Below are 56,419 nucleotides of genomic sequence, written 5' to 3'. Positions count from 1 at the left end.
TGATGCGCTCACCGCGGCCGCCGAGCACAAGGACCGCATGGTGTTCGTCGAAGTGGTGTTGCCGCGACTCGAAATCCCGCCGCTGTTAGGGCAACTCGTGGGAAACATGCAGCCGAAGCAACGCCACTAGGACGGGTGGGCGGACCGGTCCGCACTACCCGAGGCGATGATCGCCCGGACCGTGCGTCGGCAGCGCCCGCAGTCGTCACCCGCTCCGCAGGCGGCGGCAACCTGGTTGGTCGTCGCCGCCCCTGCCGCAACCGCGTCGGCCACCATCTGGCTGGTTATGCCGTTACAGAGGCACACGAACATCGAGTGATCCGCTCACTCCGCCTCGATACGCATCATGTCGAAATAACGACCGACGAACAGCGGCGGGTAGGCGCCTACCCCCGCGCCGCCGCGCATCCATTCGGCGGTGGCATCCGGGTGGTCGATCCACTGCCGCGCGCTTTCCTCATCGGGAAACTCCTGCAGGATCAGCACCTCATGCGAATCATCGAATGCCTGGAAAACCCATGTCTTTCGGACACCGGCCGCGGTGAATCGGTCCATCGCATGCCCGACTTCTCTGGTCAGCGTCGACACGTCCTCGACCGCTGCGAACGCCGCCAGCACCACCCCGGGCACCTTCGGCGCGGTCGGCGCGGTGGTGATGAACCGCTCGACGATCTCGCCGGCGAACACCCCCGGGATATCCTCGACGCCGGCCTCGTCGAACCAGTCGAAAAACACCCGGGAACGCAGCAGTTCCACGATCGGCTCACGACTGTGCACTCCGATCATCACCAGGACGCGGCCATAGTCGTGGGTCGATATGTAGACCAAGACATGGTGGGCGCCGATGTCGGCGAGGGCCGCCTTGTTGCGCTCGAGTAGCGGCCACACCCGGGCCGGATCGGGAATCCGGTAATCCGACGCGATCACCATTGAGTGAATGTCCCCGTCGCTCATCACGCCCCTAGGCCGGATTGAACTGCGAAATCAGCCACTTCCCATCAGCTTTCGTCAGGGTGACCAGCACGCTGCTTGATGTCGTCGAGGGCTCCGGTCGGTCGCGGCTCTGGGTGCTCTGGTTGATGAACAGCAGCACGATCGCTGAATCAGGGTGGAACTCCGTCAGCGCGGCGCGCAGCACCACCGCCGTCGTCTTCACCGCCTTCTGCTTGGCAGCCGGGGCGACGATCTGCTGCGTGAATTGGTCATAGTACGAGAGAAAGTCACCCGTCAGATGTGATCTGGCGGTGGAGAAGTCGCGGTCGAGGGTGTCCGGCGAATACGAGAGGATGGCGATCGTCCCGTCGCTGGCCGCCGTGATCGCCGACTTGGCCGCCTCCGCATCGACCGCGCGATCCGGCCGGTAGGAGAACCAGTACAGTCCGGCCAGAACCGACAGCGAGGTCACCACCAACAAGGTCAGCACGGCGATTCCGACCTTGCCCGACCACTTGCCCGGCGTGCGGGCTGACCAACTCTTCACCCAGCCTTTGAAGCGCCTCAACCGGCCGAAGCGCACATCATCGGTCTGCGCTGCCTCAGCCGACTGTTCTTTGTCGTCGGTGATCGTCGCTTCCTCCGAAGTCACGGGACGAACTCGACTTTCGACATCTTGAGCTGTCCGCCGTCACGGGTCACCGTCACGATCAGCCGGTATTTGCGGGGATCCTGTTTGGCACCGGCGGCGTTGGTGACCTCAGAGGTACTGGCCACCAACACCACCGCTGAATTGTCGGTCATCGAGTCCAGATCCACCGCGGTGGCCTGAACAGTGCCCTGCGAGACCACTTTTGACTGCTCGACGACATTGGTGAAATCGTCGGCCATCTTGAGGAAGTCGTCTTTGAACGTTCCGGTCGAGACCTCGACGATGTGCTGCACCCCTTCTTTGGCATGCTCGAAGTCCAGCGACGTCAACGTCACGACGCCCTGCCGGGCCGCGGCGGCGAACTCGGCCACCTGCTGCCGCTCCCGGACCGCGTGCTTGTGCAGCACGGCCATTTCCACGCCGGCACCCAAGGCGACGAGCGAGATGACGACGGCCAGGACCGCCGCGACCGACGACAGCCTGGGACGGCCCGGCCACCGCCGGCGTCCCCGGGAACCGGCGCCCGCCGCATCGTCGTCAGCCGCGTCCCCGGTTGTCCGATCCTCGACATCCTCGGATCGCTCTGCGGCTTCGGCATCTTCCGGCTCGTCGGCGGCTTCGGCCGCCTGCGACTCCTCTTGCGAGGGCTGCCCGGGCTCCGCTTCGTCACCCGCCGCCTCGGTGTCGTCCCCGGGGGCCGGCGACCGCGCTGCGACGATTTCGGCCTCGCGGCGCAATCTGATGGCCCTGGCGCGAGCGCGGGCAGCGGCGGCAAGAGCTTCAGCTTCGGCTGCCTCCGCCTCGGCCTGATCTGCCAGAGAACGGATCTCCGCGGCAGAGTTGGGTGCGTCGCCCTTTTTCACCGCAACTGATTTCGGGTAGGCATGGTGTCGGATACGGCCCACCTCAGCTCACCGGTTTGAGATCGAGGTTGCGCGTCGGTCAATCTGAACTCCTCTGCCGCTTGCCCGTCGGTATCTGCGCTGGTACCCGCCGACGGTATCGGAACGATCCGCGATTGTCCGATGCCGTGTCGGCTGGGACGGGCGTCGCCGTCGGCAACCCTACTCGGCACCGGCTGTCGCAGCGGGCAAATGGGCGCGTACGCCCGCTGCTGCCGATAGCCTGCGGAGAGGGACATTATCATCCCCTGTCGTCCAATCTACCGGTAGTGCCGCAGTTTCGGCCCGCGGAAGGCGCATATGCTGTGATAACCGAATTCTCCTTCTGCGCATACGAAGGGCACCGACTCAGCGCAACAGGTCTTTGACCACCTTCCCGGTGGCATTGAGGGGTAGCGCCTCGAGGAACTCCATTGAGCGCGGGACCTTGTATCCGGCCATGCGCCCCCGGCACCAGTCGATCAGTTCCCGCTCCCCCACCGGACCATTCCGGACGACGAAAGCCTTGCCGACCTGACCGAGCCGCTCGTCGGGCACGCCGATGACCGCCGCCTGGGCCACGTCGGGATGGCTGATCAGAAACCCTTCGATCTCGGCCGGGTAGGCGTTGAATCCGCCGACGATGAACATGTCCTTCTTGCGACCGACGATGCGCAACCGGCCCGCCTCGTCGAAGCCGCCCAGGTCTCCGGTGTGCAACCAGCCGTCGGCGTCGATCGCGTCCGCGGTCGCGCCGGGATCGTCGAGATAGCCCTGCATGACCCCGTAACCGCGCACCAGCACCTCTTCGTCGTCACCGATGCGCACCTCGACCCCCGCGCACGGCAGTCCCGCGGTCGTGGCGACATCCTCGAAGGAATCGCCGGGCCTGGACAGGGTCACGTTACCGGCCTCGGTCAGGCCGTAACCGGTCATCAGCGTCTGGAACGGCAGCTCGCCATGAATGCGACGGACCAGTTCGACGGGGATGTCGGCAGCCCCTGTCACGCCGGCCCGTAACGTCGAGAGCTTGGACTTGTCGGCAACCGTCAGCAACGAGTGATAGAGCGTCGGTGGCCCGGGTAGCATCGTGATGCGTTCGTGCGCAATAAGATCCACGATCGAGTCGATATCGAACACCGCCACCGGCACCATCGTCGCACCGCGCAGGAAAGAGGTGACCAACCCGGCTTTCAACCCGAAAGTGTGGAAGTAAGGGTTGATCTGCAGGTAGCGGTCACCCGCGCGCAGGTCCGCCAGCGTCGCCCACTCCTCATACATCCGCAGCGTTTGGCGATGGTTCATCATCGCGCCCTTCGGGCGACCCGTCGTGCCTGAGGTGAAGATGATGTCGCAGATGTCGTCGCCGCTCACCGGACGCTCGAACGGCGAACCGCCGGCAAGGAAGTCGGACTTGATATCGATCAGCGGAATCCCCGCGGGTGCCGAGTAGTCCTGGCCCAGAAAGCCCGGCTGAACAAGGACGGCCTTCACCCCGCTGCGCATGAGGATGTCACCCGCTTCCGCGGGCTTGAACCGGGTATTGACCGGCACCAGAACGCCGCCGGCGGTGAGCACCCCGAAGGCCGCGATGATCCATTCCGCCGAGTTGGGTGCCCAAATCGCCACCCGGTCACCCTTTTCGATACCAAACCCGCCGAAAGCGCCCGCGGCGCGGCGTATTCGGTCGACAACCTCAGCGAAGGTGAAGCGCTGCGGACCGTCCACGACCGCTTCCGCGTCGCCGAAACGATCCGCCGCACTCAAGACCATCTGGGGAATGGTCTCCCAGGGTGGCTGTTCCGACAGATCGTCACACCGTGACGAGTCGACCAAGGTTGCCGCCCATGATCTTTGCCTGGTCCGCTACGGGCAGGTGCGAAAGCGCGTTGATGTAGTAGGTCGGCTCCGCCAGGCCTTCCGGGTGCGGCCAGTCCGAGCCGTACAGCACCTGGTCTACACCGACGAGGTTGATCAGATCGTCGATGCCCTCCTCGAAGAACGGGCTGACGTAGATCCGGTTCTTGACGGTCTCGACCGGGTCGCTCGGGAAGGCTTCCGGGGCCTTGCGGAAGACCTCGGCCAGGCCGTCCAGCAAGGGGGTCATCCACTTCGAGCCGGCCTCGACGATCGCGACTTTCAGCTTGGGGTGGCGGTAGAGCGCGCCGTGGATCACCCAGGAGCCCACCGCGTCCTGGATCGGCCGCCATTCGTTGAGGATGCCCATCGCATTGGTCTGGAACGGCAACATCTCCTGGTCGGCACCGTCCCACTCGGAGGTGTACCGGGAGTAGCCGCTGTCGCTGGAGTGCATGCCGACCAGCAGGTCGTACTCGACGACCCGCTCCCAGAACGGGTCGAACTCGGGCAGCGCGAACGACCGGGGGCCACGAAAGCCGGGGACCGGAGCCGGACGGATCAGGATGCACCGCGCGCCCCGCTTGACCACCCATTCCAGCTCCTCGATCGCTTTCTCGACGATCGGCAGGGTGATGACCGGGGTAGTGAAGATGCGGTTTTGGTAGTTGAAGCCCCAGACCTCGTCGAGCCACTGGTTCAGCGCATGGATCAAGACGTGGATGGCGATCGGATCGTCGCGCAACCGCTCCTCGATCAGGCTGGCCAGCGTCGGGAACATCAGCGTGCGATCCAGGCCCAGCTCGTCCATCTTCTCCAGGCGCGGGCCGGGCTCGAAGAACGCCGGGATGGCGCGCATGGGCTCACCGAACAGCTCGCGCTTGGTCTTGCCCTCCGGGTTGCCGTACTTGAAGTACTCCTCCCAGGCGCCCGGCCGGGCGACCACCTCGAAGGTCGGGTTGGGAATGTAGTTGCTGATCACCCCGCGCAGCGCGATCTTGGTGCGCCCGTTGATCTGCACGTACTGGACGTAGTCCTTGTACTCCTTGGGGAGGAACTTCGTCAGCGCCTCCGGCGGTTCGTAGAGGTGGTTATCCGCGTCAAAGAGCGGGAACGGAACGTCCTCCCGGTGCGAGAGCTGACCCATGAAATCCTCCTTCGCATTTAGTGAGAATACTATTCTCTCACTACGGGAAGCACAACTCCGACCACCCGCGCAATACCGGTCTGCCCGAGCAGAATCAGCAGGTCGCGCGGATCTGGAACTTCACCGTGGCAGCCTCCGTCGGCTTGACGGCGGTGGCACCGTTGGCGGTACCGCTGATCAGGAAATTGCCGCCGTCGAAGCGCGTGTCCGCGGCGCCGCCACCGGTGGGCGAAGCCGTGGTGGTGCCGGTGAAACCGCCAAGGTTGTGGAAACGCACGGAGATGGTGGTTGCCGGGTGGTGACGCTGGTCGATGATTGCCGTGGCACCGGACTCGTCGTTGCCGAGCGCAATGGTCCGGTACCACTCCTGCTGGTAGCACCTGACCAAATCCGGGCGCACCTCGTTGCCGTTGATGGTCACGGTGGCGGTGCTGGCGAGCTGGCCCTGCGACGGCGCGCTGCACGCACTGACCAAGGCCGCTGCGAACACCGCAGGTACCGCCGCCGCGATTCGGTTCTGCATGTGGCGCCCCCTCGGCCAACTTCTGGACCTGCACCGATGATGCTATTCTCCGATGACGAGAATGCCAATATCGCTGTTCTCGCGCCCCCAAGGAGCCAACCAACATGGTCGACCTGGAGTTCGACACGGGCGTGGCGGTGCTCACCATCGATCGCCCGCATGCGCGCAATGCCATCTCGCTGGAGACCATGGGGCAGCTGGAGCACGCGCTTAAGGGGGCCGCCGGCGCACGTGCGCTGGTCATCAAGGGCGCCGGCGATCGGGCGTTCGTGTCGGGCGGTGACCTCAAGGAGCTGAGCGCCCTGCGCACCGTGCAGGATGCCGCAGCGATGGCAAAGCGGATGCGGGCCGTGTGCGACGAGATCGCGGCGTTCCCGGCTCCGGTGATCGCCGCCTTGAACGGTCACGCATTCGGCGGTGGCGCCGAAGTCGCGGTGGCTGCCGACATCCGGGTGGCGGCCGACGACATCAAGATCGCCTTCAATCAAGTGCAGCTGGAGATCATGCCGGCGTGGGGCGGCGCCGAGCGGCTGGCCGCGCTGATCGGGAAGAGCAAGGCACTGTTGCTTGCGGGGACCGGGACTGCGGTCGACGCCGCCGAGGCCGAACGCATCGGCCTGGTGGATGTGGTGCTGCCGCGCGCGTCCTTCGACTCGGCCGAGAAGGGCTGGCGCTCGATCGCCAACTCACTGGCGCGCCGTCCGGCGGCCGAGATCAAGCGGGTGATCGGCGGAGTCGGCGCCGATGAGGCGATAGCATCGTTTGCACGGTTGTGGGTGGCAGACGCGCATTGGCAGGCCGCCGAGCGGGTCATGAACCGCGCAGCCAATCCGCGCCCAGCAGCCGGAGGAGCGATATGACAAGCACCGCAAGCAAACTGGGCGTCGCCGCAACATATCTGCTGGCCGCGTCGGGGGGGCTGGTCGGTCCAGGACAGGCCGGGGCCGACGAAGACCCGCCCATGCATCAGGTGGTCTACACCATCTCGGCCAGGAACCCGATCTACGCCGACATCTACTACGGGGATCAGGACCCGACGAAGTATTCCGACTACAGTCACAACCCCTACACCTTCACGCCGAACATCCAGGCCGACATCGCACCGGGCAGGCCGTGGACTCAGCAGGTGATGCTGATCAACCCCGACCAGTGGGCCATGGTCAGCGTCAGCACCGGGCGACAACCGGGTGCGCCCGGATTTCACTGCACTCTGTCGGTGGACGGGAACGTCGTCGTATCCAAGGACGGAGACAAAGGCGTGCTCTGTTCGATACGGACCTGGTGACCCGCTTCCCGCGCAAGCGCATCCGCTGCCGGTTCGCCTTCCAAGCGGCGCAGGTGGCGTTCGACGAACTCCCGGGCCTCGGCGTGACCATCGGACATTCCCAGGCCCTGCTCGAGCACCAGGAAACGGGACAGGCTCGTCATGAACACCGTCCACACCATCGGCGGCACATCATCGGTGTCGACGCCATAGAGTTGCAGCGCAGCCGACACCGCGCGCCGTTGTTCTTCGCGGAAACGTTCCGCGTAGTAGGCGATTTCGGCTCGCATTTCCTTGCGGTGATTTGCCAGCGCCATGAATTCCATCGAGATCCGGGCAAACCCGGGATCGGAGCCGAACCGCCACAGCGCCCACAACGGCTGCGGCGATTCCAGCAGGCGCGCCTGCGCCTGCAGGCCTTCCTCGGCGCGGCGGCGAAAGACGGCCAGGAACAGCTCTTCCATGGTCCGGAAGTAGTAGTGCACGAGCTGCGGCTTGAGTCCGGCCTGGCTCGCCAGCCGCCGCGACGTCACGGCAGCGTAGCCCTCTTCGAGCATCAACTGTTCGGCCGCGTCGAGCAGCAACCCGCGATTCTTCGCGTCCGGTGCCCCGATCCTGCGGGCCGATGTCATGCCGCTACCCCGTCCCCTCTGCCCTCGCCTGGTGGTCACGCCGATCGTAGTCACCGGACCCGGCCGGCCCGGTCGCGCGACCTTGACCCTGACATTACCGCCATGCTAAGCAAGTGCTCAGCAGAGCATCTCATTCGGGCGGCGCCGGTTCTCGTCGCCGACTCAGCATCGGCACCCCGCGGGGCGGCTCCAGGAGGCACGTAGCACATGAGCAACTACGACACCGTCGACTTCTTCACCGATCCGTCGCTGGTCCCCGATCCGTACCCGTACTTCGACCACCTGCGCAGCCAGAACCCGGTGCTGCGGCTGCCCCACTATGGAGTCATCGCCGTCACCGGCTACGAAGAGGCCACCGCGGTCTACAAGGACACCGACTGCTTCTCCAATTGCGTTGCACTGGGCGGTCCTTTCCCCCCACTGCCGTTCACGCCCGAAGGTGACGACATCAGCGCCCAGATCGACGCGCACCGGACGAGCTTTCCGATGTACGAGCACATGGTCACCATGGACCCCCCCGACCACAGCCGGGCGCGGTCGATCTTGAGCCGGCTGCTGACGCCGAGCCGGCTCAAGCAGAACGAGGAGTTCATGTGGCGCCTCGCCGACCGCCAGCTCGACGAGTTTTTGGTCAACGGCGAGTGCGAGTTCATCGGTGAGTATTCAAAGCCATTCGCCACCTTGGTGATTGCCGATCTGCTCGGTGTCCCCGAAGAGGACCACAAGGAGTTCCGGGTCGTCCTGGGTGCCGATCGCCCCGGCCGGGTCGGTGCACTGGACCACGAGACGGTGGGCGTCAACCCACTGGAATTTCTCGACGAGAAGTTCTCTGGCTACATTGAGGACCGGCGCGCACATCCGCGCGAAGATGTGCTGACCGCACTGGCCACTGCGAAGTACCCCGATGGCTCGACACCGGAGGTCATCGACGTAGTCCGTTCTGCCACATTCCTGTTCGCCGCGGGGCAGGAAACCACGGCCAAGCTGCTCAGTGCCGCGTTACAGGTGATCGGCGACCGGCCGGACATCCAGCGTCAGCTTCGCGACGACCGCAGCCTGATCCCCGGTTTCATCGAGGAGTCGTTGCGGATGGAGAGTCCGGTCAAGAGCGATTCGCGGCTGGCGCGCAGAGCCACCCGGGTGGGCGGGGTCGACATTCCCGCCGGGACCGTGGTGATGGTGCTGCCCGGTGCGGCCAACCGGGACCCGCGCCGATTCGAGAATCCGCACGAATTCCAGCTTGACCGCAAAAACGTTCGCGAACACATGGCTTTCGCGCGTGGGGTGCACTCCTGTCCGGGTGGGCCGCTGGCCCGGGTGGAGGGCCGGGTGTCCATCGAACGCATCTTGGACCGCATGGGCGACATCGGCATCAACGAAGCCCACCACGGCCCGGCCCATGATCGCCGTTACAACTACGAACCGACCTACATCCTGCGCGGGCTCAACCAGCTCCATCTGACCTTCACGCCGCAGTAGACCGTCAGCGTACGGCCAGGCCGGCGAAGTAGCTGCCGAACAACCCGGCCGCGATCAGCAGCACCCAGGCGTCGGTCAGCCGGCAGAGCAGGGCCGGGGCTTGCCTGACTTCCATGAACTCGCGAAAGATGATGCGCACCTTGATCAGTGCGATGACGATGACGCCCGACGTGACCACGACGCTGGACCGCGGCGATCCGGCGGCGGAGTGGTCTATCCACAGATAGCTCACCGTGAGTGACGCCAGCACCAGCCAGACGACCAGCAACCTCTTGTTGAGTTTCACGCCTCACCTCACCACGTACAACAGCGCGAAGATCAACACCCACAGGAAATCGACTGTGTGCCAGTAGGTTGCGCAGGTTTCGACGAGCATCTGGGATTCGCTTGCCCCGCGCCTGGTTACCCGGAGCCGGTAGACGATGATGCCGAGGGCGACGAAACCGATCAGCAGATGCACGAAATGTATTCCGGTGAGGAAGAAGTAGTAGGTGAAGAAGTCGTCGCTGTCCAGGCCGTGTCCCGTCCGCACCAATCGATTCCACTCGAACACCTTGCACAGCGCGAAGACCGCCGCGAATACGACCGTCAGCACGACGTCCCGAAGCGCGGCCGGATAGTCGCGGGCCCGGGACGATTGAACGCACCGGGCCACCGACCAGGAACTCAGCAGCAAAACGAGAGTATTCAGAACACCGACGTGCAGGTCCAGGTGCGCTTGTGAGTGCAGGAACAGCTCGGGGCTGCGGGCGCGATAGAACAGATAGAAGCCCAGATACGCCGTGAAGACCATCGTTTCGAACAACACGAAGGCCCACATGTCGGGCTGACCCGGCACATACCCCGCGCGCCTGCTCTGTTCGGTGACGTCGGTCATGACACGGCCGCCGGCCTGCGCGACAGGTCGGGCAGCGGCCCGGTACCGAAGTCTTCACGCCGGATCATCCGGAACAGCATCACCACGAAAGTGACCTGGTAGCAACCGAATACGACCATATCAAGCCACCAGGCGATCTGGCCGTTCCAGGCCAGCACACCGCGCCCGAAAATCCAGCAGGGCGCGACGACGACCTCGGTGAGGGCGTTACACAGATTGAGGTAGCCGAACCACTTGGGAAACACCCGATTCCTGTCGATCAGAATCGCGGCCATCCAGATGAGGGAGCCGATGAGGAACACGCCCATCGTTCCGTCGAAAGACAAGAACGCGAAGTCATAGAGCCAGCCGAGCACTTTGGGGTCGCGCTGGGGTCGCAGCGTTCCGACGATCAGTGCGATACAGAGCAGCAACAGCCCGGGGACCGCACTGAGCGAGTAGACGATCAGATACGAATACCCGAAAACGCGACTGACCGACATGCGCCGCATCGAATAGGCGATGAGGGCATTGTTGATTGCGGTCATGCCAGTGATGGCGAAAATGATGCCGAAGCCTACCGGTATCCCGAGGTGACGCTCATCGAACCAATGGGCCTGGGTCTGCAGGTCCCACGTGGGCTGCGGTGGCGGCTGAACCTGCGCCACTATGAAGAAGATCGGGAAGAAGACGTTGTAGAAGGCGAGTAGCGTCCACCACGCCAACCACAGCTCGCGCTTGGGGTTGTGTCGCAAGTGCCATGCGATCCGGCGATGCAACGGCCCGGAGGGAGCCCCGGCGTCGGGGCACGGCGGACCGGCCACGGTGTTCATGCGCCGGCGGGTTCCTTTTCGCGGCTTTGCAGCTGCGTGCGCTCCCGCCGCACCGCGGCCCCCAAGACAAAGCCCATCACCACGATCCAGACCCCGATGGCAACGTTTTTCACCCAGAACGACAACAGGCCGTCCCACGCCAGCGGTCCGGACAGCGACACACCCACGAACGCCGCGGGGACCAGCGCGGCGGCAACGAGGAGGTTGAAGTGAGCCACCCACCGGCTGAATATCGGGTGCGGCTGATCGTCGAAATAGATCGCCAGAGCAAGAATCACGCTCTGTCCGATCAGAAACGGAACCAAGATGGTGAAGGTGATCCAGGCGAAATCGTTCAGCAACTGGGTCAGTTCCGGACTCCGCTCCGGCCGAAAAGCGGCCAGCAACCAGCACACGTCGGCCATGAGGAACAAGGTGGGACCACCTGCCACGCAACCCAGCATCGCGTAGGAGAAGATCGGCGTGCGATGTGCCATTCGGCGGATCTGCATGACGATCAGCGCCAGGATCGGGACGAGGCATACGCCGAACCAGTTGAAGACGATCATGCTGTACCGGATCTGAGGAAGGTGGGCCGGATCGCGGTAGAACGCCGCCACCTGCTGTGCGGACATCGCGGGTGACATCGGTGGGTTGAAGCCGGGGAACAGGACGAATGCGGCGATCCAGATGACCGCCGTCACGGGCAAGGTCCATAGCAGGATCGACTCACCGTCGATACGCCGCAACCTGATTCGCGGATTCCCCGCTTCCCGGTCGGTGCCGAACCCTGTCATCAATGACTCCTTGCAGCCGCGTCGTGGTGCGGCTGGCCCCGTCAGCGAAACTAGCCGATCGGCTATTCTCGGTCAATAGCCGGTCGGCTACGCTGCCAGGTGTGGTCGAAGTGCAGTCCCAGAGCCGGTTCCGGTTCATCACCCGCAGCGCCGCGCAGACACGAATTCTGGACGCCGCGCTGACGCTGATCGGCGAGCATGGCGTAGGCGGGACGTCGCTGCAGATGATTGCCGATGCCGTCGGGGTGACGAAAGCGGCTGTTTACCACCAGTTCCGGACCAAGGAACAGATAGTCATAGCACTCACCGAACGTGAATTGGCCGGGCTCGAGGAAGCATTGGAGGCAGCCGAGGCCCACGACCACCGGACGAAGGCACGAGACGCTCTGCTGGAGCGGGTGATAGACCTTGCCGTGCAACGACGGGGCGCGGCGAGCACCTTGCAGTTCGACCCGGTCGTAGTCCGATTACTGGCCGCGCACCAACCGTTTCAGCAGTTCATCGCGCGCCTCTACGGGGTACTGGTCGACGATGCGGCGGAGGACGCGCGGGTGTCGGCGGCCATGCTGTCCGGCGCGATCGCGGTCGGCGTGATCCATCCCCTGGTAGCCGACATCGACGACGAAACCCTGCGGGATCGATTGCTGCGCATCACCCGGCGGCTCTTGGCTGCGGACTGAAGCGAATGCATTCTCGCGGTTTCATTTTCACAGGCGGCCCGCTCGGATACCGTTGGCATATGCACAGTGTGAGGCGCCTCGCAGCCGCAGCGATCATGGTCACCACCGGCTGGGCGCCCGGCACCATGGCCGCGGCGTACGCCGACGACGAGGTTCCCTGGCCGTGGGTGGGCTACCACTGGTGCCCCGGCCAGCCCTTCAACGCGGGAGCCTGGGGGCCACAGTGGGATCCGACGACCTGTCACGATGCGCACCACCGCGATATGGACGGCACGCTGCACAATCGTGATTACTTCGGGCCCAGCCCTTTTCAGGATTGGCCCGAGATTCCGAACAACCGGCCCTGAGTGGACGTCGCACGACTAGGTGTCGCCGCGCTCCCAAACCTGCTTGCCGTCGTGGGCGTTGCAGACCAGGAACAGGCCATCCGGCGCCTGCGCAACGTAGTACTCGGGGTATTCGACACAGGACGAGTTCTCGATCTTCACGCCGGCCATCGGAGGCGACCGGAACCATCGCGGCTCATACCTTCGCGGTGACCCGCAGAACATCAGCCGCCCCGGCTCGGTGGCGAAGGACACGTAGTAGTCGGCGGTGCCGAACACGTAGTAGGTGGTGTTGTCGCACGGCGCACCCAGGACGACGTGCCCGGTGATACCGGGCGTGCAGTCGGGGTAGTCACAGGTAACCGGATCGGCAGCCGCCTGCGGCACCCCCACCGCACCGAGGCCGAGCATTGCGGCGATCGCGGCCGCCATGAATCGCACCAGCTTAATTTGCCACAACCGGAAAGAAAATTCATTATGTTGGCCAGAGATGGTAAGAAAATTCTCTCAATCGGAGAAGCGCCCTGAGAGTTCCCGCCTACGGGCCCGTGGCACCGGCATCAACACCGGCCGGTGATAATGTGACACTTTCGTAGCTGCGGGGCGAGGAGGTGATCGATGCCGCCACGCGAACCCTCGGCTGACGCACTCGATGCCGACCTCGCCGAGGTGGAGGCCCGCGCCGAGGCGGCACGGGCTCGGGCCGGCGAGTTGCGCCGCCAGGCGCAGGCGGCGTCGTCGCGCGATGACGCCGACCGCGGCGAGTCGACCGCAGAAACCGGATCGGCGAAACCGCGCCGTCGGCGACTTCATCGCCCGGGCCGCAAAGCCGTTGTCGTCGCGGCGGCGATTGTGGTCTCCTGCGCCGCATTCACCGGCAGCGGTTATCTGGTGTGGCACCACCGGCAAGTCACCCAGCAAACTCGGCGCACCGAGGAATTCGCAACGGCGGCGCGCAACGCCGTGATGCTGATGATGTCGATCGACCCGAAAAAGGCCAGAGCCGACATGCAACGGTTCGCCGACGAAACCACCGGACAATTCAAGGCCGGCGTATTGATGGGCGCCGAGGATATGGTCCGGGCTTTGGAACAATCCAAGATCGCCGCCAAGGCCGCCGTGCAGGCCGTCGGCGTGCAGTCGATGACCGACGACTCAGCCGTGGTACTGGTGGCGGCCAAGTCCGAGCTGACCAAGCCCGATCAGGCCAAGCCCGAAATGCGGACGTGGCGGCTGGTCGTCGATGTCACCAGAGAAGGCGACCAGCTCAAGATCTCCAAGATCGAGTTCGTCCCGTGATGCGGCCCCGGACCGGCGCGATCGCGCGCTGGGCGCGCCGTGGCGTGTCGCGCTGGCGTGTGATTGTGCTGACGGCCCTGGTGGTGGCTACCACCGGGTTCGGTGCCGGTTACTTCTACTTCGTGTACCGGACGGACATGGACACCGATCGCGCGGTGGCACGCCAGGTCGTCAAAGCGGCCAGCGACGGCGCCGTGGCGCTGCTGTCCTACTCGCCAGACACGCTCAGCCGCGACCTGGCCAATGCGAAATCGCGCGTCACCGACAACTACCTGCCCTATTACCAGCAGTTCGCCGACCAGATCGTGGGTCCGTCGACGCAGCGTGCGCAAGTCACCACCACCGCCACTGTGGTGAAGGCCGCCGTCGCCGAACTGAATCCGAATTCGGCGGTGGTACTGGTTTTCGTCAAGCAAAAGACCGCGAGCAAAGAAAAACCAGAACCGGTGGTGACATCGAGCAGCCTTCGGGTAACGTTAAAAAAGGTCAACAGTTCATGGCTTATCGAGAAATTCGAGGGCGTGTGACCATGTCGCGTCTTTCTCGATGATCTTGTGACTTCACGTGAAATTGCCGGAATGCCACGCGTCGAGGAGCAGCGGGTGATGCGTTCGATAACTGCGACGGTCGGTGCAACTCTCGCGGTTGGCGGGGCGGCAGTCATGCTTCACACGGCCCCGGCGGCCTCGGCCTACAATCCGGCCCTCAACGGCAGATTCACCGCCACCATGATCGGCGACTGGGCCCGGACCAGGACCGTGTATCACGACGAAGCGGTGGTTCAGAGCACCTGGACGATCACCTCGTCATGTTCGACCGCGCAGGACTGCACCGGCCAAGTCGTCAGCGACCAGGGCTGGACCGCACCGATGACGATGCACGACGGCATCAACTGGTATGTCAAACGCGACATCCCCAACTGGGAGACGTGTGACGACGGCACCACCTTCAGCGGCCACGAAGTCTTCTACTTCTATCCCGCGAACCCCGAAACCGGCGAAAGTGTGCTCGGCTCATCGGTGTTGGCGGGACGCGAACATACCGCCGGCGCAAGTGGCGCCTGCGGCACCAATGCTCCCCTGTATATCGAACAGCCGTTCCGGCTGGACAGGATCGGTTGACCCGGCCGCCCGCGCCACCGTCAGATGGCGAACATGTCCCTCCACGTCTTGGGCGCCTTCGATGCCACCAGATCCGTCTGACGGAACACCTGCCCGTCCGGGGTGACGTAACTCCCGGTCTCGGGGCTGTACTGAGCGAATGCCACCGACGGGCCGGGCGGTAATCCGTTGCGGCCGAACGCGCTCGGAGCAGCTGACGGTGCCGGATTGGGCGCAGCGGCGGCCGGCGGCGGCGCCGGGGTGGAGCCCAGGTCAAGCGGCGCGATGGAGGCCACCTGACCCATCGGCGCCTGCGGGGTGATGCCCGGTGCGGCCGGCGTACCCGCCGGCGGGGGCACCACTCCGGGCGGCAGTGGTGTTCCCTCTATCGGTCCGAAGATTCGCTCGCGATTCTGGTTGACCCGGTCGTCCGGTGGGATGCCCTGGGCCAGCAGGTTGGGGTCCAGCGGGTAGGTTCCGAACGCGTGCTGCCTCATCGCCAGCGGCATGAATGGCTTATCGCTGTCACAGATTTCGACGGTGGGCGCCCGCTTGCCAGGGTGTCCCATGCAGGGGTAGTTGCGGGCACCGCGCACCCCGATCGGCGAATCCTGTGGCAGCTTGCAGTACAGGCCGTCGGGCGTGTCGATGGTGGTGGTGTCGGCCGGCGAACGCCATTGGCTCGGCGGTAGGAAGCCGACCGTACAAGCGGGCGGGTCGCTGATTATGAGATTGAAAGCGCCGGTGGCCAACCCGGTCGGGCTCTTGGTGCCCAGGAAGGACTGGATCGCGGCGGTGAACGGTGGCAGCAACACCAGTACCTGCTCGAGCGAAGCGTGGTAGGTCACCCCGATCTGGCCGATCGTGGTCAGGTTGGCCAGCAGCACCGGCAGCGTCGGCTTGATCTGGTCCAACAGCCGCGAAGCCTCGTTGAGGGCTTCCGGCCCGTTTTCCAGCAGGGTGCGCACCTGCGGATCGTTGGTCGCGAGCTGGCCGGTGAATCCGGCGAGGCTGTGCGCCCACCGACGGATCGAGTTGGCGGTCTGCGCCTGGCTGTCCAGCAACGGCCCGGTGTCCTCGGTCAGCCTGCGCGCGGGGTCTGCTACACCGTTGAGGTCACCCGAGATCTGCGCCGAGGAGTCGAACAGGGACCCGAAATCGTAACTGGCGCCGTTGAATGCCTTGAACGACTCGTCGAGCAATTGAGTGAGCTTGCCCCGCGGGATGCTGTTCAGCAGGGCACTGGTCTGGTCCAGCACGGGTCCGATCGGCTGCGGTGTCTTCGTGTCCTTCTTGGCGATCACCGAACCGTCGTGCAGGTAGGGCGGCGAGTCGGTTCGGGGCAGCAGGTCGACGTACTGCTCCCCCACGGCGGAGATGCTGCGCACCTCCGCGTCCAGGTCCGCGGGAATCTTCGGCGAAGTATCAAGCCGCATGGTCGCTTTCGCGCCGCGCTCGGTCAACTCCACGGCGGTGACCTTGCCGATCTGCACACCGCGATACGTGACATTGCTGAAGCGGTAAAGGTTTCCGGTCTCGCGCAATTCGAGGGTGACGGTCATCTTGCCGATCCCGAGCAGCGTCGGCGCCTGTACGTAGTAGATGACCATCACGAACAGGCCGATGATTCCCACGATCGCGAAGATGGCCAACTGGATACGGATGAAGCGGGTCAGCATCTAGCCATTCCCCTCCGCCGGTGCCACCGCCGGCGGCAGACCGCTGGGTGGCGCGCTCTGATCCGGGCCGGCCGGTAGCGGACCGGGCAGCATCTGTTGAGACACCGGCGCGCCCGCGGGCGGCGGTCCCGGCAGGTACGAACCCGGTGCCCCCGGCGCGCCGAACCGGAACTGCAGATACTCCGGATCGCCCGGCGCGGGCACACCCTCGGCGCCAATCCGTTCCCAGTGGGTGCCGCGCAGGATGCTCTTGCGCAAACCGGCGTTGGTGAGGTCGATGATGAAGTACCCGTTGACGAAGTCGCCGCGGACGTAGCGGTCGATGAACCCCTGGGTGAAGGGGAACGTCGGCGCATAGGCAAGGGCGGCATCCAGATCGGGTCCCACGTCGGCGAGGGCCTTGATGGTCGGCTCGAGATTCTTCAGGTTGTTCACCAGGTCGGTGCCGGCGTCGTTGACCAGCCTGGTGGCGGTGTTGCTGAACGTTCCGAGCTTGTTCAGCGCGGTGGTGAGCCGGGGCCGCTCCCGGTTGAGCACATCCAGCGCCGGCGGAATCTTGTTCAGCGCCTGGGTGATCACGTCCCGTTGACCGGCCAGCGTGCCGGCAAGCCGATTCAGCGCCTGCACCGACGCCACGATGTTGTCCCGCTGCGCATCGAATGTGCCCACGAACCGGTCCAGCCGGTTCAGCAGATCGCGGACATCGCCGGCCCGGCCCGACAGCGCGGCATTGAAGTTGTTGATGATGTCCCCGATCTGCCCCAGCCCTCCGGCATTGAGGACCACCGACAGCGAGGACAGGGTCTGCTCGGTCGACGGGTAGGTCGACGACCGGTTGAGCGGGATGGTGGCGCCCGGTTGCAGCCGACCGCTCGGCTCCTGACCCAGGGGCGTATTCAACTGCAGGTGCATAGATCCCAGCAGGCTGGTCTGCCCGACGCTGGCCACCGCATTGGCCGGAATCACCACACCCGGCCGCACCGACACCTCGACATCGGCGTGCCAGCCCCGGACCGACAACTTCCGGATGCTGCCGACGATCACGTCGTTGATCATCACCGGCGAATTAGCTTCCAGCGTACCGACATTGGCGACCTCGACGTGGTACACGCCGGAGCCCGGGCCGCGTCCCACCGCGCCCGGCAGTGGCAGGGAATTCAGACCACTGAACGCGCACCCGGTTGCGGTGAGCGTGACGCACAATCCGATGCCCAGCATCATGCGAATGCGCCGCATCATGATTGCGGCCTCTCGGCGGGCAGCAGCAGTTCCGGCACGCTCTGCGGGGCCGGGGCCGGTTCCGGCGGCACACTCGGCGGCGGCGGCTCCGGCATGGCGGCTCCCGGTATCCGTGCGGGTGGACCGGGTGGCGGCGGCGCCTCGGGGGTGTCGCCCGGCAAGCCGGTGTATGCCGAGACCGCCGGCGGCAACTCGGGCGCCGTCGGCTTCGGGCCTTCGCCGCCCGGCGCCAGCCGTTGCTCGGTGTACACGACGTTCTTCGGGTCGAATGCCGGGGCCAGGATCGGGTTCACCGGAATCGGCAGATAGTTGAAGTTGAAGAAGGTCAGCGGGTTGAACACCTTCAAGGCGGGGCTGAGATACAGGCCGCACAACTTGCCGGTCTCCACCGACGTGACGTTCTCCAGCGCGCCGATCTGCGAACAGAAGGCATTCGTGGGGTTGCTGAGATTCTGGACGCCGACGCCGCCGCGTACGTTGCCGACATCGGGGTCATAGTCGTTGTAGGCGTTGGCGATTGCGTTGGGCGCCACGTGCAGCACGTTCTGCAGGGCCATCTTGTTGTCGACCAGGATCTGGGTGAGATCGGCCAGCCGGGCGATCTGCTCGGCGGTCTGGTCCCTGCTGCCCGCAATGAACCGCTGTACCTCGCCGACCGCGCTCGACAAGTCCGTCAGCGCCGCATCCAGGGTGTCCCTGTTGTCGTCGAGCACGGTGGTGAGGGTGGCCAGCCGATCGTTGAACTGCACGAGCTGGACGTTGCTGTCTCGCAGGGCTCCGACGAAAGTCTGCAGATTCTTGATGATGTCGACCACGTTGCCGCTACCGTTGGCGAAAATCCGTGCCAGTTCCGACAATTGGGCCAATGTCTGGCGCAGCTTGTCACCGTTGCCGCCCAGTGCGTTGGCGGCGGCATCGATGAACCGCGACACCGACGGTGTCGACACCCTGCTATTGGGCCCGAAATCGGTTGCCAGCTTCATCAATTGGTCTTTGATCTCGTCCCATTCGACGGGAGTCGCCGTCCGGTTGACCGGAATCACGGCACCATCGGTCATGACCGCGCCGGCGGAGCGGTAGGCGGGCGTGAGCTGGACATAGCGGGCGGCAACGAGGTTCTGGGCGACGATCACCGCTTTGGCGTCCGCCGGAATGTTGATGCCGTGATCGACGTGCATCACCATTTTGGCCTGGGTGCCCGCCGGCCGGATCGACTCGATGGTCCCGACCTTCAGGCCCGACACCCGCACGTCGTCACCGGGATAGATGGCGGTGGCGGTGTGAAAGTAGGCGATGATCGTGGTGGGCCGGAAGAACGTGTTGCGGATGGCGACAGCGGCGCCCACCACCACAAGAATCGCCAACACGATCGCCAGGCCGATCTGCAGCCTGCTGCGCAGGATGGACTCGAGTCGCTTCATCGCGACCCTCCCGGGTTCTGGTTGAACGGGAACGGCAGCAGTGCGCGCGGGCCCGCGTTGTCCGGCGGTTGTCCCGGCGCACCGTAGGCACGGAAGCCGAAGGCGTAGTCGATCAGCCACTGGAAGAACTGCAGGGTGAACAGGTTAGGGATGAACGGGTTGTAGTAGAACCCGCTGGACACCGTCTCGCCCTGCGTCAACTGATATTTCGCCAATCCCGGCAACGCTTTGGCGAGATTGTCACGGTTGTCTTCCAGCATGGCCGTGACCGAGTTCAGCTTCCTCAGCGTCGGGGCCAGCTTGGCCTCGTTGTCATGGACCAGGCCGGACAGCTGCTTGGCCACCGCGGACGTGCTGGCGAGCAGGCGCACGATCGCCTGCCGCCGCTCCACCAGCATCGACAGCAGATCGTCGGCGTTGAGGATCAGCGTGTTCAGTTGCTGACTGCGCTCGGAGAGGATGTGCGTGACGTCGGCCGCGCCCTTGAGCAATTGACTCAGGGTCTGATTGCGGTCGTTCAGGGTTGCCGAGAGCCGGGTCACCCCGTCGAACGTCGGTCCCAACTGCGGCGCAATCTGATTCAGTGTGTTCGACAGCGTGTCCAGGGACTGGTTGAGCGTGTCGGTGTTGGTTCCCGCGATGTCGGTGGCCAGGTCACCGACGGCCTCGGACAAGGAGTAGGGCGAGGAGGTACGCGACAGCGGGATGACCGCCATCGGGCGCATGTTGCCGCTGCCGGTGGATTCGACGGTCAAGACCCGCTGGCCCAGTAGCGAACCGGTGCGGATGTGGGCGGTACTGGCCGACCCGAGCGCGACCGCCCCTTTCACGGTGAACGTCACCAGGACGTCCCCGCCCTGCAGCGACATCCCTGACACGCTGCCGACCTTGATCCCCGACACCGTCACGTCATTGCCGGTCACCAGCCCGCCGGCATCGGCGAACACCGCCTGGTACCGGACCGTGGTAGCCCGTTGCAGCAACTGGTCGGGCGACAGCCCGACGGCGATGACCAGCACTATCAACACGACGCCGATGAATCCGGCTCGAATGAGTTGCGCTCCGCGGTACTTAAGCATCGGGCTCAGCACACCTTCCGGTGACCTGGTGGGTGACGCCCACCTCTACCGTTCGGTACTGCAGATCGGAAACCCGCAGCGCGAGACCGCACAGATAGTAGGGGAACCAGGCGCCGTAGGAGCCGAGCCTGGTCAGCTTTCGGTAGTTGTTGGGCAACTTCTTCAGCGAGATGTCCAGCAGGTTCTTGTCTTTGTCCAGCAGCGGGGCCAGCCGATTCAACTGGTCGATCGTGCCGGACAACGGCGGACGGGCACGGACCAGCAGGTCCGCGATCGAAGCGGTTCCGTTGTCCAGAGCGGTGATCGCGGCGCCGATCGTGTCGCGGTCCGAGGACAGTCCGCTGATCAGCCGCTCCAGCCGATCGATGGCGCCGGAGAACTTGGTACCCTCCGCGTTGACGGTGCCCACCACCGTGTTCAGGTTGTCGATCAGGGCCTGCACCGTTTCGCCGTTGTCAGCCAACGTGTTCGAGAACGACGACGTCTTGGACAGCAGCGACTGCAGGGTGCCGCCCTCGCCCTGGAAAACCTCGATCAGAGACGCGCTGAGCGCATTGACGTCTTCGGCCTTGAGGCCCTTGGTCACCGGCTTCAGCCCACCCAGCAGCAGATCAAGGTCAAGCGCCGGCGCGGTGCGGTCGATCGGAATCTCCGAGCCACCCGGCAGCGGCTTGGTGTTGCCCGGCCCGTCGAGCAGTTCGAGGTAGCGGTCACCGACCAGGTTCAGGTAGCGGATCACCGCGCGGGTGCCACCGGTGAGCACCACATCGCGGCTGGCGTCGAATTTGACCAGAACCTTCTTGTCCGCCCGCAATTCGACGCTGTTCACGGTGCCCACCCGGACGCCGGCGACCCGCACGGTCTGGCCCTGCTTGAGCCGCGATACGTCGGTGAAGAGCGCGGAATACTCGGTGGTCGAACCCGTTTGGTACTGGCCGAAGATGAAGAACAGGAACACGGTCAACAGCACCATGACCAGCGCGAAGGAGCCGAACTTGATGATCATCCCGCGTGAGTTGGTCATCCGGGTTGTCCAATTTGCATGGTGTTGCGCGGCGGACCGTCGATCGGACCGTAGAGCAGTTGTTTGAGCGCGTCTGAGTTCAGCAGCAGCTGCGGGTTGCCGTACTCCTGCGGGTTGGCGCCCACGTCGGCCACCACGAACGGCGGCGCGACGTCAAACGGCACAACGGGCAGCGTGTGACACTGGGGACCGCCGGTCGCAGCGACTTTGGGCAGGTTGCTCGGATAACGGTAGCGTTCGGCGCCGAAACCGAGGAACACCAACACCTTGATCATCGGCTCCGGCAGGTTGGGAGCATGCAGGTTCACCAGCGAGCCGGAAAGCCCGCACCACAGCGCTTGGTGGTACTCGTTGGTCAAATCGGTGGTCGGCAACAGCAGATGCAGCACGTCGGTCAACGCCTGCCGGTTGCCGCCGATCACCTCATTGCCGATGTCCGCCAAGCCGATTGAGCTGATCAGGAACGCATCCAGGTTCTGTTGCTCTTCGACGATGGATTTGCTGATCCTGATCGCATTCTCGGCCGACCCGATGAGATCCGGCGCGGCGTCGGCGTACGCGTTGCTCACCACGGGCAGGACCGCGAGGTCGTGGTTCAGTGCGGGCAGCGCCGGGTCCTGCTTGGCGAGAAAAGCATTCAGGTCCGACAAGGCCTGCCCGATCTTGTGGCCACGGCCGTTCACGGCCGACGCGATGGCGCCCAGCGTTTCGTTGAGCTTGGCGGGATCGATGCTGGACAACAGATTGGTGAGCTGCTGGAACACCGTGTTGATCTCGACGGTGACGCTCTTGCCTGCGAGCACCTGATGCGCTTGCAGGCTCTGACGCGCGGGCTCGTCAGAGGGAATCAGTTCCACGAACTTGGCGCCGAATACCGTTGTCGACGCGATGTCGACGAGCACATTGCCCGGAATGAGATGCATCGCCGACGGCTGCATCGCGAGGTGCAGGACCGCCTCACCGTTCGGGCGCTCCTCGATGGATTCGACCTTGCCCACCACCACGCCGCGCATCTTCACTTTGGCTTCGGGGTTCATCACCAGCCCGGCGCGCGGCGACACCACGGTCACCGGCACACTTTCGGTGAAATCGCTGCGGAACAACCCGACTGCCAAGGCGACGATCGTCAGGATGACGACGACGGTCGCCAGCCCCACCAGTGGGCGCACGTAAGCACGGGGCTTCGGCCGGCCGGAATGGTGTGACCGGCCCCGGGCGCTGGGGCTATGCCGGCCCGCCGGAACATGTGTGACCACTGGTTTTCACCTCCTGCTAGCCCGACAGGTTGAAGTTGCCGTTGGAACCGTAGATGGACAAGGAGATCAGCAGGGTCACCGAGACCACCACGATCAGCGAGGTTCGCACCGCGTTGCCGGTGGCGACGCCGACACCCGCCGGGCCACCCGATGCGAAGAAGCCGTAATAGGTGTGGATCAGCAAGATGGTGATGGCCATCAGCACGGCCTGCAGGAAGGACCACAGTAGGTCGATCGGGTTGAGGAAGGTCGTGAAGTAGTGCTGATACAGGCCGCCGGACTGGCCGAACAGGATCACGGTGGTGAACTGGCTGGCGAGAAACGACAGGCTTACGGCGATGCTGTACAGCGGCGTGATGGCCAGCATGCCGGCCACGATTCTGGTGCTGACCAGATACGAGACCGGTCGAATCGCCATGGATTCCAACGCATCGATTTCTTCGTTGATCCGCATCGCACCGAGTTGGGCGGTCACTCCGGCGCCGAAGGTGGCCGCCAAGCCGATGCCCGCGACGATCGGCGCTGCGATGCGCACGTTGATGAAGGCCGCCAGGAAACCGGTCAGGGCCTCGATGCCGATGTTGCCGAGTGAGCTGTATCCCTGGACCGCCAGGGTGCCGCCCGCGGCCAGCGTCAAGAACCCGACGATCACCAAGGTGCCGCCGATCATCGCCAAAGTGCCCGCACCCATGCTGATTTCGGCAATGAGACGAACGATCTCCCGCCCGTATCGGCTGACCGCGAAGGGGATACCGGCGAGCGCCCTACCGTAGAACAGGGTGTGATCACCGATTCGGCCCAGACTGCCGACCGGTCTCTGGAGTTGCCGCGTCAGGCGCGGGTAGACAGCTCGCAGCGCCACCGTGTGTGCTTACACCTCCTTTGGCGTATCGGACGCATGGTTCTCGCTGGCGCCTACTTGGCCGACATTCGGATACCGATAGCGGTCACAACCACATTGACCACGAACAGTGACATGAACGCGTAGACCACCGTCTCATTGACGGCGTTGCCGACCGCCTTGGCGCCGCCACCGGTTATAGTGAGCCCCCGGTAACACGCCACCAACCCGGCGATCAGGCCGAAAAGCGCTGCCTTGACACAAGAGATGATCACCTCTGGCACGCCGGTCAACAGGGTGATGCCCGCCGCGAAAGCGCCAGGGTTCACGTCCTGCACGTACACCGAGAAAATGTAGCCACCCAGAATCCCGATGATGACGACCAGGCTGTTCAGCAGCAAAGCGACCAGACCGGAGGCCAGCATGCGAGGGGTCACCAACCGCTGAATCGGGTTGATACCCAAGACCTCCATGGCGTCGATCTCTTCGCGGATCGTCCGGGATCCCAGGTCCGCGCACATCGCCGTGGCGCCGGCGCCCGCGACGATCAACACGGTAACCAGGGGGCCGACCTGAGTCACCGCACCGAAGGCCGCGCCCGCACCCGAGAGGTCGGCAGCGCCCAGTTCCCGCAACAGGATGTTCAGGGTGAAACTGACCAGGACCGTGAACGGGATGGCCACCAACAAGGTCGGGGCGAGCGCAACACGGGCGACAAACCAGGACTGCTCCAAGAACTCACGCCACTGAACGGGCCGGCGGAATGCGAACTTGATGGCATCGGCCGACATGGCGAACAGCGCGCCGACGGCTTCCATGGGTTTGGAACCACGACCCAGCACGATGCCGGGTGTCCAGCGCTCCGCTCCCTTACTCGCCATCGGCCTGGGGTCCTCTCCCGATAGTGTTGCGCGCCAGAAGGTTTCGGGCGACAAGCGCAGTGATGCGCTGTGGCCGCGGCGTTCCGGCCCCCCCACCAGGCGCTACCATCCTCACGCCGCAATTCTCCGTTCGGTCGCGTGAGCTGCCGCTTCCAGTCCATGTCAGCGGCCCGCGCGCCAACCCTGGGAGCGTTCGGCGATTATGACTCATGCCGCGTCCGGGGGGAATGGAAATCGCACAACCGTTATCTGCGCAGACATCATCGCTCTCGCCGGTCCTAGGTGACCGCGCCTGCGGTCTTGAGTTCGATGATGCGGTCCCAGTCGAGCCCCAATTCCAGCAGAATCTCGTCGGTCTGTTCGGCGAAACCGGGTGCCGGCCCGGTCTGCGGGGCGGCGACATCGAACTGGACCGGGTTGGCGACCAATTCGAGTTCGCCTGCACGCACCAGGTATTCATTCGCCCGGATCTGCGCGTCGTCGGCCGCTTGCAGGGTGTCCTGCACCGGCGCCCATGGTCCCGCAAGCGTCGCAAAGCGTTCGCTCCACTCGGCAAGAGTGCGGGTTGCGATGACCTTGGTCAAGATCTCCACCGCATCCGCCGTGTTGGCGGCGATGGTCTCGCCGGTCGCGAAACGCGGGTCGTCGATGAGGTCGGCACGATCGATATGCCGGCAGACGTCGGCCCAGAATTTGCCGGGCTGCATCATCACCAAGGAGATGTACCGGCCGTCGGACGTGGGATACACGCCCACCAGGGGATTGATCGGTGACCCGTGGATACCCGGGGGCGGGGCCTGCATCAGCTGACCGAGGTGTTTGGTCAGCGCAACCGTGTGCCCGAGCGACCACAGCCCGCTGCCCAGCAACGAGACGTCGACGACCGCGGTTTCGCCGGTGCGTTCACGTTTGAGCAGGGCGGCGGCGATGCCGCCGGCGAGGTTGGTGCCGGAGATGGTGTCGCCGTAGGCCGGTCCGGGCGGATTGATCATCCCCTCATAGCCCATCGGGGTGATGGTGGCCGCGGTGCCGGCGCGGCACCAGAAGGCGGTCATGTCGTAGCCGCCCTTGGTCGCTTCATTTCCGCGTGGCCCGAGTGCGCTACCGCGCGCGTAGACAATGCTCGGGTTCACCGCCCTGATCTCGTCGACGTCGATGCCGAATTTCTGTCGATGGTCGGGCAGGAAGCTGGTGAGGAACACGTCGGAACGGCGCGCGAGCTCGTAGAGCACCTCCTTGCCTTCGGGTACCGACATGTCCAGGCCGATGCTGCGCTTGCCGCGGTTGGCGTGCTCGATATTGGGGTTGGGGTCGCCTTCGACACGCAGCATTCCGGTTTGGCGGAGTCCCCGCTGCGGATCGCCGGTCACCGCGTGTTCGACCTTGATGACGTCGGCGCCCCATTCGGCGAGCACCGCACCCGCCGAGGGGACGAACCCGTACATGGCGACTTCAAGCACCCTGATGCCGTCGAGCGGTTTCATGCCCTGGCTCCTTCGGAAGCGGGCACCGGGACCGCGAAAGTCTTGCTTTCGAGGAATTCTTCGAGCCCGGCCACGCCCATCTCCCGACCGACACCGGATTGCTTGAAGCCGCCGAAGGGGCTGTCGGCGCCGAAGTAGTTGCCGCCGTTGACCGAAAACGAGCCGGCCCGGATCCGGCGTGCCACCGACAGGGCGCGGTCCTGGTCGCGGCTGAAGACCGCGCCGGCCAGACCGTAGATCGAGTTGTTGGCGATACGCACCGCGTCATCGTCGCCGTCGAACCCGATCACCACCAGGACCGGCCCGAACACTTCGTCCTGGGCGATCTCGCTGTCGGGGTCGACGTTGGTGAGCAGCGTCGGCGCATAGAAGAAGCCGGGATCCAACCGCTTGCCCCCGGTCACCAACGTGGCACCCGCGGCGACGGCCCGCTGGACCATGCCGTCGACCTTGTCGCGCTGACGTTCGTTGATCAACGGTCCCATATAGGTTTTCGGATCAGCCGGGTCGCCGTGCCGGACCTTGGCGAAGTTCTGCTTGATCAATTCGACGATTTCGTCGTGGTGCTGCTTGGGCACCAGCAGCCGGGAGGTCAGCGCGCAGCCCTGGCCGGCGTGGGTCACCATGCTGAACGCGGCGAACATGGCCGCGCCGGCGAAGTCGGCGTCGTCGAGCATGATCACCGCGGACTTGCCGCCCAGTTCCAGGAAGACGCGCTTGACGGTGCCGCTGGCCGCGGCCATGATCTTGCGCCCGACCGCCGTGGATCCGGTGAACGTCACTACGTCGACTTCGGCGCTGGTGGTCAGCGCTTCGCCCACCGCGGGATCGGAGGAGCTGAGCACGTTGACGACGCCGGGCGGGATGTCGGTGTGGTCGGCGATCAACTCACCGAGAGCGAGGGTGACCAGGGGAGCGTCGGGCGCGCCCTTGAGGACGACGGTGCAGCCGGCGGCCAGCGCGGGGGCCAGCTTGGCCAGGGCGAGCTGGTTCGGGTAGTTGTACGCGATGATGGCCGCGACCACTCCCGCGGCTTCTTTCTCCACCCACCGGTGGTGGCGCATGCCGCGCGACTCTTTATCGCCGAGGTCTTCGCAGAACTCGTAGTTGCGCAGCAGGTCGGCGTAGAACCGCACGATGCCGATCGGCTCGTCGAGCTGGGCGCCGTGCGTCAGTGCCCGGGTCGCCCCGACTTCGGCGATGGTCAGGTCGCGCAACTCTTCGGCCCGATCGAGCAGCGCCCGGTGCAGCTGGTCAAGGCAGCGGATCCGGAACTCGACGTCGGCGCACCAGCCGGTGGTGTCGAAGGCGCGGCGGGCCGCGGCGACGGCCTGCCGGGCCTCCCCGACGGCGGCGTCGGGCGCGTACCCCAGCACCTCGCCGGTGGCGGGATTGGTGGAGGGAAACGTCTTCTCGGTTGCCACCAGCCGACCGTCGATCAGCAGTCGGCGGTCGGGCCCGGTACCGGACCCAGCGCCGGGCCCGGCCCGTTTGCCGACGTCGGCGTCCTGCACTGTCATAGGCCCCTCACGCTGGATGTGGTGACGGTCACGATAATTTCATTCTCATCTCCGGCGAATCTTACAGTCGTAGGTTGAGAAGACAAGCAAGTCCTATCGCCCGACCGCCCAGGTCACAGGCTGAGCGACCGCTCAGCGGACCCACGTCATCGTGGATTGCCGCAGGCCTTCGGCCGTTTCGTGAGAGCCTTGCGGGCAAGTTGGGCGCGAGAGTACGATTCTCATAATCGTAAGGGAGATTCTTTGTGGATGCGATCGGCGGGGTGACGTCCTGGAGCTGGCTGCCATGAGGACCGCAGTGGTTACCGGTGGCGGCTCCGGCATCGGGCTGGCCGTCGCGCAACGGCTCCGGGCGGATGGTCGCATCGTCGCCACCGTCGATCTCAAGCCCTCCGACGACGACCTCTGCTACACCGCGGACGTCACCGACCGCTCGCAGGTCGACGCCGCGTTGTCGGCAATCCGCGATCGCCTGGGACCGGTCGCCATTCTGGTCAACGCGGCCGGCCTGGACGGCTTCAAGCGCTTCACCAACATCACGTTCGAGGACTGGCAGCGGCTGATCGACGTCAACCTGCACGGTGTCTTCCACATGATCCAGGCGGTGCTGCCGGACATGCTGGACGCCGGTTGGGGGCGGATCGTCAATATCTCGTCGTCGAGCACGCATTCCGGGGTGCCGTACATGGCGCACTACGTGGCGGCCAAGTCGGCCGTCAACGGACTGACCAAGTCACTGGCGCTCGAGTACGGGCCACACGGCATCACCGTCAACGCCGTGCCCCCCGGCTTCATCGACACCCCGATGCTTCGCAACGCCGAGAGCCAGGGGTTCCTCGGCGATGTCGAGCAGAACATCGCCCGGACACCGGTGCGACGCATCGGCAAGCCCGAGGACATCGCCGCGGCATGTGCCTTCTTGTCCTCCGATGAAGCGGGCTACATCACCGGCCAGATATTGGGTGTCAACGGCGGTCGAAATACCTGAGCGATGGAGGTCCCGTGAAGGTCTGGGTTGATCCGCAGCGCTGCCAGGGGCACACCTTGTGCGCCATGATCGCGCCGGATTCGTTCCAGCTCAGCGATATCGACGGCAGTTCGTCGGCGGTCAGCGAGGTGGTGCCCGACGATCAGCTCGACCAGGTCCGCGAGGCGGCGCAGTCCTGCCCCGAGCAAGCCATCATCCTCAGCGATTGAATGTACAGGGGGACAACGTATTGAGCGTCGACGATGTCGTGGCCGACGACCGGAAGAAGAACAGCTACCACTTCGACCGCCACTCTGCGGACTACCGCTCGCAGTTCAAGGCCATCACCGAGGAGATGCACGCCAAGTGCCCGATGGCGTGGACCGACACCTACGGTGGGCACTGGGTTGCCGCGGGCAGCCACGAGGTGTTCGAGCTGGCCCGTTGCCCCGCGGTGTCCAACGACCACGACATCCGCGGCGAACGCCGCGGCTACAAAGGCATTTCGATACCAACCGCCCGCCGGGTCAGTGTGGTACGCGGCGGCATCCTGGAGATGGACGACCCGGAGCACCGCACTTATCGCACGGTACTCAACCCGTACCTGTCGCCGGCCGCGGTCAAGCGCTGGGAGCCGGTCATCGACGACGTGACCCGCGCCTGCCTGGACGAGAGGATCGAAAGCGGCCGAATCGATTTCGTCGACGACCTGGCCAATATCGTTCCGGCCGTGCTGACCCTGGCCATGCTGGGCATCCCGCTGCAGAAGTGGAACCTGTACAGCGAGCCCGTGCACGCCGCGGTGTACACCCCTGAGCACTCTCCCGACATCGAACGGGTCACCGAGATGCACCGGCAGATGGGACTCGACATGGTCAACACCATGATCGAGATTCGGGAGAACCCGCGACCCGGTCTGGTGAATGCGCTGTTGCAGATGCGGATCGACGGCGAGCCGGCACCCGATCTGGAGATCCTCGGCAACCTCGGCCTCATCATCGGTGGCGGTTTCGACACCACGACAGCACTGACGGCGCATTCCCTGGAATGGCTTTCGGAAAATCCCGAACAGCGGGAGCGGCTCCGGCGGGAGCGCGCCACGCTGCTCGATCCGGCGACCGAAGAGTTCCTGCGCTACTTCACCCCGGCACCCGGTGACGGCCGCACCTTCTCCGACGACACCGAACTGGACGGCACGCACTTCAAAGAAGGCGAGCGGCTGTGGATCTCGTGGGCGATGGCCAACCGTGACCCGGGGGTCTTCCACGACCCCGACACGGTCATCATGGATCGGAAGGGCAACCGGCACTTCAGCTTCGGTATCGGTGTGCACCGCTGCATCGGGTCTAACGTGGCGCGCACGGTGTTCAAGTCGATGCTCAACGCCGTGCTCGACCGGATGCCCGATTACCGCTGCGACCCCGAGGGCACCGTGCATTACGAGACCATCGGCGTGATTCAGGGCATGCGCAAACTGCCGGCCACCTTCTCGCCCGGACCCCGCCTTGGCGCCGGCTTGGACGAAACGCTGGAGAAGCTGCAGCGGATCTGTGACGAGCAGGGACTCGCCCGGCCCATTACCGAGCGAAAGGAACCCGCGCAGATCTCCTAACGCGAGCAGACGCAAAATCGCACAAAATCGCGCGCGATTGTGCGATTTTGCGTCTGCTCGCGGGAAAACTCAGCCCCGCGGCAGGCCGAGGATGCGCTGGGCGATGATGTTGCGCTGAATCTCCGAAGTGCCCCCGGCGATGGTGCCGGAGAAGCTCCGTGCGTAGCGCTCGAACCAGCTCGCGAAATAGTGGTCCAGGTTCATCGGCGCATACGGCCCGGTGAGCCCCGGATGAACAAGACCGTCGCCACCGGCGGCCTCCAGCGCGTGTTCGCTGATCCGCAATTCCGCTTCGGAGCCAAGGAGTTTCAGCACCGAGATCGCCGCCGTGTCGTCTTCGTCGCGCGAAGCCCGGGCCAGCGCCACCGACCCGAGCAGCCGTAGCGCCTGCTTGTCCATGATCGTCGTCGCGTACTGGTCGCGATCGAGCTCATTGCCGGGGCGGAAGTCGGCGAGCATGTTGTCCATGCGGTCGGCGAACCCGAGCCACATCATGGTGCGTTCGTGGCCCAGCGAGCCGTTGGCTACCCGCCAGCCCTGGTTGAGCTCGCCGACCAGGTTCTCCGCCGGCACTTTGGCGTCGGTGAAGAACACCTCGTTGAAGTCCAGATCATCGGCGGCGCAGATCGACGCGAATGGACGCCGCACCACACCCTCGGTGTCGGTGGGAATCAGTAACGCGCTGATGCCCTTATGTTTCGGCGCGTCGGGATCCGTGCGCACGAACGTCAGCAACACGTCGGCGTCGTGGGCGCCGGAGGTCCAGACTTTCTGCCCGTTGACGACGAAGTAGTCGCCTTGCGGATCGGAGCTGCGCACCGCCCGGGTGCGCAGCGATGCCAGGTCGGAACCCGCGCTCGGCTCGCTCATACCCAGCGACGCAGTGATCTCGGCACGCAGGATCGGCACCGCCCAGCGCCGTTTCTGCTCCGCACTGCCGAACGAGATCAGCGATGCCGCAACGATATTGACACCCTGAGGATTCAAGCTGTGATAGATCCGCCGGCGGCACAATTCCTCGAGGTAAACGTACTGCTGCAGCACCGTCGCATCGCGCCCGCCGAACTCCGGGGGCTGGGTGGGCAGCAGCCAGCCGTTGTCGAAGAGCAGCCGTTGCCAACGGCGCGCCCAACCGGGCATGTGCGACACCGAGCGCGGTCGCTCGACCGTTTCGCCTGCCGCAGGGAGGTTTTCGTCGAGGAAGGCGGCGAACTCGGCACGGAACTCCTCGACGTCGCTGTCAAAAGTCAGCTGCACGGTACTCCTCGGCGATCCGCGCCCGGTGTTCGGCCGCGCCTCCGAGCATCAGCTCGCCCGCCTTGGCGCGCTTGAGCGCGAACTGCAGGTCGTTCTCCCAGGTGAATCCCATTGCCCCGTGCAGCTGTATCCCGTGGCGGAACACCATTGACTGGCACTCCCCGGCCGAGGCCTTGGCCATCGCCGCGGCCAGTCGGCGGCGCGGGTCGTCGGCGGAGATGGTCAGCGCGGCGAAATAGGCCAGCGCCCTGGCTCTTTGCACCGCGACGTGCATGTCGGCCGCCTTGTGCTGAACGGCCTGGAACGAGCCGATGGGGACGCCGAACTGGTGTCGGCTGCGGACGTGTTCGAGCACCAGGTCCAGGATGCGCTGGCACGCGCCGACCATCGTCAGGGCCATGCCGGTCAGGGCGATCTGGTGGGCCCGCTCGCGGTCCACCGTCATCCGGTCACGGTCGGGGACCCGAACGTCGTGGAACGAAAGATCCGCCACATGCAGCACCGGGTCGAATACCGATTCGCGGCGTGCGGACACCTGGCTCGCGTCGGTGAGGAATACCCCGGCTTCGGTGACCACCGCGACGCGCTCGGCCCGGTCGCCGTCGAGCACGTGACGGGCGGTGCCGTCCAGCACCCAGCCGTCGGCATCGCGGCGCGCGGACACCCCGCCATAGACGGCGGTGCCGGACTGGTTCGGGTCGAACCGGTCACCGGCCAGCGGTGCGAACTGGCTCATGGTCGCCAGGAACGGGGTGGGATCGGTGGCGTGCCCGAGCTCTTCCAGCACGATCGCCAGCTCCACCGCGCTGGACGGATCGTTCAGCTCGGTCCAGCCGAGCTGTCGATACAGCTTCCAGAGAGGTTCGATGTCGGCGCCGTCCTCGGCGACGCTGCGAACCAGCGCTGGCGGGCACTGCTTGGTGACGACGTCGCGCACCGTGTCCTGCCACAGCCGCTGATCAGCATCAAACTCCAACAGCATCCCGGCCGCCTCCCGTCACGATTACCTAGCGAGAATAACATTCTCTTTGGTGGAAGTAGTAATCTCGAAATGTGCCTACGACCTACGGAGGGCCCGCATGCCGGATACCGCAGCCGCGCTCTGGGAGATCGAGGCGATCAAGCGGCTCAAGGCCCGATATTGCCGCTACCTGGACACCAAGCGCTGGGATGACTGGCGGCAACTGTTCACCGACGACTTCGTCAGCGACACGTCCGCAGCCGGCGGGAAGCTGATCAGCGGAGCCGACGAATTCGTGGCCTTCGTGCGCGGCACGCTCGGCAAGCCGTCCCAGCCCACCGCGCATCAGGTGCATGCGCCGGAGATCGAGCTGACCTCGGAGACGACGGCAACCGGTGTTTGGGCGCTCGAGGACGTGGTTCGGCTGAGCCCCGGCATCAATCTCGTCGGGCGCGGGCACTATCACGAGACCTACGAGAAGGTGGACGGGCGCTGGCTGATCAAGTCCTCGACGCTCACCCGGCTACGCGAAGATGTCTTCAATCCGCTTTTCTCGGTGCGTATTTCGCCTCAGGTTCGTGATGCCGGGGCGATTTTGGCACGCAGGTTGGGCCGCTGAGGCGCGATGAAAAAGCTCGTCATAGGCGCCAGCGGCTTTCTGGGCTCCCATGTCACCCGTCAACTAGTGCAGTCCGGCGAAGACGTGCGGGTCATGGTGCGAAAGACCGGCTCCACCAAAGGATTCGATGACCTCGACGTCGAGCGCCGTTACGGAGACGTGTTCGACGACGCGACGCTGCGTGATGCTATGGCAGGCTGCGACGTCGTCTATTATTGCGTGGTAGATGCACGGATGTGGCTGCGCGACCCGGCTCCCCTGTTCCGCACCAACGTCGAGGGACTGCGCCATGTGCTCGACGCGGCAGCGCAGGCCGATCTACGCAAGTTCGTCTTCACCAGCAGTACAGGGACATTGGCCATCAATGATCGCCGCCCGGTCACCGAAGAGGAACCGCACAACTGGGACGACGGTGGCCCCTACATCGCGTCGCGAGTGGCCGCCGAGGATCTCGTGCTGCACTACGCTCGCAAAAAGGGCCTACCTGCGGTCGCGATGTGCATTTCCACCACCTACGGGCCACTGGACTGGGCGCCGACCCCGCACGGCTCGCTGATCGCCCAGGTTGCCGCCGGCCGGTTCCCGTTCTACATGGGCTTCTCCTCCGAGATTGTCGGGATCGAAGACGCCGCCCGTGCAATGCTTCTCGCGGCGGACAACGGACGGGTTGGGGAGCGTTACATCATCTCGGACCGCTACCTGAGCACCCGGGAGGTACATGAGATCGCGGCTCGAGCCGTCGGCCGGCGCCCGCCGCGTATCCCGATCCCGATGAGTGTCATGTATGCGGTCTCCCGCATCAACGACCTGGCCGCGCGGCTGTTCAACCGTGACCTGCCGATGGCCTACGTCGGGGCGCGGATGGCGGACCTCATGTCGCCGCTGGACCACAGTAAAGCCGAGCGCGAACTCGGTTGGACACCAGAGCCTGTCGAGGAATCCATCGCGAACGCGGCCAGGTGGTTCATCAGACGCTCGGCTAACTCCGCGCGGGGAATGGCTCACCCCAGTGGTCGAGGTTGACGGCTTGGGCCAGCGGGCGTCGCCGCACCGGTCCGTGCCCGCCCTTCGGCCAGCCGACTACGATGTGACCTGCCAACAGCCAATCATCGGGAATCCCAACAGCTTTCCGCAATAGCGGCTCACCGCCGTAGGAGGCCCAACTCGTCATGCAGGCACCGAGCCCCTGAGCGCGGGCCGCGAGAAGAAAGTTCTGCATTGCAGGAAAGATCGATCCGCCCAACAACAGTTCGGACGCCGTCGGATAGTGGATCTGGGCAAACAGCACAGAGGTGAATTCCCCTGCCCGGTCGTGTAGTTCGTAGGTGGCGCGGTTGTTGCGGGCCTGGCGGCTATCGTCACCGGGAACAGGGCGACTCATGCCGTATACGGGCTCGATCACCGCTAGCGCCTGCGCCGCGGCCCTGGCCACCACCGCACGCATCTCCGGTGACCGCAGGACGATGAAACGCCAGCCCTGCGCGTTGGCACCCGACGGCGCCCACCTTGCCGCGTCCAGGCAACGGGTCAGGGTGGCATCATCGACCTGCTCGTCGGTGAACCGGCGGATAGTGCGCGCGGTCGACATCACTTCCCAGACGTCATCGCTTGCGGCGGTCATCGGCCTCCCTCCGATATGCCTGCGTCAGTGACTTCCGCACCTCGCGCGGGTACGCAACCAGGAGCACGGGGCGTGACAATTCGCGTAATAAGTGTAATGGGTCGGGCGCAGAAACCCGCGTGCGGCATCGTCGATCGCGACGCCCGTTGCGCCCCTGAACGGAATCGTGCGAGATATCGCAACCCTTGTACGCCCTGCAAGAAACCGTGTGACGGCATCACGGCTCACGTCGTCTTCGGGAGAGTCAACGCACGTTGCGCCGGCCGGACGACCGAAGTAGCGCCCACCACTGCAACTTACCGTCCGAAAGCTCCGAAATGTCCTGTGGAGCCGACTTTTTGGTTCGAAACGTTCTACTGGACGCCACGCTGCGCAGGCCGCACGCTGCTAGAGCGCCCTGTGAGCAGCGTGTTACTCACACCGGAGCTTCCCGTATTTCACGGCGGCGCATCACTTGTCTCGCACATCGGCGGAAGGAACGCGATGTCGTTTGTAAACGTGGCGCCCGAATATCTGGCAGCCGCAACCGAGGACCTGTCAGGCATCGGTGCGGCTATCCGCGAAGCCAATTCGGTCGCGGCAGCGAGAACCACCGCTATTGCTGCCGCCGGCGCCGATGAAGTCTCGGCGGCCATTGCCGCCCTGTTCGCTTCGCATGCCTGCGACTACCAAGTTCTCGGCGCCCAGGCAGTGCGGCTGCACGACCGGTTCGTGCGCGCGCTGACAAATGCGGGAAGCTCCTACGCCGCCGCAGAGGCAATCAACGCTTCGCCCCTGCAGACCTTGGAGCGTGATTTCCTGGCCCTGATCAATGCCCCTACCGAGAAGCTGCTGGGCCGCCCGCTCATCGGAGACGGCGCAAACGGATCGGCACCGGGGCAGGCCGGCGCCGCCGGCGGGCTGCTCATCGGCAACGGCGGCAACGGCGCTGCCGGCACCAATCCCGGAATGACCGGCGGTGCGGGCGGTGCTGCCGGGCTGATTGGTAGCGGCGGCGCAGGCGCAGCCGGAGGTGCCAATGCTTCCGGAGGTGCGGGCGGTAGCGGCGGTTGGCTGTGGGGTAACGGCGGCGCCGGCGGATCCGGCGGCGTCGAGGGCGGGTTCGGCGGCACCGGAGGCCGCGCCCTGTGGTTTGGCAACGGCGGTGCCGGTGGTGCCGGCGGATCCAGCAGCGGGACCGGCGGGACGGGCGGCAACGGCGGCTGGTTGTGGGGTGACGCGGGTACCGGTGGCACAGGAGGCGCTGCTACCAGCACGGACATCTCCGGCGGGTTGGGCGGTAACGGCGGCCACGCAGGATTGTTCGGTCTCGGCGGCGCAGGTGGCGCCGGAGGCCTGGGAGCTCCCGGCACTCCCGGCATTGGCGGCACCCTCATCGCCCCCGCCGGCCCGGGCGGCCCCGGGGGAACCGGTGGAGCCGGAGGGGTTGGCGGGTCTGGCGGGATTCTGTGGGGTGACGGTGGGGCCGGCGGCGTCGGCGGCATCGGAGGCACGGGCGGCGCCGGTGGTCTTGGTTGGTTTGGCTCCACTGGAGGCGCCGGGGGCGACGGCGGTCTCGGCGGCCACGGGGGCGCCGGGGGGACTGGCGGGGATCTCCGGATCGGACCGCTGGGCAGCCACAGCGGCGCTGGCGGTGCCGGCGGCAGCGGCGGCATTGCTGGCGACGGCGGCGCCGGCGGTGACGGCTCCACCCTTATCAATCGAGGAATTGGCGGCGACGGCGGACACGGGGGTAACCCGGGCGCCGGCGGCGCCGGCGGCGCCGGTGGTTCCGGCAACATCGCGGGCGCAACCGGTGCGACACCCACCAGTGGCGGAAACGGCGGAGTTGGTGGAGCCGGCGCCCCGGGTCTCGACGGTAACGGCGCTCGGGGCGGGAACGGCGGCGACGGCGGGCTGGTAGGTAACGGCGGCAACGGCGGAAGGGGTGGCAACGGCGACGCAGGCGCCTCGGGCCTCGGCGGCGTCAATCCAGGCGACAGCGGCGGCAACGGAAGCGATGGTGGCACCGGCGGTGACGGCGGGACCGGCGGGGCGGCGGGCGCTCATGGTGGCAACGGCGGGCAGGGCGGAGCCGGGGGCAATGCCGGCAACGGCGGTGCCGGCGGCAACGGCGTCGACGGCGCTTACGGTGGTGACGGCACCAACGGCGGCAACGGGGGTACAGGTCAGAACGGAGGAGCCGGCGGCAACGGCGGAAAGGGCGGAACGGGCGGAAACGGCGGAGCGGGCGGCACCGCGACCGTTGGCAACCACGGCGCCCAGGGCGATGGCGGCACGGGCGGGGACGGCGGCGCCGGCGGAACACCGGGCCGCGGCGGCAACGGGGGCAATGCCGGCAACACGGACCAGGATGCCGGCCACAACGGCGGCAACGGGGGCAAAGGGGGCGATGCGGGTGCCGCTGGCGCCGGAGGCACCGGCGGGACGGGGCTCACTGCCGGTGCGAACGGCACGGCGGGTGCCACCTCCCCCGGCGGTGCCGGAGGGGCCGGCGGCGATGGTTCACCGGCATACGGCATTCACCACAACAACGGCGGGGCCGGCGGCAACGGCGGCGCGGGCGGCGCGGGCGGCGGAGGTTCCCAGACTGGCGGTGCCGGCGGGACCGGCGGGGCCGGTGGCAGCGGCGGGTCGGGGGTGCCCTGGGGTGGCAACGGCGGGCCCGCCGGGAATGGCGGTGAAGGCGGCGCGGGTGGCATGGGACTTCATAGCGGAGGGGCCGGTGGGACCGGCGGGGCCGGCGGCACGGGCGGCATCGGACTGGACGACGGCAGCCCGGGTGGATCCGGCGGGGACGGCGGAAACGGCGGAGACGGCGGCAGTGTAGGCGGCGTGGGCGGCACCGGCGGTCAGGGCGGTTACGGGGGCAACGGGGATGGCAACCAGCCTGGTGGTGAAAGCCATGGCGGCACCGGCGGAACCGGTGGAGCGGGGGGAACCGGTGGCGCCGGTAAGAGCGGTCCCGGGGATCCGGGGCTGCCCGGCACGCCAGGAGTCGCCGGCACCGAGGGATACCCGGATCCGAACGCAATGTCCTTCGGCGGTGCCGGCGGTGCAGGCGGCACCGGCGGAAACGGCGGATAGCACTTCGCTGCAATGACAACTGAGATCGGAAAGGCCCGAGATGACCGTGTCAGCACTCTCTGCTATCGGTTCGATGCCTCGCGGTGGCCCGGATTCGTCATGGCTGGACCGGCGGCTGCAAACCAGCATTCTGGAGTACACCGACCGCTACGACGTCCCGGACCAAACCAAGCAGTACGTCATCACCGCGCTCGACAACATGGGTACCCGCAACGGCACCCACCGGACGATCGCTCGATACGTCGTCGATCTGGTTGCCGGAATCGAAAAGCCGCGCGTTCTTGAACTCGGCGCCGGTCATGGCCGCCTCTCGGAGCAGATTCTGCGGCAACACCCGACCGCCGCGCTGACAATCTCCGACATCGACGCGCACTCGGTGCACAACGTCGCCCGCGGTCCGCTTGGACGCGACCCGCGCGTGAGAGCGAAGGTCCTCGACGCGACCGGCATCGACGATCCCGACAATAGCTACGACCTGGTCGTCTTCGCCTACGCGTTCCATCATCTGCCGCCGTCGGTCGCGGCCAGGGCGATCGCCGAGGCCACCCGCGTCGGCAAGGTATTCCTTGTCGTCGACATCATGCGGTGGCCATCCCCGGCTCTGTTGGCGGTGCCGCTCGTCATACCTCTCATCGTCGCCTGGCGCGTGCGACCGTTTGCGGCCATCCGCGCGGTCACCCATGATGCCCTCATCAGCCATCTGCGTGCGTACAGTCCTTCGGCCTTCATCGCTCTGGCGAAGGCCGCGGACCCGGAGATGCGGGTCGAGTTCTTACCGACGCCAAAGTTCCGCCCGCGCGCCCGCGCCCTGACGTTTCGGCGGTCCTGAAGACCGGAGGTCAGCGCGCAGCGTCTCTGGGGATAACGGGCACCCGCAGCCGTGCGCGTCGGTCGGATCCCCAATGCAGGGTGCACCGCGCGGGTGGACCGGGGACGTACCGGGCAGGAAATGAGCCGTACAACGGATTGCGTGGAGCGAGTTGCCGACCGGCGATGAGAAGCCGAATCTGATCGCCGGCGTGAAACACGGTGGCCGACGGCCCAAGTGCGATTTCGAGGGGGACGACTTCGCCACGTGAAAGAGGTTGTGGGCGCATGAATGTGTGGACCGGCTCGCAGGGGGTGGACTGCTGTCGATCGAGTTCACGCAAGGACGCGCGCTGCCATCCCGTGGTAACCCGTTCCCGCCCGTAGCCGTAGGATCCTTCGAACGGAATCCATTGCTCGCCAATCCACTTCTCCACTCCGACGAAAATCGTGACATCGTCGGCGCCGTCAACCGACACCCAGAGCGCCACGCTCATCGGGCCGGTGAGTTCCAGCTCACCGTCGACGGCAAAAGTGAACGCCGCTGCACGCCGACGGGTGTGGAAGGTGACCGCTCCGTCGGCCGTCGGCGGCACCACACCCAGCCGGCCGTTGTCGCCAAGGTAGAGATCGCGCCATTGCGTGCGCGCCAAGGGCCACTCCTGCTCGGTACGAATCTCGGCAATAGTGTCGCCGCGCTCACGCACCTCGAGTCGGACCGGCGGCGGTTTTGGCACGTCCCGGTGCGTCAGGTAACAATCGAAGAAGTTCAGCTGGGCTCGCCGTGCCTCGTCGCTGTAGAAAGTCGCCCATTTTCCGCCTCGGTGGGTGTAAGCGAATTTGTCTGTCGCACTGACCCTCTCGAACGCACGGAAAGAGCCCCTGCTGTGCAGGTTGTGGTCTGAGAAGCTGGCGCAGACGAGCATCGGAACCTCGATCTTGCCGAGGTCGGGTACCAGCGACTGCCACCACTGGTCCCGAAGGGGGTGGTCCCTGCGCTGCGCTGCTATGTCCTCGGTGGTGCGCATGACATGTTTGATGCCGATCTGCCAGATCCGCGAAAAGCCGTTCTCGACCACTCCACCTGGGGCGAACAGGTCTCGGTAGGCATCGGTGAATCCCTCCCAGGGGCAGATCGCCTTGAGACTGTCCGGGGCCAGCGCGGCCGCCTTGTATTGCGCAATCGCCAAGTACGACACACCGAGCATGCCGACGCTGCCGTTGGACCACGGTTGCACGCCGGCCCACTCGATCAGGTCGTAGACATCCTGGGCCTCCTGATCGGAACACGGCGCTCCAGCGCCGCCGGAGTTGCCGGCACCGCGTAGGTCGGCGTTGACAAAGGCGTATCCATGCGTAAGCCACCAGACCGGATCCGGCGCTTCCCAGCTGGTTTGGCTGGAGATGTCGAATGGACCAGTTTGACGCATGACGTGAAACTGCGGATTGAGACTCCACCCGCGCCACCTGCGCTTGGGCAATCTGTCCTTGCCGTACGGGTGGGCCGACATGAGCACCGGAAACGGCCCCTTACCGGGGGGCCGAAAGACATTGACTCGCAGGACCACACCGTCGCGCATCGATACGGGGACGTCATGATTTACCAGCAGATTCGCGGGGGCCGCCGCGACACGCACGGGCGGACGCAGAATCCCTCGCAGCCTTTCGACCGCATACCTAATGGCTCCGGGACGCTTCCAGGGCCGATCGTAAACTGGATGCGGTATCGCCACAATAACTCCTTGTTTCACAACCGATTTCACTTAACGACGGTCGACGCACGCTGTTCAGGTCGTGTTCCGGCATGCCGCGAGACGCGATGACGGTGTCGCGAAACGCGGCAGCCGACGGCGGCAGATACCTATTCGCCATCCAGCCGACCGCGATCGGCCGGAACAAATGTCGATCGTCGATCGCGATTTCAGCGATGCCGGGAAGCGGTACGGCCGCTCTCGGCAGCACCCCGACCCCCAACCCGGCGCCGATCAAGCCGCGCAGTGTCGTGATGTCGGTTCCCTCGAGCGTGATCGTCGGGGTGACGCCATGGCGCACGCAGGCCTCGTCGAAGATCCTGCGCAACGTGTGTGCTCGGTCAGGGGCCACGAACGCGCAGTCAGCGAGCTCCTCGAACCCAATTACCTCTCGGCGAGCCAAGGGGTGCTCGAGGTCGACCACGGCGTAAAGCCGCTGTGTGAACAAGTTGTGCCACCTCACGCCGGGAGCATCGTCACACGTCATGGGATATCCGAGGCAGACGTCGATCACGCCCTTGGCCAGATCCTCGGCGAGGGCTGGTCCTGAACCCTGGCGCAATACATAACGCGACCCGGGACAACGCTCGTGATGACGACGCAGCAAATTGGGCACGGTCGAAACACCGAGTGAGCCAAGGAATCCGAAAGCAACCGTGCCGGCATCGAACCCCGCGAGTTGGCGAACGTCGGAGACGGCCGCGTCGAGACCGCGCTGAGCACTCCGAATCGCCCGCAAGAACGCCTGCCCGAACCGGTTGAGTTCATTGGCACGCCCGCGTCGGGTGAAGAATTCGACCCCGATCTCGGCTTCGAGCATCGCGATGGCCCGACTGACCGACGATTGCGAGACCGCCAACTGCTCGGCTGCGTCCCGCAGCGTGCCGACATCTGCGACCGTCTGAAAATACCGCAGCTGATAGAGCTCCATACAGCCTCCGACTCTCTTCGAACACTGAGTTGGTGCGCGACCGGCTCCGGTGCAGGCGTGGCGCTCGCGCGGTCGGACCGATGAAGTTCTGGTTCAGACTCCCTGGTCGCACCAGATTAGGGTATCACTCTAATTGATTTTAGTGCTACTCTAATCCAATACGGTAGGGTGTGGTGGGTGGAAGGCAAACGGCCACGCAACACCGCCCGACTCCGTGAGGCGGGAGCGGCCTCACGCGCTGAAACTCGCAGACTGCTACTCGAAGCCGCTGCCGCGGAATTCGCTCGCGTGGGCTATGTCGCCGCCACTGTCAATCGCATCGCCGAAGGCGCCGGGGTCACCGTGCAGACGCTCTACCTCGCGTGGGGCAGCAAACGCGCGCTGCTTCGGGCGTACCTGTACAGCACACTTACTCCGGGCACCAGTCCGTCGCCGAAGTACTATGCCTCGCAACTAGTTCCGGACACACCTGCCGCTGTCCTCAGCCAAGTTGCGTCATTGTTCTGCCGGATCGCCCAGCGGTCCGCCGTAGCGTGGCAGGCTTATCGAGACGGAGCCGCCGTCGACACGGCAATCGCCGAAGAATGGCAGGAACTCCAGAAGCTGCGCCATGGGACGTTCGCAGAGCTGCTGTCGAGTATCCCCGACGAGGCCCTGCAGCTTCCGCGACAGGAAGCTGTCGACACGGCCTGGGCGATGGCCAGCCCGGCCGTCTATGAAATGATGACGGGTGCCGGTGGATACACCCTCGAGCAGTTCGAGGCCTGGCTTGCCAAGAATCTGCAGCGGGCCGTTCTTCGATCATCCGAGACCGCGACGCCACCCTGACCCACGGGCCCGGTGACACAGAAATCCCGCACGGCGGCGCATTGCAGACGTCGAGCCCTATTGATGTCGAGCGCCAAATCGAACACATTATTCGACATTATGTGCGCCTTGATTTGCCGATTTCTGCTGATATCGGTGCCGAGTAGCCATATCGTCAGCTCAGCATTTCACTATGCATTGAACAATTCAATCGTCCAACTCACCGGCACAGTACCTCGAAGTGATCATCCAACGGCCCTGACGAACGCTGCCTTGCCACGGAAGGAATCCGAAATGAATTACGCTGCCCTCCCTCCGGAAGTAAATTCAGCGCTCATGCACGCAGGCGCCGGCCCGGGACCGATGCTCGAGGCGGCCGCTTCCTGGGCCGGCCTTGCCAACGAGTTGCGTTCGGCCTCAGCATCGTTCGCGTCGGTGACCAGGGAGCTCACCGGCGGCCCCTGGCAGGGTCAGGCGGCTGCGAAGATGGCGGAAGCGGCAGCGCCATACGCAGCGTGGCTTGCAGCGGCGGCAGTTCACTCTGACTGCGCGTCCAATCAAGCCGCCGCAGTGGCGGCCGCCTTTGAGGCGTCGTACGCCGCCACCGTGCAGCCGGTAGTGATCGCGGCCAACCGCACCGTGATCACCACATTGGTCAACACGAACTTCTTCGGGCTCAACATCCCGGTAATCGCCGCCCTGGAAGGGGATTACGACGAGATGTGGGCCCGGGACGTGAATGCGATGTTCGCCTATCACGTCGACGTCTCAGCGGCCCTGTCGAGACTGGCGCCCGTTGCGCAGCAGCTCGGGCCTCTTCTCGGCTCGTCCCCCGCCATGCCAACCAGCCTGCCCGGCACATCGGTAACCACGGCACCGCAGGCCCCGGCCGCACCAGCCCCGCCTGAAACACCTTCCACGCCGGCGGTGCCGCCACTTACCAAGATGCCCGCGCCACCACCCGGCAGCGGCAGAATCTACCCGCCGGGACCGGTGAAGATTCCCGTCTAACGCTGACGACCGGCCGATGTTCAGCCGTGGCGTGCTGGTCGGTCATGACCCTAGTGGTCATGAAAATCTCTTCGTTCCAGATGCTTTCATCACGCCGAGACGCCGGCGCATTACCCCTACCCGAGACCAAGACGCGGCACCACACTGGGCCGCGACTGCACCAGGTGCGATCCCCCACCGCCACGGCCCGCCATACCACCGGGTAGCCCCCCGGCGGCTGCACCCATGGCACCCGTAGGCATCGGCATCATCGGCATCCCGCCGCCCGCAGCGGTCGCAGCAGCCGGCAACTCGGGCGTCACCTGCACCGCACGCAACCCTGACATCGCCGGACCCGCCGCCTGAGCCGGGGCCGAGCCGGCCCACGTCGGCGGCACGGACAAGGCGCCCAGCATGCGTGCCTGTGCCATACCCGCCGAAATCGACCGTCCCGCAACGCCCGTGGGACCAATGGCCGGCAATGCGGCGCCGGCGAATCTGTTGACAGCCGCTAATGGTTCGGCCGCGGTCACGCCCGTGGTGCCCCCGTGCGTCGCACTGCTCATCGCGTTCATCAACGGCGACATCGCCATGCCGGCAGGCGTCATGAGCGCCTGCCCTGCCGACGCCAGGGTTGACGTCGGCACGGCTGCGACAAGCGCTTGTGCAGCCGAGGCAGCACCGGCGAGTTGCGCACCCGCGCCCGCCGCGAACCCGGCCAAGTCCAGTGGCGGAAAGCTGAAGGGCGGCAAGGCCGCCGCGACCGACGCGGCCCCGGCGTGATACCCCAACATCGCCGCCACGTCCTGCGCCCACATCTCCGCGTAGACGAATTCAGTAGCAGCGATCGCCGGGGTGTTCAGGCCGAGAAAGTTCGTTGCAATCAAGGAGCTCAACAACACCCGATTCGACGACACCGCCACCGGATGCACCGATCCGGCCAACGCCGTTTCATACATCGTCGCCGCCAGCCGCGCTTGTATCGCCGACGACTCGGCCTGCCCGGCCGCCGCACTCAGCCACCCCACGTAAGGCGCTGCTGCCGCCGCCATCGACGCGGACGCGGCACCGCCCCAAGGACCGCGGATCAACTGAGCAACAACGCCGTCGAAGGACGCCGCCGAGGCACGCAGATCGGCGGACAGACCGTCCCAGGCGGTGGCAGCACGATACATCGGATCCGCACCGGCGCCCGCATAGATAAGTGCTGAATTAATCTCCGGCGGTAGTGCCGTGAAATCCATGACGTGCTCCTTAACGGGAGAACAAATTTTCGGCACCCATCACCCGGCGTCTGATGGGCAATATGCGAAATTGGCGCGCGAACTGCACCCGCGGCATTAGTGCCTACCCGACAACAATATGTATCGCCGCATGTGCGGTCCAGTAGAAGGTTACGAATGTATGCTTGCGCTACTGACAACAGTGGGTGGTGCTTACCCAAGTAATTCACAACCTGATTCACTGAACGGGTTCGCGCGAAGCACCGCAGATCGGCCCTTTCAGCCGTGCTCGCCTGCTTTGCCGGGCTGGCCGGCAATCCCGTCGGCGCCTGCCTGTCCGTTTCTGCCGCCGCCGTTCGCCGTGCCGCCTGCGCCCCCGGCTCCCGAATCACCACCCGACCCAGCTGTACCGCCCGCGCCACCTTCGGCGGCCGATCCGATTCCACCGGGACTCCCGATCAGGCCGCCCCGGCCGCCGGTTCCGGCGAGCCCGGCTGCGCCCCCATTGCCACCGTTTCCGCCATTGCCGCCGCTGCCTCCGTCACCGCCATCCCCGGCCGTGACGTCGGTGCTCACTTCGAGTCCGTTGGCATTTCCGCCGTGGCCGCCGGCACCGCCGTCGCCGCCCGCGCCGCCCGATCCGCCAGCCCCACCCGCGCCGGCGCTACCGCCGGTGCCGCCGGTGCCGAAGACCTTGCCGGCGTTGCCGCCGTGACCGCCCGCGCCGCCTCCGCCGCCGTCACCGCCTCTAGAGGCAGCATCGGCACCATCGCCTCCGCCACCACCGGCACCGCCGACCGCCTGGATCGAAGCGTTAGCAATGCCACCCTCCCCACCGGCCCCGCCAGCAGTGCCGGAGCCGCCGCTCCCACCGGACCCACCCACACCGCCAGCTCCGCCCGCGCCGCCGTCGCCGAACAACAGCCCGGCGTTGCCGCCGTTGCCTCCGGCGCCGCCCGCTCCTCCATTGCCACCAGAGACTTTGCTTGCATCACCGAGACCACCGGCTCCGCCGGCCCCTCCATAGGCTTGTCCGTTCGCAGCGGTCGCGGCGCCACCGGCACCGCCGGCCCCGCCGGCACCCCCCGGGTGATGTCCGCCCATTCCAAGGCCGCCGTCGCCGCCCTGGGCGGTGGCGAACTGGCCGTTGACATCCGCGAGTCCGCCCGCGCCCCCCGCGCCGCCGTTTCCTCCCGGGCCTGGACGACCACCTTCACCCCCCGCCCCGCCAGCGGCAAAATTCGCCCCGTAGGCGTTGCCACCAGCGCCACCGGTGCCGCCGCTTGGGTTGGTGCCGCCATCGGCACCTGCTGAGCCTGCACCCGCGTTCGCGAAGTCCGGTCGGTCGCCGTCCGGGCTCCCGGCATCCTGGCCGTTGATGGGAGGAGTGTCGTTGATGGGCGGCACAGGCAGTTTCGCGTCTGCTCCAGCCAAACCGGCGCCGCCATGACCGCCCCTGCCACCGGAGCCAGACAACGCCGCGGCGCTGCCGCCGTCTCCGCCGCGACCGGCGTTGCCGTTGTTGAAGCCTGCGACGCCGGCACCACCTTGGCCGCCGTCGCCACCGTTGCCGACCAGCAGTCCACCATTGCCGCCCTGGCCGCCTTGGGCACCGGCGCCGCCCACTCCGCCAATCGCACCGTTGCCGAACAGCAGCCCGCCGTTGCCGCCGTGTCCGCCGAACGCGCCGATACCCCCCGCGCCCCCAACACCGCCGGTTCCAATCCAACCGGCGGAACCGCCGAAGCCTCCGGCACCCCCAGGGCTATAGAGGCCGTGCACCACGTCCTGTCCGCCGGCACCCCCGGCGCCGCCCGCGCCGCCGGCACCGTACAAGAGCCCACCCGCGCCACCATTTCCGCCTGCGCCTCCCCAGCCGCCGGTGGCGCTCGAAGCACCGACCCCTCCGGCGCCTGCTGCACCACCGACTCCGATGAGCCGAGCTGCACCGCCGTCGCCACCAGCGCCGGCGTTGCCGCCGACTACACCGTCACCACCGAAGCCGCCGGCACCGCCCGCGCCGCCACTGCCGTACAACCAGCCATTCACGCCGCCGTGGCCACCGGAACCGCCATTGCCGCCCTGCAAAGCACCAAGACCGCCCATGCCGCCCGCACCGCCGGCACCGCCGGAGCCGAACAGGCCCGCAGCGCCCCCGGCACCGCCGCCACCACCCGCACCGCCCGCCAACAGGTCATCCCCGCCGAGCCCACCGTTGCCCCCGGCACCGCCCGCACCGATCAGCCAGGCAGACCCGCCCGCGCCGCCGCTGCCACCCGTCGCACCCGCCAACCCGATACCACCGCGCCCACCACTCCCACCGTTGCCCCAGAGCCACCCGCCGGATCCGCCGTTGCCCCCGCCGGCAGCATCCCCGCCGACGCCGCCGGCACCGCCCTGGCCAAACAGCCCGGCCGCCCCGCCATTGCCGCCGGCCTGCCCCACCGCCCCGGATCCACCGTTGCCGCCGTTGCCGAACAGCAACCCACCCGCACCGCCGTGTGTGCCCGTTCCCGGCGCCCCATCGACACCATTTCCGATCAGCGGACGCCCGAACAACGCCTGCGTCGGCGCGTTGACCACGTCCAGCAGCCCCTGCAGCGGCCCGGCGTTGAGTGCCTCCGCACCGCTGTAGGCACCCGCACTGGCTGTCAGTGCAGCGACGAACCGATCGTGGAACAGCGCCATCTCACGGCTCGCCGTCTGAAACTCTTGACCATGGCCGGCGAATAAGTTCGCGATCGCCGCTGACACCTCATCTGCTCCGGCAGCAGCCAACTGAGTGGTCGACCACGCCGCCGCACTATGGGCCTGGGAGACTGCCGAACCGATCCCGGCCACGTCGGAAGCCACCGCCGCGACGAGTTCCGGTGAGACACTGATGAACGACATGGAGCACCTCCACGATGCGGATACGACCCCGAGGTTCACCGGACCTTTCGGCCGGCACGAGCCACTTGATCTCGGTCACTCAGGACGCTAGGCAGGCCCGATAGCAGCGTCTAGCAGAAGATCTCGAAGACAGTGATGCGCTTGCCGCAAATGTCCTGGCAGCCGTTTTAGGATCGATACCAAGTGCGGGCGTTCGCGCTAAGCCGTTGCAAGGCAGAGTCTCCAAGGGTTGTGGTGATGAGGTCGAGATCTTCCGGGGCGAACACGCGTGGCGCCCGGGTGCCTGGCAGGTCAGTGCCGAACAACAGCGCTTGCGGGTTGACGGCGTCGATGCGGCGCAAGGCGTCGCCGACGTCGAGTTGCAGGCGACCGAAGCCGGTTGCTTTGACTCGGATTCCTCGGCCGACCGCATCAAGCAGATGAGGCAGCCCGGCAGCGCTCAGGCCCAGGTGGTCGATACTCACCCGGGGTAGTCGTGCCAGATGTGGGGCGAGGTCGCTCAGTCGCGCCGAATCCACGTACAGCTCCGTATGCCAGCCACACAGGTCGTGTACGCGCAGAGCCAGATTCACGTCCAACGAGCCGCCTCGAGCCAGGGTGAAACGGATCGCGCGCACTCCGGCCAGGTCCAGACTCACGATGTCGTCATCGGACGTGCCAGGGTCGAGCTGGGTGACGCCGACCCAGCCCGGTCCTAGTTGCGACAACGCAGAGGTTAGGTAGCCCTGGTCGAAGCCCTGGAACGATCCCGAAACGACGGCCCCGCCGGTGATCCCGTACGGCGCCACCCGCTCGAGGTAGTCGGAGACGGTAAAGGGAGCGGGAACAAACCCCTCATTCGGGATCAGGGGATGCGCGGGGTCGATGACGTGGAAATGGGCATCGAACATGGCAGGCAGTCCACCATGCGACGTGTCAGCCTGGCAGGCCGGGCGTTCCATCGGCGCCCGCTTTTCCGTTTGCGCCGGGGCTTCCAGCGCCGGTTCCCTGACTGACCGTGCCGCCCGCGCCCCCGGTTCCGTAGGCACCGCCGGCCCCGCCCGGGCCTCCCGCACCGGCCAGGCCCGCGGCGCCATGGCTGCCTGGGAGCCCGATCAGCCCGCCCTGTCCGCCTGCGCCGCCAGTGAGCCCGGGTGCCCCGCCGTTACCGCCGTTTCCCCCGTTACCGCCGTCACCGCCGTCACCGCCGTTGCCGGCGGCGACACGATATGCACTGTCGACAGGGGCAACGGCGTTACCCCCTTGGCCACCGGCTCCGCCTGCCCCTCCGGCACCGCCGGCACCACCGAATCCGCCGTCGCCTGCAGCACCCCCGGCACCGCCGAAACCGAGCAGCCGACCGCCGTTGCCGCCGTTGCCGCCCGTGCCGCCGGTGCCGCCCGTGCCTCCGGTGGACGCCGAATTGGCGCCATTGCCCCCGTCGCCACCAGACTGAGGGTTGGTGCTGTCGGGATACCCAATGGCGGCGATGCTGCCGGTTGCAGTGCCTGCCGCCCCACCGGCACCGCCAGCACCACCGGCAGCACCCGCACCGCCGTTTCCGCCGATTCCTCCGGCACCGCCGGCGCCGCCGTTGCCGATCAGCAGGCCCGCACTACCGCCGTTGCCACCCGCGCCGCCGGCTCCGCCGCCACCACCGGAGTTGCCACTCTGGGCACCGTTACCACCTTCGCCGCCACTCCCAGCGAAGGCATCGCCCCCGGCAGAGTTGCTGGAACCGCCGATCCCACCGGCACCGCCAGCACCCCCAGGCTGGCTGCCGTTGCCCCCGTTGCCGCCGTTCCCGCCGACCGCGGCGAAGGCTGTTGCTTGCGCAAAACCGCCAGCCCCTCCGGCACCACCGTTGCCTCCTGTGCCGCCGGTACCGCCGTCCCCGCCGCTGCCGCCGGTGGTGGGGTTGTTGGGGTCTCCGCCCGAATAGATGCTGCCGCCGGATCCCCCGTCGCCACCGTCTTGGCCGAAGCCACCGTCCGGTCCGGGCCCCCCGGCACCGGCGGTGTAGGTACCGGATTCGGGTTGCGAGGGGCTGCCGTAGCTCTGCCCATCACTCCCCGGCGCGTTTGCATAGCTGCCCGGGTTCACACCCGGTGATCCGGCGAAGCCGGCGCCGCCCTGACCGCCACGGCCGCCCGATCCCGCCAGCGCTGCGGCATTCCCGCCGTCACCACCTTGCCCGGCTACGCCGCCGTTGATGCCCGCCTGCGCGGACCCGCCCTGGCCACCGTCGCCACCATTGCCGAACAACCGTCCGCCATTGCCTCCGTGGCCGCCGTCCGCACCCGCGCCGCCCTGCCCACCCGCTCCGCCATTGCCGAACAAGAGTCCACCGCGGCCGCCGTTCCCGCCGGTGGAGCCGAGGACTCCGGCTCCGCCGTCACCGCCATGTCCCCACCAACCTGCGGCACCACCATTACCGCTGTACCCCGATGCGGCGGAATTTCCGTCACGGTCGAAGCCACCGGCTCCACCCACTCCTCCGGCACCGCCCGCACCCCACAACAAACCACCGTCGCCACCGCTACCGGCCACCCCGCCTGGTCCAGCGCCCGTACCCGATTGACCGAGCCCACCGTCACCTCCGGTCCCGCCGACGCCGAACAACCGCGCCGAACCACCTTCGCCGCCGGTCCCCCCACCGCCGCCGATGTACCCGCCGCCGCCGTTGCCGCCGCCGCCGCCGCTGCCGCCGCTGCCGTAGAGATATCCGTTGGTGCCGCCCTGACCGCCATTGCCGCCGTAACCGCCCTGGGTGCCGAAACCGCCGCCACCGCCGACCCCGCCGGCGCCACCGGACCCGAGCAGCCCTCCGCTACCCCCCGCTCCGCCGGTGCCGCCGGTACCGCCGGTCCCTTCGACCCCCTCGGACGCGCCGCCTGTTCCGCCCGCGCCGCCTGCTCCACCTGTTCCGATCAGGCCGGCGGCGCCGCCCTGGCCGCCCACGCCACCTTGCCCGGCTATGCCGTTTTCGGAGAATGCCCCTACTCCGCCGGCCCCGCCGAAGCCGCCGTTACCCAATAACCAACCACCAGAGCCGCCATTTCCGCCGGTTGCGCTGCTGCCGCCGGCGCCGCCCATGCCGCCACTCCCGATCAGCCCCGCAGCGCCACCGTTGCCCCCGTTTTGCCCGGGGGCACCGGAGCCGCCGGCGCCACCATTTCCGACCAACAACCCACCGGCCCCTCCGTCGGCGCCGCTGCCTGGCGCCGCGTCGGCGCCGTTACCGATCAGCGGACGACCCAGCAACGTCTGAGTGGGCGCATTGACCGCGGTCAGCAAGCCTTGGAGCGGTCCGGCATTGAGCGCCTCGGCACCGGCATACGAGCTGGCGCTGGCACCCAGCACGGCCACAAATTGTTCGTGGTAGCGCGCCGCCTGCCGGCTCGCGGCCTGAAAATCCTGAGCATGACGGCCGAAGACCTTCGCGATGGCCGCCGAGACCTCGTCGCCCGCAGCGGCACTCAGCACAGTGGTCGGGCCGGCCGCGAGTGAACTGGCCTCCTGTATCGCCACACCGATGCCGGCTACATCCCGAGCCACACCTGCAACAACTTCGGGCACCACGCTGACAAAAGACATGGACCTACCTCCCTAGCGCGAACGCGGCCACGACCGATGTGGGCCGGGTCACAGCACGACGCTAGACAGGCCGAATAACCTCGTCTATCAGAAGTTTGTGCATAGTTCGTTGCATCTGAAGCAAGTGACCATCAGCCGGGTTGCCCGATAGCGCCGTCGCTGCCCTGCAGACCGATGGCACCCTCGCTCCCAGACAACCCGCCGGTGCCGCCTGCACCAGCCGGGCCATATGCGCCACCGGGTCCTCCTGCGCCGCCGGCGCCACCCACGCCACGGTCCCCGGGGATACCCGCCAGCCCGATCACCCCGCCGGACCCGCCAGAACCACCAGTCGTCCCCGCCGGGCCGCCGTTACCGCCGCTGCCGCCATCGCCGCCGTTTCCGCCGTCACCACCACCACCGCCAATGGAAACGGCCCCGCTCAATGCATCGCCGCCGCTGCCACCGGTGCCGCCGGCTCCTCCGGCCCCGCCCATACCCCCTGCCCCGCCGTTGCCGCTGTCCCCTCCCGCACCACCGATGCCGAAGAGCCGGCCTCCAATTCCGCCATTGCCGCCGGCGCCGCCGGCGCCGCCATTGCCGCCGCTGGACGTTGAGTCGCCGCCATTGCCCCCATGACCTCCGGAAACCGTCAGATCGTTGACGTCCGGATACCCATAGGCGCCCCAGTCTCCGGTCGCCGTTCCGCCGGCCCCGCCTGCACCACCGGCTCCGCCTGGAGCGCCGCTACCGCCGACTCCTCCGGTCCCACCGGCACCACCTGCGCCTCCGGTTCCCACCAGCAGGCCTGCGCTACCTCCGTTGCCTCCAGCGCCGCCAGTACCGCCGATACCGGCGACCGCGTCGCTTGGGGCACCCTGTCCACCGTCGCCACCCACACCCCCATAGGCGGTTCCCTGCGATGCGATGCCCGGGCCGCCGGCACCGCCGTCACCGCCGGCACCCCCAGGTCCGCCGCCGTTCCCGCCGTCGCCACCGTTGCCGCCGTTGCCGTACGACAAGACGCCCTTCGTGCTTCCGAGACCGCCGGCCCCTCCGGCACCGCCATTGCCGCCGCCGGGCGCGCCGTCACCACCTGTTCCGCCGTCGCCACCCTTCGTGCCGAGAGACGTGTAGTCCGTTGCGGTCGAATCGCCGCCCTGGCCCCCGGCGCCACCGCTTTGGCCGGCGGTGATCCCAGCGGCCCCGGTCCCGCCGTTTCCGCCGTTGGCAGGAGCACTGCCCTCGTAACTCTGACCCGGCGTTCCTACCGCGGGGTTGGCCACGGCTGTTGGATTGACTGCGTCAGCACCGGCAAGGCCGGTACCCCCCGCACCGCCGTTACCTCCCGACCCGATCAGGCCGCCGCCATCGCCGCCGTCGCCGCCCCGTCCGGCGGTACCGCCAAATACTCCCGCCATTGCCGCCCCACCTTGACCCCCACCGCCGCCATTGCCGGCCAGCCCCCCGCCTACACCTCCCTGACCACCGGCGGCACCGGCCCCGCCGGCCCCGCCCGCCCCGCCGTCTCCCCACACCAAGCCGCCAGCGCCCCCCTGCCCCCCAGCCATCCGCAATCCACCCGCACCCCCGGCCCCGCCGCTGCCGAACAATCCGGCTGCGGACCCCCCGTTACCGCCGGCGCCGCCAGTCAGGGGGTATCCCTGCGCATCGACGATGTCGGCCCCACCCCTGCCGCCGCTGCCGCCGTCACCGAAAAGCAACCCCCCGTTGCCGCCGGTTCCGGCTGCCGCGCCGATGCCACCGTTACCGCCGATGCCACCGGAACCGAATACAGCCGCGGACCCACCCTGGCCACCGACTCCCCCGACCCCGCCGGAGCCGCCCGGCCCGCCGTTGCCCCAGACGGTGCCGCCAACTCCGCCATTGCCGCCGGCCGCGCCGACACCACCGACTCCCCCGCCTCCGCCGTTGCCGACCAGTCCCGCCGCTCCGCCGCGGCCGCCGTTCTGGCCAGGCGCGCCGGAGCCGCCAGTACCGCCGTCGCCGAAGAGCAAACCGCCCGCGCCGCCATCGGCGCCCGTCCCCGGCGCCCCGTCGAGACCGTCACCGATCAACGGCCGACCGAACACCGCCCGCGTCGGCGTGTTCAACGCATCCAGCAGGCTTTGCAGCGGGTTGACATTTGCCGCTTCAGCACTGCCATAGGCGCCTGCCGCGGCATTCAACGCCGCGACGAAGCGCGCATGCAGCCACGCCGCCTGCCGGCTCACTTCCTGGAAGTCGTGCCCGTGACCCTCAAACAACGCCACAACGGCCGCGGACACCTCATCGGCGCCCGCATTCGCGAGCGATGTAGTCGGGCCTGCGGCCGCCGCATAAGCACGGCTCACGGCCGAACCAATTCCGGCCACATCCGACGCCGCAGCGGCCAAAGTTACGGGGTTGACGTCGACAAACGGCACCGACTACCTCCAGTCGACAAGCAGTTCACCGGTTGACATGTCGACGTTAAGGAGAGTGGGTACCGGCGTCTAGCACAAGCTTGCGATGACACTGTTGCGTATTGCGCAATTGGGGAGAGCAGGGACGCTGTCAACCCGGCAGTCCGCAACTGCCGATCGCCGTGTCGCGAAACGACGCCGCTGATGGCGGCAGATACCTGTTGGTCATCCAACCGACTGCGATGGGACGAACAAGGCGTTTGTCGTCGACGGCGATCTCGACGATGCCCGGCGCCGGTATAGCCGCCTTCGGTAGTAGCCCGACGCCCAACCGCGCCGCGATCAGACCGCGCAAGGTGGTGATGTCGGGGCCCTCGAACGCGATTGTCGGTGTCAGGCCGTGACGTTCGCATGCGTCGTCGAATATTCTGCGCAGCGTGTGGTCCCGGTCCAGGGCAACAAACGGTTCGTCGGCGAGTTCCTCGAATCCGATTATCTCGCGGCGGGCCAACGGATGCTCTCGGTCGACCACCGCGTACAGCCGCTCAGTGAATAGCGGATGCCATTTCACGCCGGGCGATTCGTCGAACGGCAGCGGATAGCTGAGGCACACGTCGATCACACCGCTGGCCAGCTCGGCGATCAACGCGGGCGCAGTGCGTTGGCGCAGCTCGAATCTGGTCCCGGGATGGCGGTCATGATGGCGGCGAATCAGGCGGGGCACGGTCGCTACGCCCAATGAGCTCAGAAAACCCAGGGCCACCGTCCCGCCGTCGACGCCGGCCAGTTGCCGTACCTTGACCACCGCCGTCTCGAGGTTGCGCTGAGCGGCCAGGGTTGCCCGCAAGAAGGCCCGCCCGAATTTGTTGAGTTCGTTGGCCCGACCGCGCCGGGTGAATAGTTCGACGCCAATCTCGTGTTCCAACAGGGCAACTGCCCGGCTGACCGCAGATTGCGACACCGCCAGTTTCTCAGCGGCGTCGCGCAGCGTGCCGACCTCTGCGACGGTTTGGAAGTAGCGCAATTGATACAACTCCACCGGACTCACCGTCCCGACCTGGTTGCACACACGACCGAAAACCTCTGCAAAACTGGAAATTTCGGTATCGGGAGCTTCGGGCACAGCGGTCCCCGACAAAGCCGACGTTGTGTTCGCATGAGACGACCTTCGGTTTGAGTGCGTTCGAACCGACGCTATCCAGGGCAATTCATGGCGTCTAGTAGAAGCTTCTTCAAGCTATCTTGCGCAAATCGCAAGATAGGCCACCGGCCCATGTTTGCATCAGTCACAACAGTTTGTTCGCAAGCTTCTGCTAGACGCAGATAAGCACGGCTGCATAGCGTGGTGGCACAGCGAAAACGCTCGGGAACGCCCGGCATCCAGCGCGTTTCGCTACAAACGCAGACCGAAGACCACCCGCTCCGGCGGCATCAGTTCTCACCAGGATTCCTGGTCCAAAACCATGGTCACGGCCTCGGTATCCCGTGAGGACGGTGTGATGAGTTTTGCGGTGTTGCCGCCCGAAATCAACTCGGCGCGAATGTATCTTGGCGCCGGCTCGGATGCCTTCCTACAGGCCGCGGGTGCCTGGGCGGGACTGGCTGACCGGCTGGGTGCTGCCGCAGCGTCGTTTTCAACAGTGACCACGGGTCTGGTTGGTTCGTCATGGCAAGGTCCCGCCTCAGTGGCGATGACCAGCGCGGCGGCACCATACCTCAGGTGGTTGACTGCGGCATCCGCGCAGGCGGAGCAGGCTGCGGCTCAGGCTCGGCTGGCCGCCGCCGCCTTCGAGGCGGCGCAGGCGGCGACGGTTCACCCGGGCCTCATCGCCACCAACCGCGCCCGCATGGTGTCGCTGGTGAGCTCGAATCTCCTGGGGCAGAACACTCCCGCGATTGCGGCGGCCGAGGCTCACTACGAGCAAATGTGGGCCCAGGACGTGGCTGCGATGTTCGACTATCACGCGCGGGTGTCGGCTGCGGCCGCGGCACTGACGCCGTACCCCCCGAGTTTGCGCAGCGTGCTGGGTCTGCTCGGACCGATCGATTCTTCACTCTCCCTCAGCACAGTCGCCAAGCAGACTCTGGCAAACACCGGAGCGGACAACCTCGGCATTGGGAACCTCGGCAGCGGGAACCTCGGCAGCGGCAACCTCGGCAACAACAATGTCGGCTCCGGCAATCGGGGGAGCAACAACATCGGCCCGGCCAATGCGGGCGACCGTAACCTCGGGTTCGTCAACGCCGGTGAGAGCAATCTGGGGATAGCAAACAGCGGCAGCGGTAACGTCGGACTGGGCAACACCGGTACCGGCAATATCGGCATCGGCCTGACCGGCGAGAACCAGATCGGGTTCGGCGTTTTGAACTCCGGAAGCGGCAATCTGGGCCTATTCAATTCCGGCAGTAATAATGTCGGCTTTTTCAACTCGGGCAATGGAAACGTCGGTATCGGTAACGCCGGTATCGGGAACTGGGGCTTCGGCAACTCCGGCACCGGAAACGTCGGCGCCATCGACGCCGGGAACTACAACACGGGGTCTTACAACACCGGAATCGCCAACTCCGGCGCCGTCAACTCAGGCAGTTACAACACCGGCATTTTCAATACCGGAAAGGTCAACACAGGCAGCTTCAATGCGGGGAGTCACAATAGCGGCGACTTCAACACCGGCAGTTACAACACCGGCTGGTTCAATTCGGGTGACGTCAACACCGGGGGCTTCAACTCGGGCAGTTTGAACAATGGGTTCTTTGTCAGCGGCGACAACCGCGGCCAGGTCAGCATCAACCTCGGGATCTCGATCCCCACCGTGCCGTTCAATTTCAGCTACACAATCCCGATCAATGAAGTCGAACAGTTCGGCGGCAATACAGTCGCCATTCCCGGTTACTACTACTCCCAGACCTCCTTCCTGAACGGTTACTTCTACCTCGGCCCCATCAACATCCCGACATCCGCTATCACCCTGCCGGTGGTGACGATCAACATCGGCGGACCAACCACTGCCATCGCGATGAATTTCGCCGGCGCCCTCGAGGGTCGGACGATTCCCATCCTGAGCATTCCGGGCGGGCCCGGCTTCGGAAACGCGACCACCGGTCCGTCCTCGGGCTTCTTCAACAGCGGCACCGGAGGTTCCTCGGGGTTCGGCAACGTCGGTCCTGGCAACTCTGGCTGGCAGAACGTGTCGACGGCGGCGTTGGGCAACTCGGGCCTACAGAATGTGGGTGCGCTCCAATCCGGCTTCGCCAACCTGGGCAACTCGATC

General features: G+C 66.3%; 53 protein-coding genes (1 of these 53 cut by a window edge). 19 read left to right on the top strand and 34 right to left on the bottom strand.

Annotated elements, in window-relative coordinates; genetic code table 11:
- Positions 1 to 130, top strand: partial view of an alpha-keto acid decarboxylase family protein gene (locus AC5Y7D_RS09020; RefSeq protein ID WP_499923321.1) — the 3' portion only. It extends 1,538 nt beyond the left edge of the window; only the last 130 of its 1,668 coding nucleotides appear in the window; the start codon falls outside the window, past its left edge; the stop codon is at positions 128 to 130.
- Here AC5Y7D_RS09020 and AC5Y7D_RS09015 read toward each other — a convergent pair.
- The 7 genes from AC5Y7D_RS09015 to AC5Y7D_RS08985 form a co-directional block, all read right to left on the bottom strand.
- Positions 127 to 312, bottom strand: coding sequence for a (2Fe-2S)-binding protein (locus AC5Y7D_RS09015; protein ID WP_499923320.1), 186 nt, complete (start codon positions 310 to 312; stop codon positions 127 to 129). The two genes, AC5Y7D_RS09020 and AC5Y7D_RS09015, sit on opposite strands and share 4 nt — an antisense overlap.
- A 12-nt stretch (positions 313 to 324) precedes the next feature.
- Positions 325 to 954 carry a fatty-acid--CoA ligase gene (locus tag AC5Y7D_RS09010; RefSeq protein WP_499923318.1) on the bottom strand — a complete coding sequence of 210 codons (630 nt, stop codon included), beginning with the start codon at positions 952 to 954 and terminating at the stop codon, positions 325 to 327.
- Between the two features lie 7 nt (positions 955 to 961).
- Complete coding sequence (locus AC5Y7D_RS09005) at positions 962 to 1,585, bottom strand: twin-arginine translocation pathway signal (protein WP_499923316.1); 624 nt, start codon at positions 1,583 to 1,585, stop codon at positions 962 to 964.
- A complete protein-coding gene (locus tag AC5Y7D_RS09000) occupies positions 1,582 to 2,448 on the bottom strand; it encodes an Rv1363c family protein (protein WP_499923314.1) in 867 nt (288 codons plus the stop codon). The genes AC5Y7D_RS09005 and AC5Y7D_RS09000 overlap by 4 nt, the downstream gene beginning before the upstream one ends.
- Positions 2,449 to 2,835: 387 nt before the next feature.
- Positions 2,836 to 4,302, bottom strand: coding sequence for a FadD3 family acyl-CoA ligase (locus tag AC5Y7D_RS08995; RefSeq protein ID WP_499923313.1), 1,467 nt, complete (start codon positions 4,300 to 4,302; stop codon positions 2,836 to 2,838).
- Positions 4,280 to 5,470 carry an amidohydrolase family protein gene (locus tag AC5Y7D_RS08990; RefSeq protein ID WP_499923312.1) on the bottom strand — a complete coding sequence of 397 codons (1,191 nt, stop codon included), beginning with the start codon at positions 5,468 to 5,470 and terminating at the stop codon, positions 4,280 to 4,282. The genes AC5Y7D_RS08995 and AC5Y7D_RS08990 overlap by 23 nt, the downstream gene beginning before the upstream one ends.
- 94 nt (positions 5,471 to 5,564) lie before the next feature.
- Positions 5,565 to 5,993, bottom strand: a complete 429-nt coding sequence (locus AC5Y7D_RS08985; RefSeq protein WP_499923311.1) for a lipoprotein LpqH — start codon at positions 5,991 to 5,993, stop codon at positions 5,565 to 5,567.
- 104 nt (positions 5,994 to 6,097) lie between these two features.
- On the opposite strand from AC5Y7D_RS08985, the gene AC5Y7D_RS08980 reads away from it, so the two are divergent.
- On the top strand, positions 6,098 to 6,853 hold the full coding sequence (locus tag AC5Y7D_RS08980) for an enoyl-CoA hydratase/isomerase family protein (RefSeq protein ID WP_499923310.1): 756 nt from the start codon (positions 6,098 to 6,100) through the stop codon (positions 6,851 to 6,853).
- On the top strand, positions 6,850 to 7,278 hold the full coding sequence (locus AC5Y7D_RS08975) for an Rv2576c family protein (RefSeq protein WP_499923309.1): 429 nt from the start codon (positions 6,850 to 6,852) through the stop codon (positions 7,276 to 7,278). The genes AC5Y7D_RS08980 and AC5Y7D_RS08975 overlap by 4 nt, the downstream gene beginning before the upstream one ends.
- On the opposite strand, the gene AC5Y7D_RS08970 is transcribed toward AC5Y7D_RS08975, so the two are convergent.
- Positions 7,194 to 7,889 (bottom strand): TetR/AcrR family transcriptional regulator, encoded by a 696-nt coding sequence (locus tag AC5Y7D_RS08970; protein WP_499923307.1) that lies wholly within the window; start codon positions 7,887 to 7,889, stop codon positions 7,194 to 7,196. The two genes, AC5Y7D_RS08975 and AC5Y7D_RS08970, sit on opposite strands and share 85 nt — an antisense overlap.
- 207 nt (positions 7,890 to 8,096) lie before the next feature.
- On the opposite strand from AC5Y7D_RS08970, the gene AC5Y7D_RS08965 reads away from it, so the two are divergent.
- On the top strand, positions 8,097 to 9,368 hold the full coding sequence (locus tag AC5Y7D_RS08965; RefSeq protein ID WP_499923305.1) for a cytochrome P450: 1,272 nt from the start codon (positions 8,097 to 8,099) through the stop codon (positions 9,366 to 9,368).
- 4 nt (positions 9,369 to 9,372) lie between these two features.
- Here the strand turns inward: AC5Y7D_RS08965 and AC5Y7D_RS08960 are convergent, their stop codons facing one another.
- Genes AC5Y7D_RS08960 through AC5Y7D_RS08945 form a run of 4 tightly spaced genes read right to left on the bottom strand, consistent with a single transcriptional unit; the run spans position 9,373 to position 11,833 of the window.
- The gene (locus AC5Y7D_RS08960) at positions 9,373 to 9,654 is read right to left on the bottom strand and encodes a cytochrome C oxidase subunit IV family protein (RefSeq protein ID WP_499923303.1); all 282 of its coding nucleotides are present in this window, start codon (positions 9,652 to 9,654) and stop codon (positions 9,373 to 9,375) included.
- A 3-nt stretch (positions 9,655 to 9,657) separates the two neighbouring features.
- Positions 9,658 to 10,245, bottom strand: coding sequence for a cytochrome c oxidase subunit 3 family protein (locus tag AC5Y7D_RS08955; protein WP_499923300.1), 588 nt, complete (start codon positions 10,243 to 10,245; stop codon positions 9,658 to 9,660).
- Positions 10,242 to 11,057 carry a hypothetical protein gene (locus AC5Y7D_RS08950; protein ID WP_499923297.1) on the bottom strand — a complete coding sequence of 272 codons (816 nt, stop codon included), beginning with the start codon at positions 11,055 to 11,057 and terminating at the stop codon, positions 10,242 to 10,244. Before AC5Y7D_RS08950 ends, AC5Y7D_RS08955 begins: the two co-directional genes overlap by 4 nt.
- Positions 11,054 to 11,833: a hypothetical protein gene (locus AC5Y7D_RS08945; protein ID WP_499923295.1), complete on the bottom strand. Its 780-nt coding sequence runs from the start codon at positions 11,831 to 11,833 to the stop codon at positions 11,054 to 11,056. The genes AC5Y7D_RS08950 and AC5Y7D_RS08945 overlap by 4 nt, the downstream gene beginning before the upstream one ends.
- A gap of 110 nt (positions 11,834 to 11,943) precedes the next feature.
- Here AC5Y7D_RS08945 and AC5Y7D_RS08940 point away from each other — a divergent pair, with 110 nt between their 5' ends.
- On the top strand, positions 11,944 to 12,513 hold the full coding sequence (locus AC5Y7D_RS08940) for a TetR/AcrR family transcriptional regulator (protein WP_499923570.1): 570 nt from the start codon (positions 11,944 to 11,946) through the stop codon (positions 12,511 to 12,513).
- Positions 12,514 to 12,572: 59 nt separating this feature from the next.
- Positions 12,573 to 12,860 carry an Mtp family mycobacterial-type pilin gene (locus AC5Y7D_RS08935; protein WP_499923294.1) on the top strand — a complete coding sequence of 96 codons (288 nt, stop codon included), beginning with the start codon at positions 12,573 to 12,575 and terminating at the stop codon, positions 12,858 to 12,860.
- 15 nt (positions 12,861 to 12,875) lie between these two features.
- Here the strand turns inward: AC5Y7D_RS08935 and AC5Y7D_RS08930 are convergent, their stop codons facing one another.
- Positions 12,876 to 13,271, bottom strand: coding sequence for a hypothetical protein (locus AC5Y7D_RS08930; RefSeq protein ID WP_499923569.1), 396 nt, complete (start codon positions 13,269 to 13,271; stop codon positions 12,876 to 12,878).
- Between the two features lie 186 nt (positions 13,272 to 13,457).
- On the opposite strand from AC5Y7D_RS08930, the gene AC5Y7D_RS08925 reads away from it, so the two are divergent.
- From AC5Y7D_RS08925 to AC5Y7D_RS08915, 3 genes are all read left to right on the top strand, one after another.
- Complete coding sequence (locus tag AC5Y7D_RS08925) at positions 13,458 to 14,138, top strand: Rv1363c family protein (RefSeq protein WP_499923293.1); 681 nt, start codon at positions 13,458 to 13,460, stop codon at positions 14,136 to 14,138.
- Positions 14,138 to 14,665: an Rv1363c family protein gene (locus tag AC5Y7D_RS08920; protein WP_499923290.1), complete on the top strand. Its 528-nt coding sequence runs from the start codon at positions 14,138 to 14,140 to the stop codon at positions 14,663 to 14,665. Before AC5Y7D_RS08925 ends, AC5Y7D_RS08920 begins: the two co-directional genes overlap by 1 nt.
- A gap of 135 nt (positions 14,666 to 14,800) precedes the next feature.
- Positions 14,801 to 15,259: an Rv2253/PknI dimerization domain-containing protein gene (locus tag AC5Y7D_RS08915; RefSeq protein ID WP_499923288.1), complete on the top strand. Its 459-nt coding sequence runs from the start codon at positions 14,801 to 14,803 to the stop codon at positions 15,257 to 15,259.
- Between the two features lie 20 nt (positions 15,260 to 15,279).
- Here AC5Y7D_RS08915 and AC5Y7D_RS08910 read toward each other — a convergent pair whose 3' ends face one another.
- From AC5Y7D_RS08910 to AC5Y7D_RS08865, 10 genes are all read right to left on the bottom strand, one after another.
- Positions 15,280 to 16,917, bottom strand: coding sequence for an MCE family protein (locus tag AC5Y7D_RS08910; RefSeq protein ID WP_499923286.1), 1,638 nt, complete (start codon positions 16,915 to 16,917; stop codon positions 15,280 to 15,282).
- On the bottom strand, positions 16,918 to 18,156 hold the full coding sequence (locus AC5Y7D_RS08905) for an MCE family protein (protein WP_499923285.1): 1,239 nt from the start codon (positions 18,154 to 18,156) through the stop codon (positions 16,918 to 16,920).
- Positions 18,153 to 19,577 (bottom strand): MCE family protein, encoded by a 1,425-nt coding sequence (locus tag AC5Y7D_RS08900; RefSeq protein ID WP_499923283.1) that lies wholly within the window; start codon positions 19,575 to 19,577, stop codon positions 18,153 to 18,155. The genes AC5Y7D_RS08905 and AC5Y7D_RS08900 overlap by 4 nt, the downstream gene beginning before the upstream one ends.
- The gene (locus AC5Y7D_RS08895; RefSeq protein ID WP_499923282.1) at positions 19,574 to 20,656 is read right to left on the bottom strand and encodes an MCE family protein; all 1,083 of its coding nucleotides are present in this window, start codon (positions 20,654 to 20,656) and stop codon (positions 19,574 to 19,576) included. Before AC5Y7D_RS08895 ends, AC5Y7D_RS08900 begins: the two co-directional genes overlap by 4 nt.
- The gene (locus AC5Y7D_RS08890; RefSeq protein WP_499923281.1) at positions 20,649 to 21,680 is read right to left on the bottom strand and encodes an MCE family protein; all 1,032 of its coding nucleotides are present in this window, start codon (positions 21,678 to 21,680) and stop codon (positions 20,649 to 20,651) included. The genes AC5Y7D_RS08895 and AC5Y7D_RS08890 overlap by 8 nt, the downstream gene beginning before the upstream one ends.
- Positions 21,677 to 22,936 carry an MCE family protein gene (locus AC5Y7D_RS08885; RefSeq protein WP_499923279.1) on the bottom strand — a complete coding sequence of 420 codons (1,260 nt, stop codon included), beginning with the start codon at positions 22,934 to 22,936 and terminating at the stop codon, positions 21,677 to 21,679. Before AC5Y7D_RS08885 ends, AC5Y7D_RS08890 begins: the two co-directional genes overlap by 4 nt.
- A gap of 16 nt (positions 22,937 to 22,952) precedes the next feature.
- On the bottom strand, positions 22,953 to 23,798 hold the full coding sequence (locus AC5Y7D_RS08880) for an MlaE family ABC transporter permease (RefSeq protein ID WP_499923276.1): 846 nt from the start codon (positions 23,796 to 23,798) through the stop codon (positions 22,953 to 22,955).
- Positions 23,799 to 23,851: 53 nt separating this feature from the next.
- Positions 23,852 to 24,658, bottom strand: a complete 807-nt coding sequence (locus AC5Y7D_RS08875) for an MlaE family ABC transporter permease (RefSeq protein ID WP_499923272.1) — start codon at positions 24,656 to 24,658, stop codon at positions 23,852 to 23,854.
- Positions 24,659 to 24,936: 278 nt separating this feature from the next.
- A complete protein-coding gene (locus AC5Y7D_RS08870) occupies positions 24,937 to 26,142 on the bottom strand; it encodes a CaiB/BaiF CoA transferase family protein (protein ID WP_499923270.1) in 1,206 nt (401 codons plus the stop codon).
- The gene (locus AC5Y7D_RS08865) at positions 26,139 to 27,662 is read right to left on the bottom strand and encodes an aldehyde dehydrogenase family protein (RefSeq protein WP_499923269.1); all 1,524 of its coding nucleotides are present in this window, start codon (positions 27,660 to 27,662) and stop codon (positions 26,139 to 26,141) included. The genes AC5Y7D_RS08870 and AC5Y7D_RS08865 overlap by 4 nt, the downstream gene beginning before the upstream one ends.
- A 286-nt stretch (positions 27,663 to 27,948) precedes the next feature.
- Between AC5Y7D_RS08865 and AC5Y7D_RS08860 the strand changes: the two genes are divergently transcribed.
- The 3 genes from AC5Y7D_RS08860 to AC5Y7D_RS08850 are packed head-to-tail and all read left to right on the top strand — an operon-like array spanning position 27,949 to position 30,241.
- Positions 27,949 to 28,650 carry an SDR family NAD(P)-dependent oxidoreductase gene (locus AC5Y7D_RS08860; protein WP_499923266.1) on the top strand — a complete coding sequence of 234 codons (702 nt, stop codon included), beginning with the start codon at positions 27,949 to 27,951 and terminating at the stop codon, positions 28,648 to 28,650.
- A 14-nt stretch (positions 28,651 to 28,664) separates the two neighbouring features.
- The gene (locus AC5Y7D_RS08855; protein ID WP_499923264.1) at positions 28,665 to 28,859 is read left to right on the top strand and encodes a ferredoxin; all 195 of its coding nucleotides are present in this window, start codon (positions 28,665 to 28,667) and stop codon (positions 28,857 to 28,859) included.
- A gap of 20 nt (positions 28,860 to 28,879) precedes the next feature.
- Positions 28,880 to 30,241, top strand: coding sequence for a cytochrome P450 (locus tag AC5Y7D_RS08850; RefSeq protein WP_499923568.1), 1,362 nt, complete (start codon positions 28,880 to 28,882; stop codon positions 30,239 to 30,241).
- Positions 30,242 to 30,310: 69 nt separating this feature from the next.
- On the opposite strand, the gene AC5Y7D_RS08845 is transcribed toward AC5Y7D_RS08850, so the two are convergent.
- Positions 30,311 to 31,498 (bottom strand): acyl-CoA dehydrogenase family protein, encoded by a 1,188-nt coding sequence (locus AC5Y7D_RS08845; protein ID WP_499923261.1) that lies wholly within the window; start codon positions 31,496 to 31,498, stop codon positions 30,311 to 30,313.
- Positions 31,482 to 32,480: an acyl-CoA dehydrogenase family protein gene (locus tag AC5Y7D_RS08840; RefSeq protein WP_499923259.1), complete on the bottom strand. Its 999-nt coding sequence runs from the start codon at positions 32,478 to 32,480 to the stop codon at positions 31,482 to 31,484. The genes AC5Y7D_RS08845 and AC5Y7D_RS08840 overlap by 17 nt, the downstream gene beginning before the upstream one ends.
- A gap of 97 nt (positions 32,481 to 32,577) precedes the next feature.
- On the opposite strand from AC5Y7D_RS08840, the gene AC5Y7D_RS08835 reads away from it, so the two are divergent.
- On the top strand, positions 32,578 to 33,078 hold the full coding sequence (locus tag AC5Y7D_RS08835; protein ID WP_499923258.1) for a nuclear transport factor 2 family protein: 501 nt from the start codon (positions 32,578 to 32,580) through the stop codon (positions 33,076 to 33,078).
- A 6-nt stretch (positions 33,079 to 33,084) separates the two neighbouring features.
- Positions 33,085 to 34,101, top strand: coding sequence for an NAD-dependent epimerase/dehydratase family protein (locus AC5Y7D_RS08830; RefSeq protein ID WP_499923257.1), 1,017 nt, complete (start codon positions 33,085 to 33,087; stop codon positions 34,099 to 34,101).
- Here AC5Y7D_RS08830 and AC5Y7D_RS08825 read toward each other — a convergent pair.
- Positions 34,058 to 34,699: a nitroreductase family protein gene (locus tag AC5Y7D_RS08825; protein ID WP_499923256.1), complete on the bottom strand. Its 642-nt coding sequence runs from the start codon at positions 34,697 to 34,699 to the stop codon at positions 34,058 to 34,060. The genes AC5Y7D_RS08830 and AC5Y7D_RS08825 overlap by 44 nt on opposite strands.
- A 483-nt stretch (positions 34,700 to 35,182) precedes the next feature.
- Between AC5Y7D_RS08825 and AC5Y7D_RS08820 the strand changes: the two genes are divergently transcribed.
- Together AC5Y7D_RS08820 and AC5Y7D_RS08815 are read left to right on the top strand one after the other, a co-directional pair.
- Positions 35,183 to 37,786: a PE family protein gene (locus AC5Y7D_RS08820; RefSeq protein ID WP_499923255.1), complete on the top strand. Its 2,604-nt coding sequence runs from the start codon at positions 35,183 to 35,185 to the stop codon at positions 37,784 to 37,786.
- Between the two features lie 40 nt (positions 37,787 to 37,826).
- Positions 37,827 to 38,615, top strand: a complete 789-nt coding sequence (locus AC5Y7D_RS08815; RefSeq protein ID WP_499923253.1) for a class I SAM-dependent methyltransferase — start codon at positions 37,827 to 37,829, stop codon at positions 38,613 to 38,615.
- Between the two features lie 10 nt (positions 38,616 to 38,625).
- On the opposite strand, the gene AC5Y7D_RS08810 is transcribed toward AC5Y7D_RS08815, so the two are convergent.
- Both AC5Y7D_RS08810 and AC5Y7D_RS08805 read right to left on the bottom strand, forming a co-directional pair.
- A complete protein-coding gene (locus AC5Y7D_RS08810; RefSeq protein ID WP_499923565.1) occupies positions 38,626 to 40,173 on the bottom strand; it encodes a CocE/NonD family hydrolase in 1,548 nt (515 codons plus the stop codon).
- A 97-nt stretch (positions 40,174 to 40,270) separates the two neighbouring features.
- Entirely contained in the window at positions 40,271 to 41,275 is a 1,005-nt protein-coding gene (locus tag AC5Y7D_RS08805; protein ID WP_499923252.1) for a LysR family transcriptional regulator, read from the bottom strand.
- Between the two features lie 177 nt (positions 41,276 to 41,452).
- Between AC5Y7D_RS08805 and AC5Y7D_RS08800 the strand changes: the two genes are divergently transcribed.
- Together AC5Y7D_RS08800 and AC5Y7D_RS08795 are read left to right on the top strand one after the other, a co-directional pair.
- On the top strand, positions 41,453 to 42,103 hold the full coding sequence (locus AC5Y7D_RS08800; protein WP_499923249.1) for a TetR/AcrR family transcriptional regulator: 651 nt from the start codon (positions 41,453 to 41,455) through the stop codon (positions 42,101 to 42,103).
- A 273-nt stretch (positions 42,104 to 42,376) separates the two neighbouring features.
- Positions 42,377 to 43,093, top strand: a complete 717-nt coding sequence (locus AC5Y7D_RS08795; protein WP_499923247.1) for a PPE family protein — start codon at positions 42,377 to 42,379, stop codon at positions 43,091 to 43,093.
- A gap of 116 nt (positions 43,094 to 43,209) precedes the next feature.
- Here AC5Y7D_RS08795 and AC5Y7D_RS08790 read toward each other — a convergent pair whose 3' ends face one another.
- The 6 genes from AC5Y7D_RS08790 to AC5Y7D_RS08765 all read right to left on the bottom strand — a co-directional run bounded on the left by AC5Y7D_RS08790 (position 43,210) and on the right by AC5Y7D_RS08765 (position 54,216).
- Positions 43,210 to 44,316: a PPE family protein gene (locus tag AC5Y7D_RS08790; protein ID WP_499923246.1), complete on the bottom strand. Its 1,107-nt coding sequence runs from the start codon at positions 44,314 to 44,316 to the stop codon at positions 43,210 to 43,212.
- 258 nt (positions 44,317 to 44,574) lie between these two features.
- Entirely contained in the window at positions 44,575 to 47,187 is a 2,613-nt protein-coding gene (locus tag AC5Y7D_RS08785) for a PE family protein (RefSeq protein WP_499923244.1), read from the bottom strand.
- A gap of 167 nt (positions 47,188 to 47,354) precedes the next feature.
- A complete protein-coding gene (locus AC5Y7D_RS08780; protein ID WP_499923242.1) occupies positions 47,355 to 48,077 on the bottom strand; it encodes an amidohydrolase family protein in 723 nt (240 codons plus the stop codon).
- 25 nt (positions 48,078 to 48,102) lie between these two features.
- Positions 48,103 to 50,763, bottom strand: a complete 2,661-nt coding sequence (locus AC5Y7D_RS08775; RefSeq protein WP_499923241.1) for a PE family protein — start codon at positions 50,761 to 50,763, stop codon at positions 48,103 to 48,105.
- A 131-nt stretch (positions 50,764 to 50,894) separates the two neighbouring features.
- The gene (locus tag AC5Y7D_RS08770; RefSeq protein ID WP_499923240.1) at positions 50,895 to 53,168 is read right to left on the bottom strand and encodes a PE family protein; all 2,274 of its coding nucleotides are present in this window, start codon (positions 53,166 to 53,168) and stop codon (positions 50,895 to 50,897) included.
- Between the two features lie 130 nt (positions 53,169 to 53,298).
- Positions 53,299 to 54,216, bottom strand: a complete 918-nt coding sequence (locus tag AC5Y7D_RS08765; protein WP_499923238.1) for a LysR family transcriptional regulator — start codon at positions 54,214 to 54,216, stop codon at positions 53,299 to 53,301.
- A 430-nt stretch (positions 54,217 to 54,646) separates the two neighbouring features.
- On the opposite strand from AC5Y7D_RS08765, the gene AC5Y7D_RS08760 reads away from it, so the two are divergent.
- On the top strand, positions 54,647 to 56,419 hold a 1,773-nt coding region (locus AC5Y7D_RS08760), incomplete at its 3' end, for a PPE domain-containing protein (RefSeq protein WP_499923236.1).

The organism is Mycobacterium sp. NGS49 (assembly GCF_059812565.1).
Note: the sequence above shows the minus strand (reverse complement) of the source record. Positions and strands in the feature narration are given on the sequence as shown.

What these genes read in the sequence shown, in the direction of transcription:
- AC5Y7D_RS08865 (WP_499923269.1), bottom strand. Translation starts at nt 27,662, where the DNA reads ATGACAGTGCAGGACGCCGACGTCGGCAAACGGGCCGGGCCCGGCGCT.
- AC5Y7D_RS08785 (WP_499923244.1), bottom strand. Translation starts at nt 47,187, where the DNA reads ATGTCGTTCATCAGTGTCTCACCGGAACTCGTCGCGGCGGTGGCTTCC.
- AC5Y7D_RS08775 (WP_499923241.1), bottom strand. Translation starts at nt 50,763, where the DNA reads ATGTCTTTTGTCAGCGTGGTGCCCGAAGTTGTTGCAGGTGTGGCTCGG.
- AC5Y7D_RS08860 (WP_499923266.1), top strand. Translation starts at nt 27,949, where the DNA reads ATGAGGACCGCAGTGGTTACCGGTGGCGGCTCCGGCATCGGGCTGGCC.
- AC5Y7D_RS08925 (WP_499923293.1), top strand. Translation starts at nt 13,458, where the DNA reads ATGCCGCCACGCGAACCCTCGGCTGACGCACTCGATGCCGACCTCGCC.
- AC5Y7D_RS08990 (WP_499923312.1), bottom strand. Translation starts at nt 5,470, where the DNA reads ATGGGTCAGCTCTCGCACCGGGAGGACGTTCCGTTCCCGCTCTTTGAC.
- AC5Y7D_RS08790 (WP_499923246.1), bottom strand. Translation starts at nt 44,316, where the DNA reads ATGGATTTCACGGCACTACCGCCGGAGATTAATTCAGCACTTATCTAT.
- AC5Y7D_RS08955 (WP_499923300.1), bottom strand. Translation starts at nt 10,245, where the DNA reads ATGACCGACGTCACCGAACAGAGCAGGCGCGCGGGGTATGTGCCGGGT.
- AC5Y7D_RS09015 (WP_499923320.1), bottom strand. Translation starts at nt 312, where the DNA reads ATGTTCGTGTGCCTCTGTAACGGCATAACCAGCCAGATGGTGGCCGAC.
- AC5Y7D_RS08900 (WP_499923283.1), bottom strand. Translation starts at nt 19,577, where the DNA reads ATGAAGCGACTCGAGTCCATCCTGCGCAGCAGGCTGCAGATCGGCCTG.
- AC5Y7D_RS08950 (WP_499923297.1), bottom strand. Translation starts at nt 11,057, where the DNA reads ATGAACACCGTGGCCGGTCCGCCGTGCCCCGACGCCGGGGCTCCCTCC.
- AC5Y7D_RS08930 (WP_499923569.1), bottom strand. Translation starts at nt 13,271, where the DNA reads ATGGCGGCCGCGATCGCCGCAATGCTCGGCCTCGGTGCGGTGGGGGTG.
- AC5Y7D_RS08965 (WP_499923305.1), top strand. Translation starts at nt 8,097, where the DNA reads ATGAGCAACTACGACACCGTCGACTTCTTCACCGATCCGTCGCTGGTC.
- AC5Y7D_RS08985 (WP_499923311.1), bottom strand. Translation starts at nt 5,993, where the DNA reads ATGCAGAACCGAATCGCGGCGGCGGTACCTGCGGTGTTCGCAGCGGCC.
- AC5Y7D_RS08970 (WP_499923307.1), bottom strand. Translation starts at nt 7,889, where the DNA reads ATGACATCGGCCCGCAGGATCGGGGCACCGGACGCGAAGAATCGCGGG.
- AC5Y7D_RS08975 (WP_499923309.1), top strand. Translation starts at nt 6,850, where the DNA reads ATGACAAGCACCGCAAGCAAACTGGGCGTCGCCGCAACATATCTGCTG.
- AC5Y7D_RS08910 (WP_499923286.1), bottom strand. Translation starts at nt 16,917, where the DNA reads ATGCTGACCCGCTTCATCCGTATCCAGTTGGCCATCTTCGCGATCGTG.
- AC5Y7D_RS09010 (WP_499923318.1), bottom strand. Translation starts at nt 954, where the DNA reads ATGAGCGACGGGGACATTCACTCAATGGTGATCGCGTCGGATTACCGG.
- AC5Y7D_RS08825 (WP_499923256.1), bottom strand. Translation starts at nt 34,699, where the DNA reads ATGACCGCCGCAAGCGATGACGTCTGGGAAGTGATGTCGACCGCGCGC.
- AC5Y7D_RS08795 (WP_499923247.1), top strand. Translation starts at nt 42,377, where the DNA reads ATGAATTACGCTGCCCTCCCTCCGGAAGTAAATTCAGCGCTCATGCAC.
- AC5Y7D_RS08920 (WP_499923290.1), top strand. Translation starts at nt 14,138, where the DNA reads ATGCGGCCCCGGACCGGCGCGATCGCGCGCTGGGCGCGCCGTGGCGTG.
- AC5Y7D_RS08780 (WP_499923242.1), bottom strand. Translation starts at nt 48,077, where the DNA reads ATGTTCGATGCCCATTTCCACGTCATCGACCCCGCGCATCCCCTGATC.
- AC5Y7D_RS08935 (WP_499923294.1), top strand. Translation starts at nt 12,573, where the DNA reads ATGCACAGTGTGAGGCGCCTCGCAGCCGCAGCGATCATGGTCACCACC.
- AC5Y7D_RS08810 (WP_499923565.1), bottom strand. Translation starts at nt 40,173, where the DNA reads ATGCGCGACGGTGTGGTCCTGCGAGTCAATGTCTTTCGGCCCCCCGGT.
- AC5Y7D_RS08830 (WP_499923257.1), top strand. Translation starts at nt 33,085, where the DNA reads ATGAAAAAGCTCGTCATAGGCGCCAGCGGCTTTCTGGGCTCCCATGTC.
- AC5Y7D_RS08820 (WP_499923255.1), top strand. Translation starts at nt 35,183, where the DNA reads ATGTCGTTTGTAAACGTGGCGCCCGAATATCTGGCAGCCGCAACCGAG.
- AC5Y7D_RS08890 (WP_499923281.1), bottom strand. Translation starts at nt 21,680, where the DNA reads ATGACCAACTCACGCGGGATGATCATCAAGTTCGGCTCCTTCGCGCTG.
- AC5Y7D_RS08895 (WP_499923282.1), bottom strand. Translation starts at nt 20,656, where the DNA reads ATGCTTAAGTACCGCGGAGCGCAACTCATTCGAGCCGGATTCATCGGC.
- AC5Y7D_RS08805 (WP_499923252.1), bottom strand. Translation starts at nt 41,275, where the DNA reads ATGGAGCTCTATCAGCTGCGGTATTTTCAGACGGTCGCAGATGTCGGC.
- AC5Y7D_RS08870 (WP_499923270.1), bottom strand. Translation starts at nt 26,142, where the DNA reads ATGAAACCGCTCGACGGCATCAGGGTGCTTGAAGTCGCCATGTACGGG.
- AC5Y7D_RS08915 (WP_499923288.1), top strand. Translation starts at nt 14,801, where the DNA reads ATGCTTCACACGGCCCCGGCGGCCTCGGCCTACAATCCGGCCCTCAAC.
- AC5Y7D_RS08980 (WP_499923310.1), top strand. Translation starts at nt 6,098, where the DNA reads ATGGTCGACCTGGAGTTCGACACGGGCGTGGCGGTGCTCACCATCGAT.
- AC5Y7D_RS08815 (WP_499923253.1), top strand. Translation starts at nt 37,827, where the DNA reads ATGACCGTGTCAGCACTCTCTGCTATCGGTTCGATGCCTCGCGGTGGC.
- AC5Y7D_RS08905 (WP_499923285.1), bottom strand. Translation starts at nt 18,156, where the DNA reads ATGATGCGGCGCATTCGCATGATGCTGGGCATCGGATTGTGCGTCACG.
- AC5Y7D_RS08875 (WP_499923272.1), bottom strand. Translation starts at nt 24,658, where the DNA reads ATGGCGAGTAAGGGAGCGGAGCGCTGGACACCCGGCATCGTGCTGGGT.
- AC5Y7D_RS08945 (WP_499923295.1), bottom strand. Translation starts at nt 11,833, where the DNA reads ATGACAGGGTTCGGCACCGACCGGGAAGCGGGGAATCCGCGAATCAGG.
- AC5Y7D_RS08840 (WP_499923259.1), bottom strand. Translation starts at nt 32,480, where the DNA reads ATGCTGTTGGAGTTTGATGCTGATCAGCGGCTGTGGCAGGACACGGTG.
- AC5Y7D_RS08835 (WP_499923258.1), top strand. Translation starts at nt 32,578, where the DNA reads ATGCCGGATACCGCAGCCGCGCTCTGGGAGATCGAGGCGATCAAGCGG.